Source organism: Marisediminitalea oceani (assembly GCF_003731635.1).
Taxonomy (GTDB): domain Bacteria; phylum Pseudomonadota; class Gammaproteobacteria; order Enterobacterales; family Alteromonadaceae; genus Alteromonas; species Alteromonas oceani.
Genome location: NZ_RCUA01000022.1, coordinates 1 through 41,233, shown reverse-complemented (window position 1 = coordinate 41,233; position 41,233 = coordinate 1). Strand labels below are relative to the sequence as shown.

The 41,233-nt window shown below is 50.6% G+C and carries 37 protein-coding genes and 1 pseudogene; 18 read left to right on the top strand and 20 right to left on the bottom strand.

Going from position 1 to position 41,233, the window contains the following annotated elements; genetic code table 11:
• Positions 1–1,058, bottom strand: a pseudogene (locus D9T21_RS08750) (hypothetical protein); the annotation flags it as partial.
• A 93-nt stretch (positions 1,059–1,151) separates the two neighbouring features.
• Between D9T21_RS08750 and D9T21_RS08745 the strand changes: the two are divergent.
• Together D9T21_RS08745 and D9T21_RS08740 are read left to right on the top strand one after the other, a co-directional pair.
• On the top strand, positions 1,152–1,568 hold the full coding sequence (locus D9T21_RS08745) for a BLUF domain-containing protein (RefSeq protein ID WP_123324629.1): 417 nt from the start codon (positions 1,152–1,154) through the stop codon (positions 1,566–1,568).
• A gap of 48 nt (positions 1,569–1,616) precedes the next feature.
• A complete protein-coding gene (locus tag D9T21_RS08740) occupies positions 1,617–2,084 on the top strand; it encodes a DUF1801 domain-containing protein (RefSeq protein ID WP_123324628.1) in 468 nt (155 codons plus the stop codon).
• A 16-nt stretch (positions 2,085–2,100) separates the two neighbouring features.
• Here D9T21_RS08740 and D9T21_RS08735 read toward each other — a convergent pair whose 3' ends face one another.
• From D9T21_RS08735 to D9T21_RS08725, 3 genes are all read right to left on the bottom strand, one after another.
• On the bottom strand, positions 2,101–3,129 hold the full coding sequence (locus tag D9T21_RS08735) for a methionine synthase (RefSeq protein ID WP_123324627.1): 1,029 nt from the start codon (positions 3,127–3,129) through the stop codon (positions 2,101–2,103).
• 21 nt (positions 3,130–3,150) lie between these two features.
• Entirely contained in the window at positions 3,151–4,128 is a 978-nt protein-coding gene (locus D9T21_RS08730) for a DUF1852 domain-containing protein (RefSeq protein WP_123324626.1), read from the bottom strand.
• 163 nt (positions 4,129–4,291) lie between these two features.
• Positions 4,292–5,251 (bottom strand): alpha/beta hydrolase, encoded by a 960-nt coding sequence (locus D9T21_RS08725; RefSeq protein WP_123324625.1) that lies wholly within the window; start codon positions 5,249–5,251, stop codon positions 4,292–4,294.
• Between the two features lie 183 nt (positions 5,252–5,434).
• Between D9T21_RS08725 and D9T21_RS08720 the strand changes: the two genes are divergently transcribed.
• Positions 5,435–6,466 (top strand): CobW family GTP-binding protein, encoded by a 1,032-nt coding sequence (locus tag D9T21_RS08720; RefSeq protein ID WP_123324624.1) that lies wholly within the window; start codon positions 5,435–5,437, stop codon positions 6,464–6,466.
• A 111-nt stretch (positions 6,467–6,577) separates the two neighbouring features.
• Here the strand turns inward: D9T21_RS08720 and D9T21_RS08715 are convergent, their stop codons facing one another.
• Genes D9T21_RS08715 through D9T21_RS08700 form a run of 4 tightly spaced genes read right to left on the bottom strand, consistent with a single transcriptional unit; the run spans position 6,578 to position 11,547 of the window.
• On the bottom strand, positions 6,578–6,793 hold the full coding sequence (locus tag D9T21_RS08715) for a YgaP family membrane protein (protein WP_123324623.1): 216 nt from the start codon (positions 6,791–6,793) through the stop codon (positions 6,578–6,580).
• Positions 6,794–6,802: 9 nt separating this feature from the next.
• Positions 6,803–8,170, bottom strand: coding sequence for a hypothetical protein (locus D9T21_RS08710; protein ID WP_241155669.1), 1,368 nt, complete (start codon positions 8,168–8,170; stop codon positions 6,803–6,805).
• A complete protein-coding gene (locus D9T21_RS08705; RefSeq protein ID WP_123324622.1) occupies positions 8,170–8,985 on the bottom strand; it encodes an outer membrane lipoprotein-sorting protein in 816 nt (271 codons plus the stop codon). The genes D9T21_RS08710 and D9T21_RS08705 overlap by 1 nt, the downstream gene beginning before the upstream one ends.
• Positions 8,986–8,994: 9 nt before the next feature.
• Positions 8,995–11,547: an efflux RND transporter permease subunit gene (locus D9T21_RS08700; RefSeq protein WP_123324621.1), complete on the bottom strand. Its 2,553-nt coding sequence runs from the start codon at positions 11,545–11,547 to the stop codon at positions 8,995–8,997.
• Positions 11,548–11,755: 208 nt separating this feature from the next.
• Between D9T21_RS08700 and D9T21_RS08695 the strand changes: the two genes are divergently transcribed.
• From D9T21_RS08695 to D9T21_RS08645, 11 genes are all read left to right on the top strand, one after another.
• Positions 11,756–12,964 carry an MFS transporter gene (locus D9T21_RS08695; protein WP_123324630.1) on the top strand — a complete coding sequence of 403 codons (1,209 nt, stop codon included), beginning with the start codon at positions 11,756–11,758 and terminating at the stop codon, positions 12,962–12,964.
• A gap of 224 nt (positions 12,965–13,188) precedes the next feature.
• Positions 13,189–13,770: a TetR/AcrR family transcriptional regulator gene (locus tag D9T21_RS08690; protein WP_123324620.1), complete on the top strand. Its 582-nt coding sequence runs from the start codon at positions 13,189–13,191 to the stop codon at positions 13,768–13,770.
• On the top strand, positions 13,767–14,714 hold the full coding sequence (locus D9T21_RS08685; protein WP_123324619.1) for a DMT family transporter: 948 nt from the start codon (positions 13,767–13,769) through the stop codon (positions 14,712–14,714). Before D9T21_RS08690 ends, D9T21_RS08685 begins: the two co-directional genes overlap by 4 nt.
• Before the next feature lie 60 nt (positions 14,715–14,774).
• Positions 14,775–16,268 (top strand): leucyl aminopeptidase, encoded by a 1,494-nt coding sequence (locus D9T21_RS08680; RefSeq protein WP_123324618.1) that lies wholly within the window; start codon positions 14,775–14,777, stop codon positions 16,266–16,268.
• A 98-nt stretch (positions 16,269–16,366) separates the two neighbouring features.
• On the top strand, positions 16,367–16,438 hold the full coding sequence (gene pqqA / locus D9T21_RS23120; protein ID WP_073324441.1) for a pyrroloquinoline quinone precursor peptide PqqA: 72 nt from the start codon (positions 16,367–16,369) through the stop codon (positions 16,436–16,438).
• A 165-nt stretch (positions 16,439–16,603) separates the two neighbouring features.
• Positions 16,604–17,527: a pyrroloquinoline quinone biosynthesis protein PqqB gene (pqqB, locus tag D9T21_RS08670; RefSeq protein WP_123324617.1), complete on the top strand. Its 924-nt coding sequence runs from the start codon at positions 16,604–16,606 to the stop codon at positions 17,525–17,527.
• A 12-nt stretch (positions 17,528–17,539) separates the two neighbouring features.
• Complete coding sequence (gene pqqC / locus D9T21_RS08665) at positions 17,540–18,298, top strand: pyrroloquinoline-quinone synthase PqqC (protein ID WP_123324616.1); 759 nt, start codon at positions 17,540–17,542, stop codon at positions 18,296–18,298.
• A complete protein-coding gene (gene pqqD, locus D9T21_RS08660) occupies positions 18,299–18,574 on the top strand; it encodes a pyrroloquinoline quinone biosynthesis peptide chaperone PqqD (protein ID WP_123324615.1) in 276 nt (91 codons plus the stop codon).
• Positions 18,567–19,697: a pyrroloquinoline quinone biosynthesis protein PqqE gene (pqqE, locus tag D9T21_RS08655; protein WP_123324614.1), complete on the top strand. Its 1,131-nt coding sequence runs from the start codon at positions 18,567–18,569 to the stop codon at positions 19,695–19,697. The genes pqqD and pqqE overlap by 8 nt, the downstream gene beginning before the upstream one ends.
• 7 nt (positions 19,698–19,704) lie before the next feature.
• Positions 19,705–21,153: an insulinase family protein gene (locus D9T21_RS08650; RefSeq protein ID WP_123324613.1), complete on the top strand. Its 1,449-nt coding sequence runs from the start codon at positions 19,705–19,707 to the stop codon at positions 21,151–21,153.
• Positions 21,154–21,394: 241 nt separating this feature from the next.
• Positions 21,395–22,180: a siderophore-interacting protein gene (locus tag D9T21_RS08645; RefSeq protein ID WP_123324612.1), complete on the top strand. Its 786-nt coding sequence runs from the start codon at positions 21,395–21,397 to the stop codon at positions 22,178–22,180.
• On the opposite strand, the gene D9T21_RS08640 is transcribed toward D9T21_RS08645, so the two are convergent.
• From D9T21_RS08640 to D9T21_RS08625, 5 genes are all read right to left on the bottom strand, one after another.
• Entirely contained in the window at positions 22,177–22,797 is a 621-nt protein-coding gene (locus D9T21_RS08640; protein ID WP_123324611.1) for a DNA-J related domain-containing protein, read from the bottom strand. The genes D9T21_RS08645 and D9T21_RS08640 overlap by 4 nt on opposite strands.
• Before the next feature lie 40 nt (positions 22,798–22,837).
• The gene (locus D9T21_RS08635) at positions 22,838–23,713 is read right to left on the bottom strand and encodes a DMT family transporter (RefSeq protein ID WP_105934241.1); all 876 of its coding nucleotides are present in this window, start codon (positions 23,711–23,713) and stop codon (positions 22,838–22,840) included.
• Between the two features lie 159 nt (positions 23,714–23,872).
• Entirely contained in the window at positions 23,873–24,013 is a 141-nt protein-coding gene (locus tag D9T21_RS22705; RefSeq protein ID WP_164464625.1) for a hypothetical protein, read from the bottom strand.
• 555 nt (positions 24,014–24,568) lie between these two features.
• Positions 24,569–24,916 carry a Fis family transcriptional regulator gene (locus tag D9T21_RS08630; protein WP_123324610.1) on the bottom strand — a complete coding sequence of 116 codons (348 nt, stop codon included), beginning with the start codon at positions 24,914–24,916 and terminating at the stop codon, positions 24,569–24,571.
• Positions 24,917–24,962: 46 nt separating this feature from the next.
• On the bottom strand, positions 24,963–25,541 hold the full coding sequence (locus tag D9T21_RS08625) for a DUF502 domain-containing protein (RefSeq protein WP_105934238.1): 579 nt from the start codon (positions 25,539–25,541) through the stop codon (positions 24,963–24,965).
• A 221-nt stretch (positions 25,542–25,762) separates the two neighbouring features.
• On the opposite strand from D9T21_RS08625, the gene D9T21_RS08620 reads away from it, so the two are divergent.
• Both D9T21_RS08620 and D9T21_RS08615 read left to right on the top strand, forming a co-directional pair.
• Positions 25,763–26,584, top strand: coding sequence for an inositol monophosphatase family protein (locus D9T21_RS08620; RefSeq protein ID WP_164464624.1), 822 nt, complete (start codon positions 25,763–25,765; stop codon positions 26,582–26,584).
• Positions 26,585–26,717: 133 nt separating this feature from the next.
• Positions 26,718–27,692: a GGDEF domain-containing protein gene (locus tag D9T21_RS08615; RefSeq protein WP_123324608.1), complete on the top strand. Its 975-nt coding sequence runs from the start codon at positions 26,718–26,720 to the stop codon at positions 27,690–27,692.
• A 77-nt stretch (positions 27,693–27,769) separates the two neighbouring features.
• On the opposite strand, the gene D9T21_RS08610 is transcribed toward D9T21_RS08615, so the two are convergent.
• The 6 genes from D9T21_RS08610 to D9T21_RS08585 all read right to left on the bottom strand — a co-directional run bounded on the left by D9T21_RS08610 (position 27,770) and on the right by D9T21_RS08585 (position 37,508).
• Positions 27,770–29,080: a sugar MFS transporter gene (locus tag D9T21_RS08610; protein ID WP_123324607.1), complete on the bottom strand. Its 1,311-nt coding sequence runs from the start codon at positions 29,078–29,080 to the stop codon at positions 27,770–27,772.
• Positions 29,077–30,207 (bottom strand): N-acetylglucosamine-6-phosphate deacetylase, encoded by a 1,131-nt coding sequence (nagA, locus tag D9T21_RS08605; RefSeq protein WP_123324606.1) that lies wholly within the window; start codon positions 30,205–30,207, stop codon positions 29,077–29,079. The genes D9T21_RS08610 and nagA overlap by 4 nt, the downstream gene beginning before the upstream one ends.
• The gene (gene nagB-II, locus D9T21_RS08600) at positions 30,208–31,206 is read right to left on the bottom strand and encodes a glucosamine-6-phosphate deaminase NagB-II (RefSeq protein WP_123324605.1); all 999 of its coding nucleotides are present in this window, start codon (positions 31,204–31,206) and stop codon (positions 30,208–30,210) included. It lies immediately after the preceding gene.
• A complete protein-coding gene (locus D9T21_RS08595) occupies positions 31,206–32,090 on the bottom strand; it encodes a glucosamine kinase nucleotide-binding domain-containing protein (RefSeq protein ID WP_123324604.1) in 885 nt (294 codons plus the stop codon). The genes nagB-II and D9T21_RS08595 overlap by 1 nt, the downstream gene beginning before the upstream one ends.
• A gap of 105 nt (positions 32,091–32,195) precedes the next feature.
• Positions 32,196–34,685: a family 20 glycosylhydrolase gene (locus D9T21_RS08590; protein ID WP_123324603.1), complete on the bottom strand. Its 2,490-nt coding sequence runs from the start codon at positions 34,683–34,685 to the stop codon at positions 32,196–32,198.
• A gap of 93 nt (positions 34,686–34,778) precedes the next feature.
• Positions 34,779–37,508 (bottom strand): TonB-dependent receptor, encoded by a 2,730-nt coding sequence (locus D9T21_RS08585; RefSeq protein WP_123324602.1) that lies wholly within the window; start codon positions 37,506–37,508, stop codon positions 34,779–34,781.
• A 233-nt stretch (positions 37,509–37,741) separates the two neighbouring features.
• Between D9T21_RS08585 and D9T21_RS08580 the strand changes: the two genes are divergently transcribed.
• Both D9T21_RS08580 and D9T21_RS08575 read left to right on the top strand, forming a co-directional pair.
• Positions 37,742–38,764 (top strand): LacI family DNA-binding transcriptional regulator, encoded by a 1,023-nt coding sequence (locus D9T21_RS08580; protein ID WP_123324601.1) that lies wholly within the window; start codon positions 37,742–37,744, stop codon positions 38,762–38,764.
• Positions 38,765–38,769: 5 nt separating this feature from the next.
• On the top strand, positions 38,770–39,708 hold the full coding sequence (locus D9T21_RS08575; protein WP_123324600.1) for an FAD-dependent oxidoreductase: 939 nt from the start codon (positions 38,770–38,772) through the stop codon (positions 39,706–39,708).
• A gap of 15 nt (positions 39,709–39,723) precedes the next feature.
• On the opposite strand, the gene tnpC is transcribed toward D9T21_RS08575, so the two are convergent.
• Positions 39,724–41,133: an IS66 family transposase gene (gene tnpC, locus D9T21_RS08570; protein ID WP_123323152.1), complete on the bottom strand. Its 1,410-nt coding sequence runs from the start codon at positions 41,131–41,133 to the stop codon at positions 39,724–39,726.
• Positions 41,134–41,233: the final 100 nt, after the last annotated feature.

Below are 41,233 nucleotides of genomic sequence, written 5' to 3'. Positions count from 1 at the left end.
GACAGTGGATTATTAATTTCGTGGGCGATACCCGCAGCCATACGCCCGATACTGGCGAGCTTTTCATTGTGTGCCAATGCCTGTTTGGTAGATTTAAGCTCCAGCAGGGTATCCCGCAAACGGGTATATTGCTTCTTCAGGCTCGACTCAGCCTGCTTACGCTCCAATAACACCGTAAGCTGCTCGGCCGCTTTATTGATAATCGTGATCTGCTTCATGGAAACCCGATCCATCTCCTGTTCGGGGATCAGGTAAAGCAATAAACATACTACCCGTTTATACACCACGATAGGGAAAGCCAGATAACTGCCAATACGAGTTGTTATTAGTTGGGTGACCGGCTCCAGCCCGCCGCTTTCATCGAGCAGGTGAATTTGCGGGTGCTGCTCTTCAATTGCCTGGGCAAGGCTGGCCGGCAACCCGCCCTCTGATAACAGTGACTGCAAGGTTTTTACCAGCTCTTTGCCGGCAATGTCGGAATTACGCACTCTAAAACACGATGTGTTTTCCAGGTGAATTTCAAAGCTGCAGTGGGCATGGCACAACCTTGCAAGCGCGTTCGAGAAGGTAGAAAGCAGTGCGGTGAGCTTTTCGTCGCTACGTGAAAAACGAGTGATACAAACCAACATTTCTGTTTCTGCATCGTGCTGACGATAAGTGTTTTCAATATACTCAAAGGTAGCCAACTCACGTTTAAGCACACTGGCATTAAACTTTGCTTTCGCTTCAGACGCCGTTAGACAGGCATTGATTTGGAATTCTTCCAGCCAGACTACTTCGTCGAGTTGCTGAGTAGGGTTATGCATGAGAATGATGCGGGTATCCTGGTTAGCCAGTCCCTGCCGAATATACTCAGCTACCGACTGACAAAGAGAGATATCATCATCAGAGCCCACGCAGAGTATTACCAATGAGGGTTTGCAACTGCGCAGTTTCTTTTTAGCGTTTCTCAGGCTGGTTAGATTTTCGCTGTCCATGGTTCTATCCGGCAAAAATGCCGCTAAGTCTGGACTTTGACCAACTAAAAACACCGGATTTTCCATACGTTTACCCAACACAACCGTTTCTGAAAATTCTGCTATATTTGAAAGATAGTCGTTGCCGGCTGTTACGCAAACTACTGCGCAGTTGCTAAAAGAGGAAAATTAAAAATGAGGTTAGTGAGATTGGTGTATTACAGCCATGCCTCGCGGGAGATGTCACTTAGCGATCTTAAATCTATTCTCGACACCGCCCGCCGTAACAATCAGGCCCAGGGCATTTGTGGAATGCTTTCCTACGAACAACAGTATTTTTTGCAGGCACTGGAAGGCGAACGCAGCGCCGTTAACGAGCTTTACCTGGATATTGCTGACGATCCCCGCCATGACGAAATCACTATTATCAGCTATGAGGAAATCACCGCCCCCATTTTCAAACAGTGGAAAATGGGCTACGCCGGCGGCAGTGCCGAGTTTACTAAATTGCTCAAAGAGATGGGCCAGACTGAGTTCCTGCCGGAAACCATGAGCCCTCAACAGGCTTTTCAATTTCTGCAACACCTTGCTGGCAATCAGGACAACCTTTAGGGCATAGTTATTAACTAAGCAACTTCACCCTGTAAGTCAGGAGCCATTTTGCCCAACGCACCAAGCTTCTCATCGGTAGAACAGTACATCGCCGCACAGCCCGAGGAAAAACAGCTGGTTTTATCGCAGTTACGCCAGGCAGTAGTGGCGAACCTGCCAGCCGGGTTCCACGAATGCATCAACTGCAACATGATTGGCTATGTGGTGCCTCATCAACTGTTCCCGGCGGGATATCATTGCAACCCCGAATTGCCATTGCCCTTTATGAATCTGGCGGCACAAAAAAGCCATTACGGCTTTTATCATATGGGCATCTATGCCATGCCTGAGCTCGAAAGCTGGTTTCGGGGCCGTTACGCCGAAGTTGTGCCTACCAAGCTGGATATGGGTAAGAGCTGTATCCGTTTTAAAAATCCCAAACACACCCCCTACGACTTAATTGGCGAGCTGGTCAGCAAAGTGAGCGTTGATGACTGGATATCGGTTTACCAGTCATCAATAGTAAAAAAGACTTAATAGCGCCCTGGGAACACTATCTGCCAAGCTCATCCCGCACAATTTGTGCACCAGCACTCAACGCCGCTAATTTACCGCTGGCGATTTGGCGAGATAACGGTGCCATGCCGCAGTTCGTGCACGGATAAAGCTTATCTGCATCAACAAACTGTAATGCTTTGCGCAGCGTATTGGCGACTTCTTCCGGCGTTTCGATGGCATTGTTAGCAACATCGATAGCACCTACCATCACTTTTTTACCGCGGAGCAATTCAATTAACTCCATGGGCACCCGTGAATTGTGGCATTCCAGCGAAATCAAGTCGATATTCGACTGCTGCAGTTTAGGAAACACCGCTTCATACTGGCGCCACTCAGCTCCCAGGGTTTTCTTCCAGTCAGTGTTGGCTTTGATGCCATAGCCGTAGCAGATATGCACCGCGGTTTCACACTTCAGGCCTTCAATGGCTCTTTCCAGTGCCGCAATTCCCCAGTCATTCACTTCATCAAAGAAAACGTTAAAGGCAGGCTCGTCGAACTGGATAATATCCACGCCTGCAGCTTCCAGTTCTTTAGCTTCCTGATTGAGAATTCCGGCAAACTCCCAGGCCAGTTTTTCACGGCTCTGGTAATGAGCGTCGTACAGGGTATCAATCATGGTCATCGGGCCGGGTAACGCCCACTTTATTGGCTGGTTGGTGTGCTTACGTAAGAACCGGGCATCGTCAACAAAGACCGATTTTGTTCTGGCCACCGCATCCACCACTACCGGTACACTGGCATCATAGCGGTTGCGAATTCTTACGGTTTTACGGTTTTCAAAATCCACACCACTAAGATGCTCAATAAATGTGGTGACAAAATGCTGACGTGATTGCTCGCCATCACTAACGATATCAACACCTGCGCGGAGTTGGTCCTGCAACGACAACAGTAGCGCGTCCTGCTTCCCTTCCACCAGCGCCTCACCCTCCAGCTTCCAGGGTGACCACAGGGTTTCAGGCTGTGCCAGCCAGGCTGGCTTAGGCAAACTGCCGGCGCTACACACGGGTAATAAGTTTTTCATAGTAAGCATGCTTTCCGATTATTAGTTAGTGTAATTGGCAGACCATTGCTCCAGCACGGCCTGATAAGGTTTAATAAAATACTGTTCGGCGAATCGCCCCTGCTCGATGGCAAGCTGACTGCGCTCTTCACGGTCATACACTATTTGAGTAACGGAATGATCCGGGTGTTTAAGATTAGGCTTATACCGTTGCCCGGCCACGGCATTGGCGTTGTAAATTTCTGGCCGGTATATCTTTTGGAAAGTCTCCATAGTGGCTATGGTGCTAATTAACTCCAGGTTGGTGTAGTCGTTCAGCAGATCGCCAAAAAAGTAAAAAGCCAACGGTGCAACGCTGTTTGGCGGCATGAAATAGCGCACTTTCAGGCCCATTTTCTGAAAATAAAGTTCGGTAAGTGACGACTCGTTTGGCTGATACTCAACACCCAGTACCGGGTGGGTATTCTCGGTGCGGTGATAAGTTTTGCTGTCAGACACGCTCAGACAAATCACCGGCAGCTTAGCGAATGCCTGCTGATATTCCTGCGAATTTACGAAGCACTTGAACAGCTTGCCATGCAGGTCGCCGAAATTGTCCGGGATGCTAAAGCCTTGCTGGTTTTTATTATGATTAAGCAGCAACACACTAAAATCATAGTCACGCACGTAAGAGGAGAAATTGTTGCCAACGTTGCCGTTAAGGCGCTCGTTAGTTTGCTTATCAACAATGTAAGTTTGCAGCATTTCGATGGTAGGAAAAGTTTGTCCGCTGCCATCGATATCAATGTCTACCGAGATAATTTCCAGCTCTACGTTGTAGCGGTTGCCGGCCGGATTATCCCAGCTAGCCAGGGCGTTAAAGCGGTTATCTATCATCGCCAGAGCGTTACGCAAGTTCGCTTTGCGGTATTCACCACGAGCCAGGTTGGCGAAATTAGTAGTAATCCGTGTGTTGTCTGATGGACGGTAATCTTCATCGAAACAAACGCGCTTTATGGTAAAGCTAAAATCATCTTTCATGGTCGTCTGCTACCCTGCTCAAATAACGAAAAACTCCCTAAACACTATCTGTGTTCAGAACCTGAGAGAGTTATACGCGCCGATTCACATGAATAAAAGTGACTTTATTTCATTAATACATGAATATCACTCATACTTTAATGCATTACGATTGGAAAGGAGATTAATGGCCAAACCGCTCCAGCGCCTGTAACAGGTGCTGATTAAACTCATTGGCCAGCTGGCTTTGTGGGGCTATGGATTCAAAGGCATGAAATGCACCGGGCACAGTGTAAAGCTCAGTAGCAATACCTGCAGCCTCTAGCTTTTTGGCAAAGGAGCAGTTTTCCGCATAAAACAAATCCAGTTCTCCCACAGCGATGTACGTGGGAGGTAAACCGCAAAGAGTGCTCGCTCTGGCGGGTACATGGTGACTGGGTATTTTATCGCTGCCGGGGGCTTTGCCGAGGAAAGTGCGCCAGCCATAGTGATTATGTTCGGCTGTCCATAAATACCGTCCCTGATGTGCTGGCGGCATCACAGTACTGCCGGTTCTGTCGTCCAGCATAGGATAAAGCAAGGCCATACCGGCTAAATTAATCAACTTATCGGCGGCACAGCGTAGTGCCAAATTTACCGCATGGCAGCCACCGGCACTCACGCCCAATAAGCTGATTTGGCTTACTTCGATAGCCAGCGTAGCGGCTTCTGCCATGAGCCAGTTCAGAGCAGCCTGATGCTGTAGTTGTGCCTCCTCGGGCCCCACTTCGGGCGCGAGCCCGTATTCCACCGATACCACTACGCAATTCAGTGCTTTGGCTAAACTTTGCATGCGCGGCAGCGAATTCTGGCAATTGCCCATTACCAGCCCACCACCATGAAAGTGCAGCACCGCCGGCCGCGCTGGGGTATCGGCATTGGTATTAATTAACCAAAGCCGAAAACCCCGGTATCCCGCCCCATCCGGCACTTCAACCACCTCAAAAGGCACATCCTCAAGGGGCTTGCTACCGCCTACTCTGGCCCGTTTGCGATAAAAGCCCAGATTAGCGCCGTTTAAAGGCGGCGATTGTTCGGTAAGCTGCATCAAAGCATCAAGTGAAGGTAATAATTCATCTGCAACCAGCGGATCGGTAATGGCCATGTGTGTTCTCTGTGGTTGATATACGATGGTGACATCCGGACTTTATGCGTTATTCAGTAATGGTGTTTTACCGGGCACTGCATGCTGCCTGCCCTTGAATTGTTATACTATAACGCCACTTTCTAGCGAACCAGTATTGCTACTGCTTAGCAGTGTTTCATTTTTTAAAGCGAAAGAGAAGTTATGAGCCAGAACACCCCGTTGATCCCCACCAATATCATTACCGGCTTTTTGGGAGTGGGTAAAACTACCGCCATCAATGCGCTGCTGGCTAATAAGCCAGAGGGAGAAAACTGGGCCATTCTGGTCAATGAGTTCGGGCAGGTGGGTATCGATCAGGAAATGTTACCCGACCAAAACGGCCTGCACGTTAAAGAGCTGGCTGGCGGCTGTATATGCTGCGCCCTTGGCGCGTCACTGGGTAAAACGGTGCGCGCCCTGATTGAACAGGCCAATCCCGACCGGCTGATCATCGAACCTACCGGTATTGGCCATCCTGAAGGGATCATCGATACGTTAACCGGCCCTGCGTTTCGCGATAAACTCGATTTACGCGCCACTATCTGCTTGCTGGACCCGCGCTCTCTGGGCGAGCCAGAGGTGATTAACAATGAAACCTTTCACGACCAGTTAAACCTTGCCGATGTAGTACTGATTAACAAGTGCGATCTGGCCAGTGCAGAGCAGATTGATGCCACAGAAGATGGCCTCAATGCTATGTTTCCGCCCAAGCAATACGTGGGCCGCACCACTCGCTCGGTTATCGACATAGCGCTGCTTGACGTAGTACGAAATGGCGAGCTTAAAGCGCAGTTTCCTGAGTCTCACCAACATCATCACGCTCATCACAACCACGATCACCAGCATGAGCATTCACATGAACATGGCGACCATGCCCAAAGCGCTGCGCCGGGTAAGCCAGTGCGAAAAACCGGTGACGGCAATGGCCTGTTCAGCTGTGGCTGGATATTCCACCGCGATGATTGTTTTGACTACTGGCAGCTCGAGGCCCTGCTTAATGAACTCGACCATATCAGTCGTATAAAGGGTGTCATTAAAATCGGTACGGTATGGGTGTTTTATAACCGCGTAAAAGACGAACATGACTTCGATAAGGTGGCCTACCGACGTGATAGCCGCATCGAAATTATCAGCACTCAACCACTCGACTGGCAGCAAATTGAACAGGCAATGCTGGCGTGTTTAATGTCTTAAAAAAAAGCCCCGCAACAGCCGGGGCAAGGAATGGATGGGAACATCCTGCAATGAGTTCAGTTTTAAAGTAAGTATTAACTTACAAATACTTACTTTTTAAATTTCAGTCAGTTATTGATTAAGTGCCAGCTCTTTCTCGGTTTTAAAGCCAAACACCTTACGTAAAATAATGGTGGCCGGACAAAAGCCGGTAAAGCTTTGCTGAAACAGGTTGGCGCCAATAAAGACGGTAAACCATAAAAAGTTTTCATGCACAAACCAGGTGAGTGCTACAGACAGCAACACCATAAATCCGGCAAAAGCGGTTAACGCACGTTCTGCAGACATAACTAACTCCTAATAAAAGTAGCGGAAAGACGCATACACATTGCTGGCGTCGTTAAATTGTGAGTAAAAAGTGTGGGGCTCATCACCGTAAAACAGGTTAGCCCCGCCGTTTATCTGCCACTCATCCACCGGTGAATAGGTAGCACGAAACTTCATATAGCCGTCACTGTCGGTGGGCGAATAAAAGTTAAACCAGTTCAGGGTCAGCGTTTGCCTGAGCGCCCGGTACATCAACTGAGTCGTTACCACATGACGGCTTTCTTCCTGCTCGTACTGCGGCCAGTAAGAATTGGCGAGCAGCGCATCGTGATCAACAATATGCTCGGCGTACCACTGCACACTGCCGGTTAAATTGGCAACCAGCTCCTGCTCGTAGCCCACTAACAAGCGGTGCTGACTGTTCGGCACTAACGGGTTAGTGCCGTCGCCGTCTTCCATGGCATCGTGGTAAGCATATTCGAACTTGGCCAGACCCGGCCCTAGCGGCTTAACCGCACTGGCGCCCCATACATTTAACCGGCTGTAGCGAGGCAAGCCTTGCTCATCGGCGGCCATCGGCGTTTTGTTGTAGCCCCGATACCCGTAGAAGGCGAACTCGGTTTGCCCGACGGTTTTATACATCCGCAATGCCCACTCGGCATCATCCGGCTCGTTGCGCTCCAGTACGTCAAACGCCGGGGCGACATTCATTCCGAATTGCGGATTAAAAAAGGAAAAGTACTCACCAGTAATACCGTTGTCCGGCTCAAACTGCGGAGTAACCACCAGATCCACATTCACCCAGTCAAAATAGCCGGATAACTTGGCCGACAGGCTGGGCGCCTTTAAATACTCGTCGTCCCGACCAGCAAAGAAAGACTGGTAATCCTTGGGAAACATGTCATTTAAAAACACATAGTCGCCGGTGCCCCAGGTTAATACCTGCTGACCAATTTTAGCGTCGAACTTACTGCCCCAATCACCTAAGAAAGCCAGATTGCCCTGCCAGGCCGCTTCGCGAATTTGCACTTCCACACTGTCGAGGACGCCGTCGTAATACAGGTCACCCCGAAACGTCAGGGTTGACGCCTCCAAGGTATAGTCAGCCTGTAACTGCACCCGTAAATCCCGTAAGGTCTTATCGGTATTTATCGCCGGGTCGGAGCTTAAGCGCTGACCCAACGCAATTTCACCGAAACCTGCCCAGGTAAAAGATGATACTTCTTCGTTTTCCTCGAATTCATCAAACTCATCCCAGGCATCCCATTCATCACCGCTGGTCTGAGCTTCCTGAGCAGTCGATTCTCCAGAGTACAGTATCGGTGCTGCTACCAGGGCAGCCCAAATGACTGAATATGCGGCTAAAGATACGGCCAAGGATAAAAACGAATGGCGCATTATTTTATCCACTGCACTGGCGGGTTACGCAGGCTTCGCTCGGTGAACACATCATCCGGCAATCCCACGTTATATTCTGAGCCGCGAAACTCCATTAAGGTGTAACCGCCGTTAGCCAGATCAGACACTTTTGAGCGCAGTACGGTGGGGAAACCCTGTACTTCATCGACCTGCACCGATTCTACGCGGCGGTAATTGGTATCATCGCTTTTGTAGAAGTTAATCAGTACCGGTAAGGATGTGGCCTTGTCGATTTCAACGATGTAGTAAGCAAATTCCACCGAGCCAGGATCTTTAGGCACTGCTTTGAGTACGAAGCGATCGGCGTTTTCTTCAACCAGCGAGAAATCATCCTGGGATACGGCGCGACCAGACACGTCTTCATAGAAGAAGTGCGAGCCCACAAAGGAGGTGCGCTTATCGCCTGCTGAAATTCGTTTCACCAGGTCCAGCGCAGGTAGGTACAACCAGCGGTCGTCATCCACTTTGGTATCGGCGTGTTTTTCTACCCGGAAAACCGTGTCTTTTACGTCGGTAGGACGGGAGAAAAATACCATCATCTTCTGGTCGCCGTTATCTTCCACGTCCTTGCGTAAAATGGTGAACTGCCGCAACTGTTTACGGCCCTGACTGTCCACAATCATCATGCGGGCGTCAGAGCGACCGTCTTCACCTGCATAATAAGCTGCTTTTTCGGCCTGTTTGATCAGTTGGTCTACATCCACCTCTGCCATAGCGGGTGTCAGAAATGTCAGACTGGTGGCTGCCAGTATTGTCGCAGCCAGGGTTGTTTTAGCAAATTGTGTGAATTTCATAACCACTCCTTAATTCGCCGACTTAAAGACGATTTTACGGCCCAGACTCATCACCGCTGGCAATAACAACAGGGTTACCAAGGCGGAGATAGCCATAATGCTCGCAAGAAACACACCAACGGTGATGTATGGCACGAGCGGGGCAAACAGTAACGGGGTAAAGCCCAGCGCAATCACCAACGCATTACGCGAAATAGCAGTTGCCGGTTCTTCAAACATAATAGCCATAGTTTGCTGAACGCTGCCTGTATCGTTGAAAGTCGCCCGGGCACGCTCCAGGAAGTGAATAGCAAAGTCCACCGACAAGCCGAGCGTTAACGCGGAGAGAACCGCGATAGGCATGTCATAATCTTTACCAACAATACCAATCAGGCCATAAATGAAGGTAATAGTGATGGTAAGCGGCAACATTGCCAGTACACCGTATACCAACGATCGAAACAGCACTATCATCATCACAAACACAATCACAAAGGCGCCCATCAAGCTGTCGAGCATGCCGGCTACCATGTTTTCCTGCCACACCACGTTGAGGTAGGCTTTACCAGCCCAGTCGGCTTCAATGCCGGCAGGCAGTGGATTGGCGTCGATATAGTCACTTACCAGTTGCACTACGGCGGTCATATCCTGATTGTCGCCGCTGGTCAGCTGCAGCCATACCAGCGCTGCGCGGTAATCCGGCGTAACAAAGTGCCACAGATCGTTTGGCCGGTGTGACGACTGGTACTGCAATAAGGTTTGCGCAACAGCATTACTGCTGTCCGGTAACGCATAGTCTTTCTGCTCGCCTGAGCGCAGCTCACGATTAACCACTTTCACCACATCAGGCAGCGCATTGGACTTACCCACCAAGCCTGAGTCCTGCAGGGTTTGTTGTAGCTTTTCAATGTAGGCAAGCACCTCAGGGTTCTGAAAGGTTTTACTCTGACTGTTCGCTGCTTCTACTTTAGCCATCACCGCATCGAGATAGTCAGTTTCCTCGGTAGTGAGGTCATCAAACAGTTTGTCGTCGATGGCGAAAATCAGGTTTTGCAGCGCTTCGCCTGGAGCACCGTCCTGCACCGTTGCCAGCGTTTCATCGCGCCAGTCGCTTAGCGAAGCAGGCATAGCCTCGTTGTCCAGCATGCTTTGGGGCGTGGCCTGTTCAGTGCGGTCGGTTAATACCAGATAAGCATTGTAGGTACCGGCAAAATTCTCGTTTAATACGCGGTCTGCTACACGGATTTCGTGATCGGATTTAAACCAGCGAACCGGGTTATCGTTAATCTGAATTTGCGTAACGCCCCATACCGAGACCGCGAAAATCACACCAAACGCCACCAGTAAAGACCCCTTGTAACCTGTAGCAATTTTGCCCAGTCCGCGAGCGATACGAGCAATGCGTGAACCATCGCCACTGCCGTCCTGATGCAACGCTTCCTGCAAGTTATTCAACGCTTTGTCACTCATTCGGGACAGGTAAGCGGGAATAAACACAATGGTGACTAAAAACGCAAAAAGGATCCCAAAGCCCACAAAGGCGCCAAAAATCTGTACCGGTGGGATAGGCGTTAACATCAGCGAGAAAAAGCCAACTGAAGAGGTAATCGAGGTATATAGCATTGGTGTAAACAGGTGGCCAACCACCTCTTTAACCACCGCTTTTAGATCTTCGCCGGGTTTATAACGGTCGGAGAATTCCGACAGAATATGCACCGAATCGACCACTGCAATAGGCATCAGGAAGATGGCGATCATCGATGACATAATATGCACGGTAAACCCAAAGCCTATAAGCATGCCCATGGTAACGATAACAGTTGCCATGGCCACCACCATCGGCGCAATGATGAGCGGAATATTGCGGAAGAAAATAAACAGCAGAATAAAGATGGTCAGCCCCGCCAGTGGCGCAGAGATGCCCATTTGCACAAACATTTCAAAACCGAACTGGTCCTCGGCTACCGGCAATCCGGTGATATACCATTGCTCAGTGCCATCAAACTGATTGATGGTGGCGCGAATTTCTTCGGCGATTCGATAACTTTCGTTTTTATCCAGAATAGGCACGTAAATGGCCGCCGCTTTACCGTTTTGTGAAACAAGCGTGTCGTACAACAGTGGCAGGCGTTCAATATTGGTTTGAATTTGTGCCGCAGCGGCTTCATCAGACGGTGGATTTGGCATCATCCATTCAAAACGAATGGTGCCTGGTCCGGCCTGAGAAATATTGTCTACCGTGGAAATAGACATAAGATCGGCATCCACAACGCCATCAATTGCCAAAATTGACTCAGTTAAGTCAAAAATGTCAGTCAAAGATGACTGATTGTAAACGCCCTGTGAATTTTCATCGTCCACAACCCCGACGACGATGGCGTCGTACATGCCAAAATCGGCTTTAGTCTGGTTGTGAAAAACCCGCGCAGGATGATCAGCATCCAACATGTTCTCCGGGTCTGTATCGATGGTAATCCGTGGGATCTGGCTACCAACGCCGAGGGTCAAAAGCAGCAGTATGGCATAAACCCATAGTGGTTTTTGCGTACTGATTGCAACAAGCTTGCTGGATATACTATTCATAATCACCGTCGTTAAGACAATAAAACCTAATTTATAGCAGCAATATATGCGCCAAATCTAATATAACAAGTTTTTTTATTCGCAAGTAGCACTGAGCGGCTGCTAAATTCACAGAAAAATTCTTCTAACAAGCTGATATCAGGAAGCAAAGCACCGGTTCGTGTTAGACTGCCACCTCATTTATTTATTTTCGGTGCCCCTTCCTGACATGACCTTTCGCTTACTGTTCTTTTCGTTGCTTGCCACCGCCATGGGTCAGTCTGTGGTGATGACAACTTTGCCGCCGCTGGGTCGCGAGGTTGGGCTTAGCGAATTTAACGTAGCATTTCTGATGTCCAGCTCAGCCATGATGTATGCGCTGGGAAATGCATTCTGGTCACGGATTGGTAAGCGTCGTGGTTACCGTCGATTGCTTATTACCGGGCTTAGCGGTTATACCATTGGCACATTAATATTTGCCTCGGTATGGCTTACCGGTATTCAGGGCTGGTTAGTCGGCTCGGCTTTGTTTATCGCCCTTCTTTTTGCCCGCACAGCCCAGGCCACTATCATGTCGGCTACCCCGCCATCGGTGGTGGGTATGGCCATAGCGATCAGCAGCGAAAGTGAGCGAGTTAAGGCAATCAGTAAAGTGTCCTCTGCGCACAGTCTCGGGCAAATTCTCGGGCCAACATTCGCAGGGCTAATGGTTAGTTTTCATCTGTTGGCACCACTTTATGGCATTACTTTGTTGACCCTCATTGCGGTTGTGCTGGTCTGGCGTTTTTTGCCGCCGGAACATGGTCAACCTGCCAGTGTTACAGCCAGCAAAGCAATACAGCCCGGGTCTCGAAGTATACAGCCCTATGTACCACTGCTAATCGGCATGAACGCCAGTGTCTTTCTGGCTATTGCGATGATGCAGCAATCGCTGGCATTTTTCCTGATTGATCATCACAAACTCACCACTACCGAGGCCGCCCAGGCGGTAGGACTGGCGATGATGTTAAGTGCCATTTGCGCGTTAACCGTTCAAATCACGCTGGTTCAACGTACCAGCATGCATCCTGGCAACCTGGTTAAAATCGCTTTTCCACTGCTATCAATTGGCTATCTGATTATCTATCTTCATCAGCAAACCCCACACTTATATGTGGCCATGCTGTTTTTAGGCGGTGGATTGGGGATTAGCTACCCGGCCATAGCGGCACTGGCCAGTTCAAGCTGCAAACCAGAAAATCAGGCCACGGTTACCGGGTTTATCACCGCCTCGCCAGCCATGGGTTACATTATCGGTCCGCCTATTGCAGCAACCTTATATGGCATCGGGCACAGAATGCCTTTTATTGCCGCTTCAGTGCTGCTGGCGATAGTTACTGTAATCGCTATAACCCATTTGCGCGCCAGGCCGACGCCCCAATCCTCGCCTTTGGATTAACCCTACACTCCGTAGTTATCATCGTTGCTAAACAGCATAACCTTTGCGTCTTTTAGCTGCTTTTCCTGGCATTTTTGTGCCTTAAAAAACGAATAGAATGATTAGTCTAAAGTGCAATAAAGACAGGCTCTTCAAAAACGTTTTAGATTTTTATCGGTGGTCTTACTTGTATCCTTAAAATTAACTATATAGACTAGTCTGTATAGTTAATTGCGGAGACGATTATGAGCCGGGTAAGTGCGCGGGATAAATTACTTAAAGCAGCCGGAGAATTGTTTTACGACCATGGCATCACTGCCACCGGTGTAGATGCGGTGATCACCCGGGCCGGTGTTGCCAAGATGTCGCTGTATAATAATTTTAAATCCAAATCTGAACTGATTGCCGCTTACATCGATGCCCGCCATCAGGAATGGCTCGACCTGTTTGCCCGTCGCTCAGACAACTTGTCAAATGGCTGGGAACGGGTTCTCGCGGTTTTCGATGCCTATCAGGATCACGCCGAGTTCGACTATCAGAATGGCTTTCGCGGCTGTGGCTTATTAAACGCCGCCGCAGAAATGCCGGCAGATAGTGCTGAACGAGAAGCAGTCAACCGGCACAAGCAGGAAGTCAGGGATATCGTATTAAACCAGCTAAGTGAATTACCTCTGACCGAAGAAAGCGGTAATAGCGCTGCTGCACTGGCCGAGCATATTTGTTTTTTGCTTGAGGGCTCAATTTCACTTGCCGGACTGTCCCGTGACGTAGATGCCATTTCCCGCGCCAGAGCCATGGCAGACAAACTGATTGAGCGCGCCCTATGAGTTCTCAGCCAGGCTATTTCGTTGGCATTATTGCCGTGGTTATTGCCGCTGTACTGTGGGGTACCACCGGCACGGCGGCTACTTTCGCGCCTCAGGTCAGCCCATTAGGGATTGCTTCAGTAACCATGGGGGTTGGCGGCCTGTTACTGGCGTTGGTTGCTGCAAGGCCTATCGCCCGGCATAAAACCGCACTTTTTAACAACCGTTTGCTGGTACTGGCAGCCGCGATGAATGTCGCCATTTATCCCCTGGCATTTTACAGCTCCATGAAACTCTCAGGCGTTGCCGTTGGGAACGTAATCTCCATTGGCCTGGCGCCCATTGCCGCAGCGCTGATTGAGTGGACTTTCGATAAACAACCGCTAAACCGTAGATGGCTTATCAGTATTGCCTTCGGGATTACCGGAGTAGTGTGTCTGGCGACCGCTAAGCCCGCCAGCTCATTTGAAAGTACCGCCACCAGCTGGCATAACAGCGTCGGGATCCTGCTTGGTTTAGTCGCCGCTTTTACTTATGCCATGTATTCCTGGATAGCTCGCCGCCTGATTGACCGCGGCATAACATCCCGGGCTGCTATGGGCAGTATGTTTGGTCTGGGTGCCCTGCTGTTAATGCCCGTATTGTTCGTCACCGGCGCACCGCTACTCGCGTCAGTAAATAATTTTTCGGTGGGGTTATATTTGGCCGTGGTTCCTATGTTTTTAGCCTATCTGTTATTCGGCAGAGGCCTGACGGTTGTGCGCGCAAGTCTGGCCACCACTATCACACTGCTGGAACCAGTTGTAGCAGCCTTGCTGGCAGTCACAATAGTAGGTGAAAAGCTCTCCCTTACAGGCTGGTTTGGCATCGGCCTTATCAGCGCCTGTTTGCTTATCGCTACAATCAGAAGAAGAGTGAAAAGCAAACCCACGCCGTTACATCCGGTTAGCGAAAGCAGCACTTAGCCGTTACACTGATGGCACATTTACCCGCGTACAGATAGCACAGGAGTCGTTGCTGTGATAATGCAAACGCAACATCTGAATATGGCAGCCGTTGATAACCACAGTGCAGAATTGCTGGTCATTCTGGTGCCAGCCGGACAAACCGGCTTTCCTTCCCAGGCGTATCCGCCCAGCCTCGAAACCCTCATAGAACATTATAAAAAAATGGGTGACTGGCATTCAGAAAGTAAATACTTACTGTGCATAAATCCACCAGAATTTAAAGCTTTACGCATTTTGTTAGTAAACACTAATCTTGATATTGTAAAGGCTGATGCCAAGCGTATCAGTAATGTGGTTACCGACGTACTAGAACAACTAAACCAGGCCAAAGCCGACATTGTTATGCCACCCTCGTTACCGGGTGGCGAACTTCTCATCCAGGCCCTTTTTCATGCCTCCTATAAGTTTAGCGATTACAAAACCAAAACATCCCGGCGTGAAGAAATTAGCGTAGCGTTGCTGGTCAGCGACGACAGCTTAGATGAGTCATTGGATTATGCCCGGGCTTTACATAACGGCATGAGCCGGACCCGCGATCTGGCCAACATGCCGGGCAACCTGTGTACCCCCGGCTATTTTGCTGAATGTGCTCTGGCGCTTGACGAACAGTTTGCGACCATATCAACCGACGTTCTGGATGAAGCACAACTCACTGAACTGGGAATGGGCGCCTATCTGGCCGTTGGCAGAGGCTCGGTGCATCCAGGTTGTATGCCGGTAATTCGCTATGTAGGCGCAGAGCCTGAGGAGCCCGCAATCTGGGTCATCGGCAAAGGCGTTACTTTTGACAGTGGTGGGATCACCCTTAAAAAGCCGCCGGGCATGCAAAGCATGATTTACGATATGTGCGGCGGCGCGTCGGTAATAGGCCTGATGGCCGCCGTGGCTGAGCTCAAATTACCGGTAAATGTTACCGGAGTAATTGCGACCGCCGAGAACATGCCCGATGGCGATGCTTTCAGGCCGGGGGATATTCTCACCACCATGTCAGGGCAAACGGTGGAAATTATCAGTACCGATGCCGAAGGCAGACTGGTACTTTGCGATGCCATTACTTACGCCAAACAACACCAGCCAGCGCTGATTATTGACGTGGCCACCCTGACCGGCGCACAGATAGTCAGCCTTGGTAGTCATGCCAGTGGCTTAATGGGCAACTCACCGCAGCTCAACCAGGCACTGCAGCAGGCCGGTGATGAAAGTGGCGACCGCGCCTGGACCATGCCGGTATGGCCGGATTACCAGGATGCGCTGGACTCCCCTTTTGCAGATATGCGAAATGCAGGCAGTCAATCGCCAGGCATGATCACCGCCGGATGCTATTTAGCCCGTTTTGCCGGTAATACGCCCTGGGCTCACCTTGATATAGCCGGTACCAGCTTTCAGTATGGTACAGGCAATAGCGCTACCGGCAGGCCTCTGCCGCTGTTGTTACAATTTTTACGAAATTATAGCAACTTAAGCGCGCCGCAATGGTCTATAAACACGGACGCTTGTGGATTTTTACCCTAAAGGGATTATAAAAAGTAGTTCCAAAGTAGGATTTTTTTTTCGTGAGGCGAGTCCTACAATCACAAAAGTGTTAAAACGAAGTTAATAAGGAGCCCGTTATGTGGACTAAACCTCAATACACTGAAATGCGTTTAGGCTTTGAAGTTACTCTGTACATCAGCAACAGATAATAGCTTCATGCCCGGAGAGAGTTTTCCGGAGACGTCATCTCAACAAGACCTATAAAAGGTTGCGCTTTCGCTTAGTAGTGGTGCAGCCTTTTTTATTGGTAACGCTTTTTAATCAAATATTACCGCAACCGTTTAGCGGTTTGGTAACCAATCAGGGCTCATTACATGAAGATTCTGATCCTGGGCGCGGGAGCCGGTGGTGGCTTTCCGCAGTGGAATTGCCACTGCGATAACTGCCGTGGCGTTCGCGATGGCTCAATTAAAGCCTCTCCCCGCACGCAATCTAGTATCGCTGTCAGCGCCAACGGCACTGACTGGGTGTTAATCAACGCCTCTCCGGATTTACGCCAACAAATTAATCATACGCCTGAACTCTGGCCGGCAGATAAACAGCAGCAACGCGGTACCAGTATTCGTTCTATTATTTTAACCGACAGTCAGATAGACCACACAACAGGCCTGCTGACACTGCGCGAAGGCTTACCGTTACCGGTTTACTGTACTGATGTTGTGCACGAAGATTTAACCACTGCCTTCCCGTTGTTCACCATGCTCAAACACTGGCATGGCGGGTTACAGCGGCATAGTATCGATACTGATTATGCAGCGTCATTCACCCCGCAGGGTGCAGAGGGTCTGGTATTTAATCCGGTGGTACTGGAGTCTAACGCACCGCCCTATTCCAGCTACCGGGATAAAGTGGTGCCGGGCAATAATATTGGTTTACAAATCACCGATACCGCCAGCGGCAAAAGCCTGTTTTATGCGCCAGGCTGTGTGCAAGCCAGTCCGCTCGTGGAGTCCATGCTTGACCAGGCGTCCTGCGTGTTGTTTGACGGCACCTTATGGCTGGATGACGAAATGATTCAGAAGGGCTTTAGCAATCGTTTGGGCAGTCAGATGGGCCACATGCCAGTAAACGGACCTGACGGTACCGTCAGCCTGCTGAATCGCTTTAACATCGATCGCAAAGTGCTGATTCATATCAATAATACCAATCCGGTTCTGAACGAAGATTCCGAGGCGCATCAGTATTTAACTGATAACGATATAGAACTGGCATACGACGGTATGCAAATCACCCTATAAAAGAGGTATCCCATGAGCGAACAACGCCCCTGGAGCAGAGAAGAATTCGAGCAAAAACTGCGTGACAAAGGCCAGTATTACCATATTCATCATCCTTTTCATCAGGCCATGAATCAGGGTAAATGTAGCAAGGAGCAAATTCAGGGCTGGGTAGCCAATCGTTTCTTTTATCAGCAATGTATCCCGGTAAAGGACGCCGCCATTCTGGCTAACTGCCCGGATATGCAAACCCGCCGCAAGTGGATACAACGTATTCTTGATCACGATGGCGAAGAGGGTGATCCGCGCTTAGGTGGCATCGAAGCCTGGCTGCGCTTAGGCGAAGCTGTGGGCCTTGACCGCCAGGACATTCTTGACGAAAAGCTGCTTTTACCAGGGGTTAAGTTTGCAGTGGGCGCTTATGTGAACTTTGCCCGCCGCGCGACCTGGGAAGAAGCCGCCTGTTCTTCTCTTACCGAAATGTTTGCCCCGGAAATTCATCAGAGCCGACTGGACACCTGGCCGGAACACTATCCGTGGATAGATGCAGAAGGGTTTAAATATTTTCAGATGCGCCTGAGCCAGGCCCGTCGCGATGTTGAACATGGCTTACAAATAACCCTGGATCACTTTACTACCCGTAAGCTACAGGAAAAAGCGCTCAACATCCTGCAATTTAAGCTGGATGTGTTGTGGTCACTGGCCGATGCCATTAGTCTGGCCTATGAGTTTGAGCGTCGCCCGTTCCACGGCGTCGCCGACCAGAGTATCTGCCATAAGGGGTTGATGTAAGTGAGTGAATTAGCCAGCAAAGTGCCCAAACTGAACCGTTTATTTAAGTTTCAGTTTGAAAAAGCCCAGGACTGCTACGTTCTGCTGTTTCCGGAAGGCATGATAAAACTCAACGGCAGCGCATCTGCTATTCTGTTACAGGTAGATGGCACGAAATCCGTTGGCGATATCGTTGCCGCACTACAAGCCGAATATCCCGATGCCGAAGGTATCGAAGAAGATGTACTGGCTTTTTTTGAGCATGCCGAACAAAAACGTTGGATAAACTATGTCTGAGAATGGTTCTGGCGCTCCACATCAGCCCGGCCCGCCGTTATGGTTACTGGCAGAGCTGACCTATGAGTGCCCGTTGCACTGCCCCTATTGCTCAAACCCGGTCAATCTGGGGTCCAGAGAGCAGGAGTGTGATACCGACACCTGGTTAAAAGTACTCAGCGATGCCCGTGAAATGGGCGCGGTGCAGTTGGGTTTTTCCGGCGGTGAGCCGCTCCTGCGTAAAGATTTGGAACAACTGGTGGCCCACGCCAGTGGACTGGGCTATTACACCAATCTGATTACCTCCGGCATAGGCTTAACCGAAAAACGCATCGCAGCACTGCGTGAGGCTGGGCTTGACCATATTCAGTTAAGTTTTCAGGCCGCTAACGCCGACGCCAATGATTTAATTGGTAACAAGCGCCACTCCTTTGAACAAAAACTAAAAGTAGCGAAACTGGTTAAACAGTACGAGTATCCCATGGTCCTGAACTTCTGCCTGACCGCGCAGAATATTCATCAGATTGAAGAAGTCATGGCGCTGTGCTGCGAATTGGATGGCGATTACGTGGAACTGGCAACGGTGCAGTACTACGGCTGGGCTTACCTGAACCGCGACCATCTGTTACCCAGTCAGGCCCAGCTTATTGAAGCCGAAGCTAAAGTGAATGCCTTTCGCGATAAGCAGGATGGCAAAGGACCGCACTTTATTTTTGTCACGCCTGACTATTACGAAGAGCGTCCCAAGGCCTGTATGAATGGCTGGGGCACGACTTTCCTTACTGTCGCGCCGGATGGCAGCGCATTACCGTGCCACAGTGCTAAAATTCTGCCTCTGACTTTCCCTAATGTAAAAGAAAAGTCGGTGCGGGATATCTGGTTTGACGATTTTGCCTTTAATCACTTCAGAGGCGATGACTGGATGCAGGGGCCGTGTAAAACCTGCGACGAAAAAGACCTCGATTTTGGCGGCTGTCGCTGTCAGGCCTATATGTTAACCGGCGATATGTACAAAACCGATCCGGTCTGTTCTAAATCACCGGATCACCATTTAATGGCCGAAGCCGTGGCAAAATCTCAAACGCCTGAGCGCGAATTAGTGTATCGTGACCCCAAAGTAAAGATCCCAATTACGGAAATCTGAATCAGCCATGGGTAACCAGACACGCCTGAGTAACGGCCTCAACGTTGTCAGCTTCAAGCAACCTGCACAAGAATACGGTGCAGCTTTTGTGGTGCCCACTCCCGCCGTAGACAGCTCGGGCATCGCCCACCTGGTTGAGCATCTGGTATTCCGTTTTTCCGATCGTTACCAGCAGCGCCATGCCCTGTTTGCGGCCAACAGCGTGCTACCGGTGAAAATAAACGCTTCCAGCCACAATGGCTTTAGTTATTTTTACGCCGTATCGCCCAGCAAATCGGTGTTGCTGAAGATTGTGGGCTACCTGTACGCGGGCTTACAACAAATTGAGTACCCCGCCGACGACATTAAACGCGAGCGGGATGGCGTAATTGCCCGTGAGCTTGCCATGTACGAGGCAACGCCCGACTACCAGACGCAAATGAGCATCTGGCGTGGTGACCGCTCACCGGATTGCTACCATCACTGGGGCGGTTATTGCGATACTTTAGCCGAGATCCGTGCGGAAGATGTTGCAGCATATAAATCCCAGTATTATCAGCCGGAGCACATCACACTGCTACTGGCAGGCCTTGAGGCCGACGAACTGCCCCTGCTGTGTACTGCCACGAGTAAACCTACCGGTAATACTTATGTTCCTAAGGAGCACCGCTTTTTCAGTGATACGCTGCAGGATGATTATATTTTCAGTTGGTGGCTGCCTGAATGCTATATCGATGGTCTGCTATCGGCCCAGGCCCGTTTAAACGAAGCAATGAAACCCTACAACATGCGGGTGTTTGTGGAAGACTCGGCCAACCACGATAAAAAGTTTGCCCTGCGGCTGATTGGCCGCCCCGGCCAGCTTATTGCGGCACAACAGGCGCTGGTAGACGAAGTCCGTCATCTGCATATTGTGCCCAAGCAGCATATTTTCTTTGAGTCGAAATACCCTGAAACCATCAACGCGCTTTTGGCGTGGTATCACGGGCAGCTGCCGCTTAACCGCAAGGTGGTAGCGCTTTCTCAGGCGCTCACCTTTACACCGGTAATAACGGGCGCCCGCCCGCTCAAAAAGCCGGTGATCCGCATAATGGAGCGCAAAGCCGATGCCGAAGTATCCTGCCCGCTGGTAACGGATACATTGGAAAATCACGCCCCCCAGGTGCCAGCAGAGCTGCCAAACCGTCTTACTCCGTTAGCCTCTAAGCTGGGCGAGAACGTTCACTTTGCCTGCGACTTACAGGATTGGATCCTGCATTATTCCCTGACCGGTATGTCGGCAGACCAACAGAATACCTTTATTAAAGACGTCATGTGCGACGAGCGTTTATGGCTGCCCCGCACCGGCGGCCACTGCTATGCAATGGGCGTTCAGCGAGTTGATAATGGCTTGCGAATTTACGGCGTGATGGACGATGAGCCCCAGCAACGCCGCGAAGCAATGGAGCAACTCCTCGCCCGCTATCGCCATTTATAAGTAGCCTCGTCATTCTAATTTACGAATTAACCCGTTCGATTAGATAACTTTAATTGCAAATGATTCTCATTTATAATTATCGACAGATAACCTGACCGCTGCGTCCGATGCTCTCCGGGCAGCGTTACAAACAGGTATGATTAAATCTTAGCAATCCGGACCTTTGGGTTGCTTGTGCCAACTCCTCTCCTTTTTACACGGACGATTAGGAAAGGTTTTCGACCCATTATAAGGAACGTTTATGAAAAAACGGCAATACTACCAATTACAGGTACTGAGTACAGAACGCCTGACCCCCAATTTACAACGACTGGTGCTTAGCGGTGACGACTTAACGGCTTTTCCGGATGCTCCCGCTGGCAGCTACATCAAATTATTATTTAACCAGTTTGGTGAACCACAACCTACTGTGCCGCAAGAAGGCCAAAAAATACTGATGCGTACATACACTGTGCGCGCGCTGAACAAAGCTGCTAATACCCTGACCGTTGACTTTATGCTCCACGGCGAGGGCGTTGAGGCGGGCCCGGCCTCTCATTGGGCACAATCAGCCCAGCCAGGCGACACCATTGTGGTGGCAGGCCCGGGCACTTCAAAGGGCCTGGCGCCTGAACATGACTGGGTAATTCTGCTGGGTGACATGACTGCGCTGCCAGCAATCAGTGCACAGTTAGAAGCACTACCAGAGCAAACCCGCGGCTATGCCATTATCAGTATCGTGAGTGAAGCAGACAAGCAGCCGCTGCAAGCGCCCGCTGGTATCGAAGTTATCTGGCTAGTGCAGGCTGGCAGCGCCGGTCTGGCCAAAAGCCTGCTGGATATCGAATGGCTGCAAGGTGAGCCGGCAGTCTGGGCGGCTTGTGAATTTTCCTCAATGCGCGCAATTCGCAGTACACTGGACGTGGAATTTAACGTTCCGCGCACGCAGGTGTATGTCACCAGCTACTGGCGCGAGGGCCGCTCTGAAGATCAGCATAAAATTGACAAGCGGGAAGACGCCCAGCAATACACGCAGCTGGTCAGCTAATTATGCTGACCGCATAAAATACGATAAGCCTGGCTAATTTCCTGGGCTCTGGCCGTACTGCCTCCCTTATCGGGATGATGCTGCTGAAGTAATTTACGGTACTGTTTTTTTAGCTCTGCAGGGGTGAGCTCACCATCGGTATCCAGCTCAAGCGTCAGCCTGGCTTTGGCCACATCGCCAGGTGGCAGATTGCGGCCAGCCATGCGCTGCCAGAAATCATCCAGCAAGGCCTCTATGTCGGCTCCGTTGGTATCGGTAAAGTTATCCCAGTTAAGGTAGTAAGCCTTGAGACCGTCGTACCCGGTCACCCCTGCCGTATAGGCCGTTGCCGGTTTCAATCTGATGTTAAGAGTATGAATATCCAGCTCGCCCAACCCTTGCTGCCGCCACGCCTCGCTTAACGAATACAGGGCATTAAACAGCACAAAATGACAGCGAAACATCGCCAGCGGCTCGCTCAGCTCTACCCCATCAAACAACAGCCAGGGCGGCTGTTGCAGCTGTTTAATCAACTGGTATTCAGAAATCCCGTCATTAAACACTGCTTTCAATTCGGTTAATGCTTCAAGCAGCACCGGGTCGGTATAGTCGGGCAACGCTTTTCCTTTATCGCTCATAATATTCTTAGCCTAGCGCGGACCAGGCGGGAATGCGAGATCAGGTCCACATAACCAGTATGGCCGCCAGGCCGATAAGTACCAGCCCGACAAATTCATGACGTCGCACGGGCTGTTTAAACCATACAATGGTAATAAGCATGGTAGTGAGCACTTCCAGCTGGCCGAGGGTTTTTACGTAAGCAACATGCTGCATCGCCATTGCGGTAAACCAACCGATGGAGCCAATACAACTGGTGACGCTGGCAGCGATAACCAGCCCCGGCCGGGCCGCCAGCTTTTTAAACGTTTCGGGTTGCCTGGCGGTAATAAATGTACACAGCAACACCGTTTGCAGCGACAGAACCCAAAACAACACCCACCCCGCAGCCTGCACGTAGGGCAGTCCCAACGCATGACTCGCCTCGCGTGCATACAGGGAAGTCAGCGCAAAACAGCTTCCACAGGCCAGTCCGATAGCCACGGTTTTCGCCGATAAGTCGCCACCCCGGCGCCAGCCACTCAGCACAAATACCGCCACCGCACCAATCAGAATACCCAGCCAACCTAACAGGCTGAGTTCGCTGCCAAAAAACAACATACCCACCACACCGGCCACCAGCGCTTCACTTTTGGCCAGCCCCGCCCCCACGGCAAAGTTCTTCTGTTTGAATAACACCACCATCAGTGAGGTGGCAGCAATCTGCAGCAGTGCGCCTAAAACGATAAACAGCCAAAAACGAGGCGTAAACTCCGGCACGCCGATACCCTCTTCAATAGACACAATACACACGTACGCGGCGGCAATCGGTGGCGCGAAAAGAAAGCGTGACAGGGTGACCCCGGCAGTAGGCACGGTACTACTGAGTTTACTCTGGATGGCATTGCGAAAAGTTTGAAAGAACACCGCCATCAGGGTGAAAAAGATCCAGGCCACAAGCTAATTTCTAAACAAAATAAGAGGGCCTATAGATTACGCTATTTAGCAGGGAATGTGTTGACTACTCTGCACCTTTATAACGTAGACGAATAGTAGTGAACTCAAGGTAAGAGCAAGCATCCGCCACGAATAAGACAGGTGCTTAGGCTTTACCTATCAGCCAAAGATCATCAGTTTTATGCTCTGCGCAAAGGCCGGATTGCCAGCCATAACCGCCACAAAGGCACTGCACCCGGCAATAATAGCCGGTGCATATTTTTTAAAGAAAGCAGGTTTATTCTGGATTTCATTTTTCATGGTGATTTCCTTTTTAAGTAGTAAACACAAGTAATTTATTAACCAGAAACGGCAATCAGAGTAGGTGTGACAAAAATAGCGAAATTAATGGTGATTGAAGTCTCCGCTTTTTGTCGGAATCCGAGAGCACTGTCTTTACTTTTGAAGGTTTAAACTTCCTGCTTTTTTTGTGGTTCTGTTGTAGCGAAATTAATGGTGATTGAAATCTCCGCTTTTGTCGGATGCCGAGGGCATTGTCTTTACTTTTGTAGGTTGAAACTTCCTGCTTTTTTTTTGTGGTTCTGTTGTGGCGAATTGTTGGCCGACAAAAAGATTAGGGAAAGCGTAGGCTCGTCATGGACGACGAGCCAGGGCAGGCGGGCAGGACGCCCGCTCTGCCTCGTTAGGTTTACCCTTTTTGTTGGCCAGCATGCTGTTTCGCCACATAGAACTGAGGCGGGTCCAGGGGGAACCTCACTGTTCCCCCTGGGTGCTGTCGGCACCCCGACATATGGCAAGAAAACCACAATAGTAAAGAGTTGTGTTTATTGTTGAACACTTCAAAGTGCTCTTTAATCAGCAGTGAATTAACCTTTTCTGCCAGTCACCGCTGTGCTCACGCTCACAGCTCTCTTCACTGTCGAAGCACACATGACGGCGGATATCCTTTACCTTTATCCCTACTTTTAACAGATGCTGCTGAATCAACTGGCGAAGCTTTTTATCATTTTCTTCAATAGTGAGCTGTCGTACGTCTTCGTCTTGTTCAAATACGCAGGTGACCATCAGGCTCCCCGGAAACTGCTCATAACGGGCAGTATGAGTTAGCCACTGAAAACCGATTTCCCATTCCTTAGCAGTTTCACAGGCCAGAGTGAGCGCTTTGACCACGTTATTATCGAGCTTTTTGATAGTTTTCTTCATAATTAAACGCTCCGATATCTTTGCTGAACAGACACTTAGCTAAAGTCTATTTAGCGTCTTTCTCAATCGAGTTACCGCCGGTCACCGCTATCCGCATGGCCGTTTCAACATCGATATCCAGCGGCGTTATCCTGTCTCGCTCAAGGTAAATAGTATACCCCCCAATCTGATAGCTTAACGGCAGATACACGGCCACTTTATCCTCGCCGGGAAACAGCTTATTGGCGACTTTTTCACTGGTCATAAACCCCACCAGCTTAATGCCATTATCCAGCTCAACGGCAACGGCCTTTTTGGCTTCCTTTTCTTTTTTAACCTCAAACAGTTCTACCGCATCCTGCACGGCGCCGAATAAGGTTTTCACCACCGGCACACGGGCAAACAAGCGCTCACCAAGTAAAATAACCCAGTTAAACAAGTACGCATTAATCAAAATGCCGATGGCTGTAAGCGCCAGGATAACCGTCACTACCCCAAGGCCGGGAAAGTAATATTGCGCAGGAATAAGTGGCGATAACAACGCCTCGGTGGAGCTGACCAGCCATACCAAAAAGTAAATAGTAATGGCGAAGGGCAAGATGGTAACCAGGCCCTTTACGGGTAATAACAACAATTTATTAAGCATTAGCACTCTACTGAAAAAAGTGAACCGTGTTGACGGGACCGATAACGGGTCTGGCATTGTAGATCAGTCCACAGGTTATTTTAATCATGTTCTGCGGTGGGGTTATTACGGAGGTTATAAGCCACGTTCCGCACCGGCAAACCACTATCATAAAAAGATCACTGGCACACAAAGCTAAAGATGTCAGTATAAGCAGGGTAATCCATCACAACAGGACGACAATGTTGAACAGCGAACAACTTCATCAATTAGCCGATATTTGCCGTCAGGCTGCAGATACCGAAATTATGCCAAGATTCAGAAAGCTTGTCAGTGAGCAGGTTGAAGAGAAGCAGAATCATCACGACCTGGTAACGGTTGCCGATCAGGCCGCCGAAACCTTTATTCTGAACAAACTCCGCGCCCTGTATCCGGATGCCCTGTTGATTGGTGAGGAGAGTGTTTACCAGGACCCAACAGCGTTGTCTCAATTCAACAATGCAGCGCTCAGCTTTGTGTTAGATCCCATTGATGGCACCTGGCATTACGCCAATGGCTCGGTGAATTTTGGCGTGATGCTGAGTGTCGCCAGCTATGGTGAAGTTGTCGCCGGGATCATTTTTGAACCCGTCAGTGGCGATTATATGTGGGCCATTAAAGGTCAGGGCGCGTTTGACCGTGTAGATGGGCAGGACCGCCCATTGAAAGCGGGCAAACAATCCTCACTGCCCCTCAGCGAAACCATGGGCTGCTTTTCATTCGGGGTGTCTAAAGGCGCCGACAGACCGCGAGCCCTGCAGGCAGTTATGCAGATGGGCAGAGTCATGGACTATCGCTGTGCCGCTGCCGAGTACCGCCTGCTTAACACCGGTGCCACTGCCTTTGTTATCTTTCAGGGAACGCTTAATCTGTGGGATCACGGGGCCGGGCTATTGATCAGTAAGGAAGCCGGTGCGGTCGCCCGCATGCTCGATGGCTCCGAATACTCGCCACAGGTAACGGGTAAATTGTTGGTAGCAGAAAGCGAAGCCCGCTGGAGTGAGGTGGCCGCATTATTTACCTGAACCACTAAAATAATGTCTTATATTTTGGCTGATATCGCGATTTAGCATTAAGCTCAATGGAGTAGCAACAGGAATTAATCTCGCCTTAGGACTCAAATACCAACGGCATTGATGCTGATTAAGCGGAGGCGGTATGCTGGACCGAATATTTGATGGAAGCCTGATGCCACACGGGCACTGCCTGTTGTGGCGTTGGGATTTGTTATTTTTGCATCTCGGCGGCGACCTGTTAACGGTCATGGCCTACTCACTTATCCCTTTCGGGATTTTCTATTTTCTGCACAAACGTAAAGATCTGAACTTTAATGGCATCGCCATGCTGTTTGGTGGGTTTATTGCGCTGTGTGGCGCGTCTCACCTGGCTGGGCTAATCAACGTATGGCATGGCTACTATTTTATAGAGGGTGTTATTAAGTTTGCTACCGGGGTTATATCCATTGTGACTGCAGTTTGTTTGTGGCGCTTAATGCCCACGCTTATCAGCATCCCCAGCATTGATATGCTAAAGCAGCGTAATGCCGAGCTCGAAAGTCTCAGAACGGAGCTCGAAGAAACCAACAAGTCGCTGGAAGAAAAAGTAAAACAGCGCACACAGGAACTCGAACGTCAGGCCAATACCGATACCGTAACCGGCGTCGCCAGTCGTTTTGCCATTATGGAGCGGCTTAGTCGCTGCTATCTGGAGTATCAGCGTTACCATCGCCCGTTTTCCATTTTGATGATTGATGTGGACCACTTTAAAGACATTAACGATAACCATGGCCACCAAACCGGCGATACGGTACTGCATGAACTGGCCATGTGTATTGCCAGCAATGTCAGACAGCCCGACTCGGTAGGTCGCTATGGCGGTGAGGAGTTTTTAGTCATTCTGCCAGAAACACCCGGCGAGCAAGCACATGAGCTGGCCGATCGGATCCGTCTTGCCGTTGAAGCAATGACACTCACCAATAACATTACTATTACCTGCAGCATTGGTGTGGCAACCATCAGCGCCAGTATTTCTGATGACGGGCTTGTTAGCCGCGCCGATAAAGCGCTGTATAAAGCCAAAAACGCCGGGCGCAATCAGGTTGTATCCTATGCCAGTGGGATGGCAGACGGCTGATACCAGCAAAAAAGCCCCGCTAGCGGGGCAAGAGGTCACACATCAATTACGCACAGCGTTCACGCTGTTACTGATTTTTACCAGCTTGCTTTTTTATGACCAAAGGTGGCGTAGTAGCCAATAAACAAGTAGCACGGGATCATAATGGCATAGGCCAGCTGTGAAGAGAGCACATCGGCAAGGCCGCCATAGGCCAGTGGTAAAATTGCACCACCGGCAATGCCCATAATCAGAATTGCCGAGCCTTGCGGGGTAAATTTACCCAAACCGGCCAGCGCCAAAGGCCAGATCGTTGGCCAAACCATTGCATTGGCTAACCCTAACAACGCAATCATGGCGATGGTATCTGGTACTTCGGGCAGGCCCATCCAGCCCCAGAGCAGGGAAGACAGCAATGTTGAATCGTCTGAGCCCAGCAAAATCGCCACCGTCAGTACCAGGCCTAATCCGGCGGATGCCTTTAATGCAGCAGCCTGTGAAATAACCCGGGGAATACACACCAAGCCAAGCAGATAGCCCACCACCATGGCGGTCATGGTAAACGAGGTGAGTGAGGTAGCATTGGCAACACCCAGTGAAGAGCCGTACAGGCCAATGGTGTCGCCGGCAATAACTTCCACTCCCACGTAACAAAACAGGGCTACCGCGCCAAGCACCAGATGCGGAAACTGCATCACCGAACCGGAAACTTCGGTAGCGGTATTTTCATCCTCAAAGCGAATATCAGGCAGGTTAACTTTCATTAACCCCAACGCTAGCAGACCCAGCGCAATCGCCATACCGATGTAAGGCTGAATAAGTTTAAAAGACATCTCGTTAAGCTGGATATTGCGCTCGTTTTCGCTCATCTGTGCCAGAGATACCTGGTTAACATGGCCGAAATCACCTAGCACCAGCGCAGTAAAAATCAGCGGTGCCAATACGCCGGCAAATTTATTCAGCAAGCCCATAAAGGCGATTCGGGCAGCGGCACTGTCTGGCGAGCCAAGGTGAACAATAAACGGATTGGAAGCGGTTTGCAGAATGGTCAGGCCGGATCCCACCACAAACTGGGCAAGTAAGAAGATAATAAACGTTTTGCTCAACGCGGCCGGCACAAACAGCAGGCAGCCGCCGGCAATCATCGCCAGGCCCAGCGACATGCCTTTTTTATAGCCGGTACGCTCGAGGATTTTGGCCATTGGCAGTGCCATCACCACGTAGGCGACATAAAAACAGAAGGCGATAAACAGCGCTTCCATTTCACTGAGCTCGCACACCATTTGCAAAAAAGGGATCAGGGCGCCATTAAGCCAGGTGACAAAACCAAAGATAAAAAATAACAAACCAATGGTTAGCACCGGCATCAGACTGCGGCTACCCGGTTGGGCAACAGATTGCGTATTCATAGGGTTATCTCTCCGTTAGCAACGGCGTTGCCGCGCAACCAAATGGTCTCAATATTAAGTGCATCGTCAAGCATTATTAAATTGGCCGTCTGCCCTACTGCAATACTGCCAAGGTGTTGCTCCTTGCCCATAAAGCAGGCGGGCGTATGGCTGGCCATAGTACTTACCTCTGGTAGCGTAAAGCCCAGATCGCGGTGACAGTTGAGTACCGCGGTATGCATATCCAGACAAGAACCGGCCAGTGTTCCTTCCGGCGTCACCAGCTTATCGCCATGCCGCTCGATAACGGTATTAAAGAAGGCCAGTTCGGTTAAGTCTGTGCCCACATGGGCCATGGCATCGGTAACCAGCATGGTGCGCTGTGCGGTTTTAGTTTTTATTGCCAGCGCAGCGCTTTGCGGGTGTACGTGATGATGATCCACAATCAGGCCACAATAGGCATCGCTGTGATTCAGTGCCGCTCCTACCATTCCCGGCGCGCGGGATTGTAGGGCCGACATGGCATTGTACAAATGAGTAAATCCACTGGCACCAGCTTGCAGGGCTGCCATGGCCTGTTCGTAGGTAGCGTTACTGTGCCCCAACGCCACTACCACGCCAGCTGCTACTAGCTCGCGAATAAATCCAACGTCCACATTGTCCGGTGCCGCGGTCACCAACACCCGGCCCAGATCCTGGCGGGATAAAATGGCCAGTTCACTGTCTTTGGGATGGCGAATAAAGCCCGCTTCGTGGACGCCTTTTTTGGCCACGTTAAGAAACGGCCCTTCAAAGTGCACACCTACGATAGTGGGGTGGTCGTCAGCTATCACTTCGGCAATAGCATCTGCGGCTCTTGCCATAGCCGGCTCACCATCGGTGATTAACGTGGGTAACATTGAGGTGGTACCGAAACGCAGGTGAGCCCGCGCCAGCTTATCCAGACTGGCAGCATCTGGCTGCTGATTAAATAATACGCCTCCGCCGCCATTTACCTGGGTATCAAAGTAACCCGGGATCAGCGTGCCGGCCTGCACCGGCTCGGAGCCCGCCGGCTCAATTGCCGCAATAACGCCATTTTCAATAGTAAGGCTGGTATTTTCCAGCACACCGTCCGGGGTGATCACCCGCTGTACACACATCTTCATTTATACGGTTTCCGTTACTTTGTTCAGCCCCGGCGGCGTATCAGGATCGAGGCCCATTTCCATCGCCACCTGCTCAATATCCAGGTAAAAACGCTGCATCAGCAGTAAGGGTACCACTCTTTTGTGCAAGGTCGTGTTGGCGCAGTCCATTTTCACCATGTTAGCACCTCGCTGACGCACATTATCTGACATCGTATGATGATAGGGCTGCGACTCATCGGGTATGTCCAGATCGACAATCAACAACGGCTTTTCAGCCAGGGTTACCGGCCCGTGAATAAACTCTGCGCTGCTGAATGATTCAGCGTGGATACTGAGCACTTCTTTAAGCTTAAGCGCCACTTCCCTGGAGATCGCGTAACCAAAGGCGCGCCCCAATACTATGCAGTTCTGAACGCCCTGCAAATGTTCGGTTTTAAGTTGTGGGGGCTGTTCACACACTGCTTGCATGGCCGCTGGCAAATCGGCAAGCGAAGCTTCCAGGGCTTTGTTCTCAGACCAAACCGCACATAACTGCAGCAGCGCCGATAAACTGGCCAGATAACTCTTAGTAGCTGCCACCGCCTGCTCTTTGCCGGCGCGTATGGGTAACACGGCATCACAAATGGAAGCCAGCGGTGAACTCTCATCGTTTACCAGGGCCACCGTATAAGCACCACCCTGCCTGGCAAATTTGGCCTGATGCAGAATATCCGGGCTTCGTCCCGACTGCGAAATCACAATTACCAGCGCATTTTTCAGGTTAAGCTGTTTATTGAAAATCCCCGATACCGAAGGTGCCGCAGCGCAAACCGGAATACCCAGTTCCACTTCATAAAGATATTTAGCAAACACACCGGCATGATCAGAAGAGCCCCGGGCTATCATCATGATCATACTCGGCTGCAGAGTACGCAAAGTTTCGGCAAGCGCATCGCACACGGGCTTGTTTTGTTTAAGTTGATCGGCAATTACTGTGGCGGCCTGACGGGCCTCCTGCGCCATAATACTGTTGGTCATTATCCCTCTCCGGATGTTACTGCTTGTTTTGCCAATAAGATTGCGCCCTGTTCCGGGCTGTATGCGCAGGGCTGGATCCGCTGCTGTATGGCTTCACTTAATAACGGTTGGTAAACGGCGGTCAGTCCGCCAATCAAACATAATTCGAGCTCGCTGTTACCTATGGCTTGTTCGGCAAGACACTGTAAATAATGACGGCCTTGCTCAATAAAGCCTGCAACGACACTGTCACCATTTTGGTATAAGGGCATCAGCGTGGTCACGATGGCCGCGTAGTCGTTAGAATTAAACCCACTGCACTGCTGCACAATGTCTTCAGCCTGCTCACTGTTGAAGTGCGCAGATACTACGTCAAATACCTCATCGCGAGGCGCAAGATAGTCGTAGCCAAGCAGAGTATGCTGAATGGCCTGTAATCCCAGCCAGGCACCGCTGGCTTTATCGCCAATAGGAAAGCCATGGCCACCAAAATCGGTAAAACTATGGTTGGCATAACGGGTAGCCGAAGAGCCGGTTCCACAAACTATCACTGCACCGGATTTCCCCCGGTGAGCACCGGCGCAGGCGGCGTGCAGATCGCTGAACAGATGAACCGCAGCAAAGGGCAACTGCCGTTGCAAAAAGGCCTGGCTGGCCCCGGCAATATTGGCGCCGGCAAGGCCCGCACACAACACCAGCTGCTCAACGGTGATGTTCAGCCCGCTCTGCTCGACAGCCTGAGCACAGGCCTGGCGAATAGACGCTTCGGCCACGTCGGCATTGCGCATGATGTTAGCCGGGCCGCTGCTGGCAGTCGCCAGTAACTTGCCGTGCTGATCTTCCAGGCGAACCCGGCAACGGCTCCCCCCGCCATCAACACCAATAAAATACGTGTTACTTTTCATAGCTAATTGTTCTCAACTTGCAGTAGTTGCCCCGGCACCAACTGTCTGAATTACGCCTGTGGGCAGCGATATAAATATAATTATGGTCTGTCGTCAGCATGCTGATTAGGGTTCCACGGCAATAATTCGGCTGGTGTGAGGGCTGTTAATTAAACGCGCTCGCACAAAATGGATATTGTCTGCCGACACTGCGCCAGTATAGGTATGCCAGGTCATGGCATCTGCGCTGTACTCCAGCTTCAGATTAGGCATGGCGGCCCGCAGCTCCAATTGGTGTTGTGCGTCGATTTGGTAACCCGGTGGCGGTATGCGGACATTGATATCCGCTTCAACCAGCCGCGGGTAGTGGCGCTTAGCCACCACCTGGGTAAATTCGGAAAAATCGCGATTGAGCGCTGGCAAAAACTCCGCCTGGCTTACTTTGCCTTCCCACTCAGCCTGATGCCAGGCACGTTCAGCAAAAGCCAGTAAGCGGGGAAAGAGCATATATTCAACGCTGCGCTGATCGCGGGTAATTTCGGTCCAGAGCTGAGCCTGCATACCCAGTACGGGGGTCGCATTCTGTGTGGGTTCGTCGTCGTAAGGCTGACCCATTCTGTCAGTCCAGAGCTCGGCGTGCTGGCCCAGATACTGCGGCATAAAGCCAAAGACCCGTTTTAGCGACACCGACTTCGCCCCCCAGTAATAACCCGGCTCAAGCGGATCGTTCTGATAAGGAAAGTCGAAATACAGTACATCAGGGAGTGACAGCACAGCCGGCGTATTGCTTGCGGCTAGCTGACTGACCGTTTTGCTTGCCCCTGCCGGTAAGGTTTGCCAAATATTCACATACACGTTGGACTCTGGCAGTCCCGGTAAGGCTTCCATCATGCCGTCGCTCCAGCCGGCCATTACCAGGCCCTTGCTGTTACCCAGTTTAATGATTTCCCGGATAAAGGTTTTGGCGATGTCATGAGGAGCAATGCCTGAACTTTTACACGCTGCAGACTGCGTCCACGCCCCAGCCGTCTCATCGGCACCAATATGATAAGTGGTTAACGGTACACCGGCTTGTTGGTGCATGACCTTAAGCTCGGCCAGCAACTTATCAATAAACCGAAACGTTGAGGGCAGGCAGGGGTTTAACGTGTTATCGCTGTAATGCTGAATAGAGGAATAAACCGATTTATCGCTGAATTCAGTGAGCAGATACATTTCAGCCTGCTCCGGTTTGTTCTCGGCCATCAGGCGATTATAACGTGCTTCCATGGCTTTTATGGCTGCCCGCGAGTGGCCGGGCATATCCAGCGATGGGATCACTTCTATACCCCACTGGTTAGCCAGCTGTAATAGATTTTTATACTGCTGCACACTCAGATAACCATTAACCCCGGCATCCCGGTGAGGCCCTGAGCCCAGCTGTGGCATAAGACAACGCTGCTCAGACTCATCGTGACAACGGTAGGCGCCCACCTCAGTAAGCTCTGGCAGCCCCGGGATTTCTAAACGCCATCCCTCATCATCACTAACGTGCAAATGAAGTTTATTGAGCTTTAATACCGCCATTTGCTCCAGCAGCATGGTGATAGAGTCGTAGCCGGTAAAGCTACGGGCAATATCAAAATGCACACCACGAAAGGCAAAGCGAGGCGCGTCGGTAATAGTCGTTAACGGAACCTGACCAGTTTGCGGGTCGCGCAGCTGAGCCAGCGTGAGCAAGCCATAGCCTGCCGCTTTATCCGACGCAGCAGTCAGGGTGATGGCCTGTTCCTCAATGCGCAAAGCATAGTGTTCGGGTCCGCTGAACTGCTGTCCGGCGATAACAATACTGATAGTTTCCTGCTGCTCACCAACTGGCAGGCCCAGCTGCTCAACAAGCGGTAGCCACGGCGCTAAATGCGCAGCATCAGAGGATAATTTAATGCCTGTTAAATGGCGCTTTTGCAGACTATCCTGGCGCTGTCTTACCTTTGGCACAACGCGGTTTGCAGTGACCACAGGCCATTGCTCAGGCAAAGCAGCAAATTGTGCCTCGCTGGTTTGAAGCGGCAATACATCATCGGCGTTGCGACGATACTGGTTTGGTTTAGTCCAGCTACCGGCATGGGAATTCACCGGTAAACCAGAGCCTGGCTCTGTTTGTTGCACAGTGCTGTCGATTGTCACCGGCGCCAGCGCATCTGCCACCAGGTAGTAATTGGGCATGATGTCAGAGCGGGCCGCATGCCAGGCAGGTGCAGCAATGCGTATCGTCTCGGTTGTATTAGCAGGTATCGTGCGGGTAATGCGCATCTCATGGTGATCGCCATTGATGTGGCTGATACTCACGGCATTACTTTGTGCCGCTGCGATAGGGGTAATGTGACTAAAGTGGATCACCGTCCCTTTGATTAGCGCAACGTCCTCGGTTTGCAGGCGGATTTGCGCGCTGAAACAATGTCCGGAAATTTGTTCTGACTCACAAGCTGTCTGCTCAATGTTATCCAATACCTGATATTGCACATCCAGCGTTCGGCCTAACTGATTAAGTTCATGCTGGGTTACGGCCACCGCGCTGGCACTCAAGCTTGCTACAGTCCAGACCAGGCAATATTTAATTAGGGTATCGATCATCATTGAACATCTTTGTGGTGGGTTAAGGTACAGATAAATAATGCGCTCAGGCAACACCTGCCGCTGACCGGCGAAAGGCCGGCCAGCGGTGGTTACTTAAAAGCTCATGCTCGCGCCAACGAACAGGCGTCGACCATTAGCACTCTGGGTGCCACCAAGACGAGCGCCATCAGACTCCCGCACATAGTAGTTTTCCCAGATTTCATCAGTCAGGTTTAAGGCTTCCGCTTTAAACGTAACGTTGTCATTAAACTGCCAGCTGAACTGTGCATCCAGTTGCGCTTGTTCGTCACGATACTGGGTACCAATTTCGGCCTGAGCAATGAAATACTCAGAACGGTAGTTGTAGTTCAGACGTGCACTGTACTGGTCTGTTTCATAATAAACGCCTACGTTAAACGAGTTCTTCGATGTATTAGGGAAGCTCACCATACGGCTGGTTAACGTGGCACCAATGATATTACCGTCATCATCCAGTACCGGTGCAGCTTCGTCAATTTCAGCATCGTCGAGGTCGGTATAGGTGTAGTTAAAGTAGCCGCCGAAGCCGTTTTCAAAAGCGTGCTGAAGCTGGAACTCAAAGCCTTCAAGCGCCGTTTTACCGCCGTTTTCAGGGGTGCTCAGCTGGTTAATTTGCTGACCGTTAATCTCTTTCGCCACGGTTTTGGTAAAGATAAAGTCGCTGATGTCCTTTCTGAAGAACGTAATTGACGCCAGTGACGCACTGTCGAAATACCATTCCACGCCGGCTTCAAACTGATTAGCCGTTAACGGATTCAGTGCCGGGTTACCCGCCGAACCAGAGCTGGTTTCCGGGGTAAGGTTCACCGCAGGTGCCAGTTGGAAAGGTGCCGGACGAGTAATTACGCGGGCCGCAGCAAAACGTAAGATCACGTCTTCAGACAGGTTGTAAGCAATGTTTGCGCTGGGCAACCACTCTTTATACTCGCTGTCGTAGGCTACGTCCTGGCCAGAGTTTAAATCAAAGCCATTCGAGGTTGAGTCGGTTTCAACGTAACGGATACCAATGTTACCGCGCAGATCGTCGGTTGAGAATTTTGCCATGGTATACAAGGCGGTAATGCTCTCTTCAATATCGAACGACGCATCTTTCAGGAACACGTTGCTGTTGCGACACAGGCTGCCTGCGTTACCTTCATTACACTCCGACACGTTATATAACGCTGAGTACATCAGATCTTTATCCGGCATAAAGTAGCTCGCCGCCACGCCATTGGTTTGTGAATGGCTGACGTTAACCATATCGCCACTCCAGAAATCACTCGCCGGCCCCAGGCTACCTTCACCGGTGGGGGCAAGATTAGCCAGGTCGGTGCGATAGCGCTGCTGTGAGAAGCTACGGTCGCGGAACTTCATACCCGATTTAATTTCGTTGATTGCGCCCCACTCTACAAAGTGGCTGTAGTCAAACTGCAGGTAGTCTTCTTTATCTTCAGTACTGTTTTGTTGATCAAAGATACCGCCTAACCACATTTCGTCGCCAGGGTTAGCCAACCAGGGGCTGGCGCTTACAAAATCGATATACGGATTGGTACCACCCGGATTGTAAAAATCAAACGACGCACGCTCATCATCCGGGGTTACCCAGAATTCGGTGAAGAAGTCATTGTTGGTCCCTTCACCACTGGTGGTACCTAACTGGAAGTGCAGTTCACCATTCTTCATGGTGTAGGTACCCTCTAAATCCAGTACCTCGGTAGACATTTCCGAACCGTCACGGTAGATATTATCGTAGGCAATATGACGCGCCCAGCCCGGACGATTTGGCACGCCAGTCACCGCCAGTGAATCAACTATACCGTTACTTACCGTACCCGGATTCGTATCTGTGCCTAAGAACGCCACGCCTCTGAACGGAATACCGATAAGGTTGGAGTTAACGTTATCTGCTTCCATAACCGACGACATATAGTGCAGAGACAGGTCCAGATCATCTGTTACCAGCCACTGACCAGTGATATCAAAGCCTTTACGTTTACGGTCCTGCTTAAACAAGGCAGAGCCCATTCCCCATGGAATGGCACCGCGCTCACTGGCACCCTGTGGCGCTTCAATAAGCGGGTCAATACGCGGGATGCTGGGGCCAAACCAGCCAAAATCTTCGTTGGTTTCGCGCTGCACGGTACGTTGCTGGAAGCTGGCTGAAACCAGTAAACCAAAAGTGCCGTCATCATTTTTCCAGCTGTATAAGCCAGACAACGATGGATCGGTGGTTTCCGCGTTATCGCTATATTGGCCTTCAATTGATACCTGCGAGGTGTTGGCATCAAGGTCCAGCGGTTTGCGGGTGCGCAGAATTACCGTACCGCCCAGTGCGCCTTCATCTAAATCGGCCTGGGACGATTTGTACACCTCAAGACCAGCAACCATTTCTGAAGCCAGGATCTCAAAGTTAAAGTTACGCGTTGCATCAGACAATACAAACCATTGTGCAGTACCCACTGCCTGGCCATTCAGCAATGTCAGGTTTTGATCGGGCTGTACACCACGGATGGTCACGCCCTGGCCTTCACCGAAATCACGGTCGATGGTGATCCCAGGAATACGTGACAGCGATTCGGCCACGTTTTTATCCGGAAACTTGCCAATATCCTCTGCGGTAATGGCATCCACCACGCTGTCGGAAAAGCGCTTGGTGTTAATATTTTCTTTTTGGCTTGCCCGAATACCACGGATTTCAATAACTTCAGTATTATCTGCGCCTTCCTGTGCAAAGACAGCCGGCGTTGAAGTTGCCGCCACTGCACCTACTGCCAGTGCCAGACGAAGCCCACGAGTTAATTTAGTTATTCTGTGTTTTTGCATCACTCAAGTCCTTGTTCTCATCATAATGACAACGCTGTCATTTTACTCATAAATAAAATGACAGTCGCGTTCACTAGCCAGAAATTGGTTAATGACAACGCTGTCATTGAGTGTTAAGCTACAACAAGGAATTAACCTTTGCAAACATATTTATTTACTATTCGGCGTGAATATTACGTAACCTACTGATAAATATATGCAAAAAATTGTTTAAAAATTATTCTGGAGGCATAATGTCTGCCACAATAAAAAGTGTTGCGGAATACGCCGGTGTATCCATTAAAACCGTTTCCCGGGTTATCAATAACGAAGGCACGGTAAAACCAGACACCCTGGCAAAAGTGCAGCAAGCCATCGACGCATTGGATTATCGCCCGAACAAAGCAGCGCGGGATCTTGCCGGACGCGATAATTACGTATTGGGTTATGTATACGACAACCCCAATGCCTACTACATTCTGGCAATGCAGAACGGTATTCTTAAGGAGTGCCGGGCCAACGGCTATGAACTGCTAATCCACCCCTGCGATGCAACTAATCCTGACATCATCGATGAGTTGGTTAACATGGTTAACAGCGCTCGGTTGGCCGGCCTGATCCTGTCTCCACCACTGTCTGAAATGCCCGATGTATTGCAGGCCATGGATGAAAAAGGCATCCGGTATGTGCGGGTACTGTCGGGGGATAAAGCGCCGGATGACAAGCCCTGCGTGCTGGTAGACGATTACCAGGCGGCCCGCCAGATTACTGGGCACCTACTCGATCAGGGCCATCAGCGCATTGCGTTTATCGCCGGTGAAAAGCAACACCACTCCACCACAGAACGTCAGCGTGGCTTTTATCAGGCCCTGGCAGACCATGGTATTGAGGCAGATCCGCAACTGGTGATTGATGGCACCTATTCATTTGGTACCGGTGTACAAAGTATTCAGCAACTACTGGCATTGCCTGAGCCGCCCACCGCGCTATTTGCCTGTAACGATGAAATAGCCGCGGGTGCACTGTTCGGAGCCCGCATGCAAGGTGTAGATGTACCAGAGGCGCTGGCCATTGCCGGGTTTGAGAACAGCCCGTTTTCAACCCAGACGTTTCCGCCACTCACTACCGCCTCGCAGCCCACGGCGCAAATTGCTCAGCGTGCCACGTCTTCGTTGATACGCTCGTTACAGGCTCGTAAACGTAAAGCCGAGAATCACACGATCCCCGCCGATATCTTTGTGCCCGAACTGATAGTTCGCGAATCCACCAGCCGGTAGCCATTATGACCAATAGCACTCAACAGCCAGAATCTATCGTTATCGTTGGTGGCGGCACCGCCGGCTGGATGTGTGCGGCGTACCTCGCGGCTAAGTGGAGCAAGCGCTATCACATTACGCTTATCGAGTCGGCGCAAATTGGTACGGTGGGTGTAGGTGAGGGCTCCACGCCTTTTTTGAAACAGTTTTTTGCCGAACTGGGCTGGCAGGAATCCGACTGGATGCCCGCCTGTGACGCCACTTACAAAACCGGAATTGAGTTCAGTAACTGGACCAGTAACGAGCGCTTTAAACGCTATTTCCACCCGTTCTTCAGCGCGTTGGATTTAGACACCGCCGAACACTTTTTTGCTAATTGTAACCAGCTGCGAAAGGGCAAGAATGCAGCCGTCCGGCCGGAGCAGTTTTTCTCTGCTGCCACAATGGCAGAAGCGGCAGTATCGCCGGTGAGTACTTCTCTGGGCGGCGACATTGATTATGCCTATCACTTTGATGCCAGCAAACTCGCCGGTTGTTTACGCAACTTTGCCGTGCAGCAAAGCGTGACACATCTTACCGGCAATGTACTGAATGTGCAGTGCACTAACGGCCACGTTACCCAACTTGAAACCGATTGCAGCGCCCCCCTGACTGCCACACTGTTTATCGATTGCTCAGGCTTTCGCGGATTGCTGATGAAACAAGGGCTTGGGCAGTCATTGCAAAGCTATCAGGATTGTTTATTCAACGACCGGGCCGTGGCTATCCCGACTCCACATAACTCACCACTGCAAGCGATAACCCCGCAAACCCGTTCCGAAGGCTTATCCTGTGGCTGGATGTGGAATATCCCGCTAACCAGCCGGATAGGTAACGGCTATGTCTACAGCAGCCAGTTTTGTTCACCAGAGCAAGCTGAGGCTGAATTAAGGCTCCGTCTAAATATTAGCGATGAAACACCGTAACCGTTCACCAAGGCCCTATTGACAGGCAGCTTTAAAGTCGTTGAGCAGAGGATAGGTGGTTTTATTCAGCGTCGCAGCAAGTATTGCCCGGATCCATTTCAGAGGATTCAGCTTTTGTTTTCGGCAGGTTTCTACGATGGTGAGTATACGTTGTCTGAACAGTTCGCCCCGATGTGACCACACGCCATAGCTGCCTTTTCGCCACAGCACATAGCTTCGCAATGAACGCTCGGCTTCATTGTTAGTGAGAGGGACGCCATCGTGACTGAGGAATACCCAGCACATGTCATCGTGTTTTAGCAGTAGCTTACACCGGTTCTGATAGCGGGGAGTCACACAGCGTCTTGATGCCAGTTCAAGTTGCTCTCGCCAGGCGATGCGTAGTTTTTCCATCCGGTCCAGGTATCGCTTTTCACTTAGTGCGTTACTCTCATACCGGTGTTGCAGCCGGAACAGTATGCGAATGAGCCTGACTAACGTTGTTCCATAGGTTTTATTCGTACCCCAGCTTTCCGCCAGCGCATTCATGTTTCTTAAGATATGCGCCCAGCACAATTGACGGTGGTCTGAATCGATGTAGTGATAACCGGCATACTGGTCAGTAACAACAATGTTTTCCGGATTATCGCCGAGTAGTTTCTTTGCCGCCCAGGCGCCACGTGAGAAGTGCGTCATAAAGCATGATAATTCTGCTGTGCATACCTGCCACATCCAGCGGTTTTCGTTACCACGCTGATGACGGGTTTCATCGCAGTGCACCACCGCCTCAGTGCGCATCGTCTCTTTGATATCCTGATACGCTGGCGTCAGTACTGAACTAACCCGGCCCTGCGCTTCAGAGATAGCACCGCGACTGAACGATAAACCGAAGTTCTGTTCGAGCTGCTGCTGGATTTTACTGATACTCTGGTGAAACTGCCCCGACTGCATTGCCACATAGGCTAGCAGGTTATTTCCCATCTGCCCCTGATTCACGTTGTCAGGTAGCGTTGCTTTTACCGTTTTACTGCACTGACAACACTGGCCCTGATGCAACTGATGTTCGACTACAGAGAATGCCTGGCTGGGAATATCAAATACCTGATGCCGACGATAAGGGGAATCATTGATAGCAATGTCACCACCGCAAGCACAAGTATCGTCGGGATAATAGGTGCGCGTCTCATCAACGGTATCGGCCAGCATCCGCTTACTACCTTTATGGCCGGATTGCGCACCGCGCTTACGGCCCGTCGGCTTTTTAGCTGGCGCAGATGAAGCTACACTCGGACCATTAGAAGATGGCGGGCGCGATGAATTACGACTGTTTTGATTCAGTCGGTCTTCGAGGTCATTTAGCCTGTCCCAGAGTGTACTAATGAGCTCATTGGCATCATCGAGATTAGTAGCGACGGGTGGCTTTGTGGGCTGCTTTTTACGTGGCATGAAACCACTCTGACAGACTGGCGGGATCAATCAATAGGATCCCCACGATCATTGAAAATAAATATTACTAACTGTCAATAGGGCCCTGGTGAACGGTTAC

Bases quoted from the DNA above. Each gene is read 5' to 3' on its own strand.
- D9T21_RS08745 (WP_123324629.1), top strand. From the start codon at position 1,152: ATGAGGTTAGTGAGATTGGTGTATTACAGCCATGCCTCGCGGGAGATG.
- D9T21_RS08735 (WP_123324627.1), bottom strand. From the start codon at position 3,129: ATGAAAAACTTATTACCCGTGTGTAGCGCCGGCAGTTTGCCTAAGCCA.
- D9T21_RS08730 (WP_123324626.1), bottom strand. From the start codon at position 4,128: ATGAAAGATGATTTTAGCTTTACCATAAAGCGCGTTTGTTTCGATGAA.
- D9T21_RS08725 (WP_123324625.1), bottom strand. From the start codon at position 5,251: ATGGCCATTACCGATCCGCTGGTTGCAGATGAATTATTACCTTCACTT.
- D9T21_RS08720 (WP_123324624.1), top strand. From the start codon at position 5,435: ATGAGCCAGAACACCCCGTTGATCCCCACCAATATCATTACCGGCTTT.
- D9T21_RS08715 (WP_123324623.1), bottom strand. From the start codon at position 6,793: ATGTCTGCAGAACGTGCGTTAACCGCTTTTGCCGGATTTATGGTGTTG.
- D9T21_RS08710 (WP_241155669.1), bottom strand. From the start codon at position 8,170: ATGCGCCATTCGTTTTTATCCTTGGCCGTATCTTTAGCCGCATATTCA.
- D9T21_RS08705 (WP_123324622.1), bottom strand. From the start codon at position 8,985: ATGAAATTCACACAATTTGCTAAAACAACCCTGGCTGCGACAATACTG.
- D9T21_RS08700 (WP_123324621.1), bottom strand. From the start codon at position 11,547: ATGAATAGTATATCCAGCAAGCTTGTTGCAATCAGTACGCAAAAACCA.
- D9T21_RS08695 (WP_123324630.1), top strand. From the start codon at position 11,756: ATGACCTTTCGCTTACTGTTCTTTTCGTTGCTTGCCACCGCCATGGGT.
- D9T21_RS08690 (WP_123324620.1), top strand. From the start codon at position 13,189: ATGAGCCGGGTAAGTGCGCGGGATAAATTACTTAAAGCAGCCGGAGAA.
- D9T21_RS08685 (WP_123324619.1), top strand. From the start codon at position 13,767: ATGAGTTCTCAGCCAGGCTATTTCGTTGGCATTATTGCCGTGGTTATT.
- D9T21_RS08680 (WP_123324618.1), top strand. From the start codon at position 14,775: ATGCAAACGCAACATCTGAATATGGCAGCCGTTGATAACCACAGTGCA.
- pqqB (WP_123324617.1), top strand. From the start codon at position 16,604: ATGAAGATTCTGATCCTGGGCGCGGGAGCCGGTGGTGGCTTTCCGCAG.
- pqqC (WP_123324616.1), top strand. From the start codon at position 17,540: ATGAGCGAACAACGCCCCTGGAGCAGAGAAGAATTCGAGCAAAAACTG.
- pqqE (WP_123324614.1), top strand. From the start codon at position 18,567: ATGTCTGAGAATGGTTCTGGCGCTCCACATCAGCCCGGCCCGCCGTTA.
- D9T21_RS08650 (WP_123324613.1), top strand. From the start codon at position 19,705: ATGGGTAACCAGACACGCCTGAGTAACGGCCTCAACGTTGTCAGCTTC.
- D9T21_RS08645 (WP_123324612.1), top strand. From the start codon at position 21,395: ATGAAAAAACGGCAATACTACCAATTACAGGTACTGAGTACAGAACGC.
- D9T21_RS08640 (WP_123324611.1), bottom strand. From the start codon at position 22,797: ATGAGCGATAAAGGAAAAGCGTTGCCCGACTATACCGACCCGGTGCTG.
- D9T21_RS22705 (WP_164464625.1), bottom strand. From the start codon at position 24,013: ATGAAAAATGAAATCCAGAATAAACCTGCTTTCTTTAAAAAATATGCA.
- D9T21_RS08630 (WP_123324610.1), bottom strand. From the start codon at position 24,916: ATGAAGAAAACTATCAAAAAGCTCGATAATAACGTGGTCAAAGCGCTC.
- D9T21_RS08625 (WP_105934238.1), bottom strand. From the start codon at position 25,541: ATGCTTAATAAATTGTTGTTATTACCCGTAAAGGGCCTGGTTACCATC.
- D9T21_RS08620 (WP_164464624.1), top strand. From the start codon at position 25,763: ATGTTGAACAGCGAACAACTTCATCAATTAGCCGATATTTGCCGTCAG.
- D9T21_RS08615 (WP_123324608.1), top strand. From the start codon at position 26,718: ATGCTGGACCGAATATTTGATGGAAGCCTGATGCCACACGGGCACTGC.
- D9T21_RS08610 (WP_123324607.1), bottom strand. From the start codon at position 29,080: ATGAATACGCAATCTGTTGCCCAACCGGGTAGCCGCAGTCTGATGCCG.
- nagA (WP_123324606.1), bottom strand. From the start codon at position 30,207: ATGAAGATGTGTGTACAGCGGGTGATCACCCCGGACGGTGTGCTGGAA.
- nagB-II (WP_123324605.1), bottom strand. From the start codon at position 31,206: ATGACCAACAGTATTATGGCGCAGGAGGCCCGTCAGGCCGCCACAGTA.
- D9T21_RS08595 (WP_123324604.1), bottom strand. From the start codon at position 32,090: ATGAAAAGTAACACGTATTTTATTGGTGTTGATGGCGGGGGGAGCCGT.
- D9T21_RS08590 (WP_123324603.1), bottom strand. From the start codon at position 34,685: ATGATGATCGATACCCTAATTAAATATTGCCTGGTCTGGACTGTAGCA.
- D9T21_RS08585 (WP_123324602.1), bottom strand. From the start codon at position 37,508: ATGCAAAAACACAGAATAACTAAATTAACTCGTGGGCTTCGTCTGGCA.
- D9T21_RS08580 (WP_123324601.1), top strand. From the start codon at position 37,742: ATGTCTGCCACAATAAAAAGTGTTGCGGAATACGCCGGTGTATCCATT.
- D9T21_RS08575 (WP_123324600.1), top strand. From the start codon at position 38,770: ATGACCAATAGCACTCAACAGCCAGAATCTATCGTTATCGTTGGTGGC.
- tnpC (WP_123323152.1), bottom strand. From the start codon at position 41,133: ATGCCACGTAAAAAGCAGCCCACAAAGCCACCCGTCGCTACTAATCTC.